This is a genomic window from Kitasatospora sp. NPDC004615 (assembly GCF_042873545.1).
Taxonomy (GTDB): Bacteria; Actinomycetota; Actinomycetes; order Streptomycetales; family Streptomycetaceae; genus Kitasatospora.
Window position 1 is genome coordinate 1 of the sequence record NZ_JBIALQ010000011.1, and the last position, 57671, is coordinate 57671.

Genomic DNA, 57671 nt, shown 5'->3' on the forward strand with positions numbered 1-57671 from the left:
CCCTCCGGGCGCTTCGTTCTTTCGTGTTCTCAGCTTATCAGATGTTTTCCGCTCCGTTTTCCGGAGTTTCGATCCGACTTGCTGTTTGTCTTCCCTGCCTCGCGGCCGTTCCGACGTTTCAAACTCTAGCCGATCCCCGCTCCGAGAAGCGAATCCGCCGCAATCTCCGAAATCGCGCACAGCAAATACGAACGGAGACGCGAAAAGGACGCGACCCGCTACGGATCAACTGGGTGGTTCTCAGGGATTGGCCGCCTCGGGACCGTCCACACAGATTGCGTGTCCGGTGCTCCCTGCCGAGCGACTAGACAACACTACGCCGATCTGTGGGCAGGTGCAAACGCGTCTGTGCGGACCACCCAGTCGCAGGCCCACCGGGCCGTCTCGACGTACTCGGCGTTGGGCTGGTCGTTGGTGTCGATCCGTCGGCGCGCGGTGGAGTGGCCCTGGCCCCCGGCGGTGTGGCGGGCGAGGAGGCGGGCGTCCCGGGTGGTGTGGTCGGCATCGATGTACCAGAGTTCGCGCAGCAGGGCCCGGGCGTTCGTCCACGGGGTGACGGGGGTCGCGAGGTAGTTGCCTTCGGTCACGACCAGGCGGGTGCAGGGGCGGATCAGGTGGCGGGCGGCGACGGGTTCGTCCAGGGCGCGGTCGAAGTCGGGGACGTAGATGTCGTGGAAGCGGTCGGCGGCGACGCGCTGGACGAGGGCGAGGTAGCCGAGGGCGTCGAAGGTCTCGGGGGCGCCCTTGCGGGCGCGCAGGTCGAGGCGGTCGAGCTGGGCGTTGGAGAGGTGGAAGCCGTCCAGCGGGAGGTAGGCGGCGGTGACGGGGCCCTCGTGGCGGTTGATCTCGTCGATCAGTCGGCGGGCGAGGGTGGACTTTCCCGCTGCGGGCGGTCCGGCCAGGCCGAGCAGTACTCGGCCGGTTCCGCTGCCGGGGCCGCGAAGCAGACCGAGCGCGCGGGCCACTGCGGCCGCCGTCGGGTCCGGCATCGGCTCGACGGCCGGTGTGGTGGTGGAGGTGCCTGCGGCGGGGATGCCTTCGACGTGCATGGCCCGCAACCCTACGCATCAAGAGGGGCGATGAGAACGGGCGCGTCGAGCGTGAGCGTGGCGGCGTCGGCGTCCAGCGTGGCGGGCACTCCGAGCGGGACGGTGAGGGAGGACGGTCCGTGGCCGAAGCCGAGCTCCCCGACGACCGGGACTCCGAGGTCGCCGAAGTGGTCGAGCATCACGGCACGTACGGCGTCGAGCGGTCCGCAGAGCTCCCAGGAACCGAGGACCACGCCGGCCACTCCCTCCAGGGCGCCGCTGCGTCGCAGCTGGGTGAGGATGCGGTCGAGTTGGTAGGGCTGCTCGTTGATGTCTTCCAGGATGAGCAGTCCGCCCGCGAAGGACGGGCGGGCGCCGGGGGTGCCGCGGTCGGCGGCGAGCAGCGAGGCGCAGCCGCCCATCAGGACGCCGTGGGCGCGGCCGGGGACGAGGGTCTCGGCGTCGGGTCCGGTGAGGACGGTCGTGGTGGCCGGCTCGAACAGGGTGCGGCGGAGGTGTTCGGCGGTCGGGGTGTCGGTGCTGAAGACGCCGACGCCGGGCATCGGGCCGTAGAAGGTGGGGACGCCGAGCTGCTGGGCGACGGCCTCGTGCAGGACGGTGATGTCGCTGAACCCGATCAGGGGTTTGGGTGGGACGGCACGCATCGCGTCCCAGTCGATGAGGTCGACCATCCGGTGGACCCCGAAGCCGCCGCGCACGCAGAGGACGGCGGCGATGTCGGGGTCGAGCCAGGCGGCCTGCAGGTCGGCGGCGCGGTGGGCGTCGGTGCCGGCCAGGTGCGGAAGGGCGGGGTGGATGTCGTGGACGTGCGGGAGGACGACCACCTCCAGGCCCCAGGAGCGGAGGATGTCCGTCCCGAGGGCGAGCCGGTCGGGGTCGAGGACCGCGCCGCTGGGGGCGACGAGGGCGATGCGGTCACCGGGACGGAGCGGGCGCAGGGGCATCGGGAGCCTCCTTCGGGTGTGGGACGCGAGTGGGCTCGGGGCGCGGCGCGTGGGCCGATGGCGGTCTGCCTGCTGACGGTATCCCCCGGCGGTGAACTCTCCACCCCGGTGCGGTTACTACCGATCCGTCGGAACCCCACCCCGCCGGGCGTGGGGGGGGGGGCGGCGGCGCGGGGGGGGGCCCCCCCCCCCCGCGGGGGCGGGGGGCGGGGGGGCCCCCGGGGGCGGGGCGCGGGGGGGGGGGGCGGGGGGCGGGGGGCGGGGTGGCGGCCCCCCGGGGGGTTCACCCCCCCCCCGGGGGGGGCCCCCCCCCGCCCCCCCCCACCCCCCCCCCGGGGGGGGGGGGGGGGGGGGGGGGGGGGGGGCCGCCCCCCCCCCCCGGCCGCGGGGCAGGTCAGAAGGTGCCCATCGCGGTGCGGACTTCGGTGAGGGTGCGGTCGGCGATGGCGTTGGCGCGGGCGTTGCCGGTGTGCAGGACTTCGCGCAGCAGGGCACGGTCGGCCGCCAGCTCGGCGCGACGGGTGCGCAGGGGGCGGAGATATTCGTTGACCGCCTCGGTGGCGGTGCGCTTGAGCCGGGCGGCTCCACCGGAACCGATCTCCTCGGCGACGGCGTGCGGGTCGCGGTCCTGGCAGAGGGCGATCAGCAGCACCAGGTTGGAGACGCCCGGGCGGGTTTCGGGGTCGTAGCTGATGTGCCGGTCGTTGTCGGTGACGGCGCCGCGCAGCAGTCGGGCGGTCTCGTCCTCGTCGGCGCCGAGGGCGACGGCGTTGCCCCGGCTCTTGCTCATCTTGCCGGCGTCGGTGCCGAGGAGCAGCGGGGCCTCGGACAGCAGGGCCTGCGGTTCGGGGAACAGCGGGGTGTAGCGGTCGTTGAAGCGGCGGGCGATGGTGCGGGTGGTTTCCAGGTGCGGCAGTTGGTCCTGGCCGACCGGAACCAGGTCCGCCTTGCAGAACAGCAGGTCGGCGGCCTGGTGGACGGGGTAGGTGAACATCAGCCCGCTGACCGCGGACTGCCGGGAGTGGGTGATCTCGTCCTTGACTGTGGGGTTGCGGGAGAGTTCGGCGACGCTGATCAGGCTGAGGAAGGGCAGCATCAGCTGGTTGAGGGCGGGGACGGCGCTGTGGGTGAAGATCGTGGTGTGGTCGGGGTCGACTCCGGCGGCCAGGTAGTCGAGGACCAGGTTCTCCGCGTGCTCGGCGATCCGGTCGGCCCGGTCGCGGTCGGTGATCACCTGGTAGTCGGCGATCACGATCATCAACTCGAGTCCTTGGGACTGGAGTTGGACCCGGTTCCGGAGTGTGCCGAAGTAGTGGCCGAGGTGCAGCGGTCCGGTCGGGCGGTCGCCGGTCAGGATGCGGTGGTGGCCTTCGGCGCTGGGGGCGATCAGCGGGTTGGCGGTGCCGGGTGCGGTGGCCGCGGTGGCGGTCATGGCGGGAGTTCTCCTCGGTCGCGATGGTGACCGCCCGCCGGGGTGGGCCCAAGTCCGTCGGAGATGATCGCGCCGGGGCCGCCCGTACGGACGGCCCTGGAGTCATGCTTGGGGATCGGCCGCCCTAGGACGGCCACCAACGCAGGCATGACGTGAGAGACATGCGCTCACCCTAACGCGGCGGCCCGGTCGGCGAGACAGATTTCCGGCAGGGCGGGACGGAACCGCCAGGCTGTCCAGACACGTCCCTTGGCCCGGCACGCACTGGTGGTGCAGGATCGGGCAAGCCGAGAATCCGGAGGGTTGCAGCCATGACCTCGCTCGACCAGAACGCGCCGAACCGGCCGGACGCGGACACCAATCGCGCCGCGGCAAGCGCGAATTCGGCGGGCCCCGGTTCGGAACACGGCTCGGGCCATGGCTCGGCACCGTCCGGGTCGGACCCGGGCGGGTACTCGGACGCCGACGCGGACGGTCACAGAGCGCCGGACAGCCGCGACGGGATCCGCGTAGGGCTGCCGATGGTGCCCGGGCCGACCCGCGAAAGCAGTGGTCTCGGGGCGGCAGGTGCCGAGGGCCTGGTGACGGGTGGGGCTACGGGCTCTCCGGGGTCGCTCGGTTGGTCGTCGGGGGTCTGGGGCGGGGGCGTGGTGGCGGGGCGGGTGCGGCCACCTCGGCGGCCGACGCCTTCGCGGCGGCTGAGCCAGGTCCGGGCCGTTCCGCCCGCGTCGGCACCGCTCGGCGGCGCGGCGGTGGACGGGCCGGTCGCCATCTCGGTGGAGACCGCGCCGGTGGCCCCGGTGGGTGTGCCGATGGGTGTGCTGATCGGTGGGTCACCCGGGCTGCTCGACAGTGCCGCCCCCGGCGTGGCCCGGATCGTGGAGCGCCGGGTGTCCGCCAAGTTGCTGCGGTTCGGCGCCGGGACCTGCCAGGTGGTGCTGCCCGAGTGGCGGTCTGCCATCGCGGTGTCGGTTTCCACCGAGCAGTTGCAGCGCTCGACCGGGATGACTCCGGAGGAGCTGCGTTCCGCCCTGCTGTCGGTGGTGATCAACCCGGAGGCGGTGCACGACCGTGAACTGGGGCTGCGCGACTGGCAGGCCGAGGTCCCGGCGGCTCGCGGACGCCGGAGGGGTCGGCGCCAGGTCCGCTGATCGGGCTCGATCGGCACCAGCGTGCGGGTGCGGGTGCGGGTGGTCGGGGGCGGCTCCTCTCTACGGGCTGCCGGGGTTCGGTGCGGCTGGGTTCGGTGCGGCTGGGGTTCGGTGCGGCCGCAGGCCCCTCCGTCAGCTGCTGCGGGTTGTGGTGTTGTTGGGCACGTAGCCGAGGTGAACCGGAACGATCGGACCGGGTACCGCGGCGCGGAGTGCGGCGAGCAGGGCCGGCAGGTTCGGTGGCCAGAGCGGATCGGCGTCCGGTGCTGCCAGCTCGGTTGGCGTCCACCAACGCCACCCGAGGATGCCGTCGACACGGTGGACTGCCGCTACATCTCCGGGCTCACGTCGCGGGCCGTGAGCCAGGAATATGTGCTCGTGCTGGCGGACGGGCGTGCCGTGCCAGGTGAAGTCGTGCTCCCAGGTGCAGAGGAGTTCACCGGGCCGGAGGTCGGTCCAGCCGGTTTCCTCGTGCAGCTCGCGGAGCGCTCCCTCGGCGGGCGTTTCGTCTGCCTCCAGGCCACCGCCCGGAGCGTTCCAGTGCACCCCGATCTCGGAGTTGTCCGATCGGAACAGGAACACCTCACCCTCCGGTGAAACCACCACCGTTCGCGCCGCTCGACGGGGCAGCCGTTCGCCCTCGGGCCTGTGACGTCCTGTGATCCATCGCACACGGAAAGCCTGACAGCGCAACCGCCGGACTGTCGATCGAATTTTCGGCCACAGCGATGGGCGCGGTGCGGGCGTGTGGAGCAGAATGCCTGGTCAACGTCAGGCCAAGGAGAGCGCCTCCACCGATCGGTGGACCTAATCTGAGCCCCATGGTCGACCCCATCGTCATCCTTCCCTCGGACCCGCTCCTGCCGCGTCGGACGGACCCGCACTTCGCCTGGGAGGCCGGGCTGATCCGGGCCGCCGGCGGCAGCACAGCGCTGCTCGACCACGACGCCCTGCTGGCCGGGGATGCCGAGGCCGCCGTCCGGCGCGTCCCCGTCGGGTCGGGACCGCTCTGGTACCGGGGCTGGATGATTCCCGTCGCCCGGTACGCCGAGCTGGCCGGGGCTCTCGCCGACCGTGGCTGCGCGCTGCTGACCGGACCGAACGAGTACGCCACCGCCCATGAACTGCCCGGCTGGTACCGGACTTTCGAGCCCGTGACCCCCGCCAGCGCCTGGCTGCCCGGCACCTCCTGGGACCGTCCCGCCCTGGCTGCGGCCGCTTCCGCTCTCGGCGGGCGCGGCCCCGCGATCGTGAAGGACTACGTCAAGTCCCGCAAGCACGAATGGCACGAGGCCTGTTACGTGCCCGAGTTGGCCGATGTCGACGCACTGGCACGCGTGGCGGCACGGTTCGCCGAGTTGCAGGGCGAGTTCCTCGCGGGCGGGCTGGTGCTTCGCCGCTTCGAGTCCTTCGCGCGCACGACGGACGGCCGGTCGGAGGAGGCGCGGGTCTGGTGGCTGGACGGCGAACCCGTGCTGGTCGGGCCGCACCCCGACTGCCCGGCAAGCCGGGTCGAGCCCGACCTGTCCGCCGTCCGCCCGCTGGTGCGGGAGTTGGGGTGCCGCTTTGTCACCACCGACCTGGCGCGACGAGCCGTGAGCAGTAGCGGTGCTGGCGGGGCGGGCGGCGCCGAAGGCGGATGGCGGGTGGTGGAGGTCGGGGACGGTCAGGTCAGCGAGCTGCCGTCCGGGGTGGATGCCACGGCGCTGTTCCGGGCGCTGCTGGGTGCCGTGCAGGCTGCGCGGTTCTGAGGGGACCGGCCCCGATTCCGGGCGGCCCCGGGCCCGGCGGTGCGCCGGGCCCGGGGGCCGATTCCGAAGTGATCAGCCGAGTACCGGGGCGGGGTGCCCCTCGGCGATGAAGGCCTTCCACAGCTTGGCGTAGGTGCCGTCGCGGTCGAGCAGTTCGGTGTGGGTACCGTCCTCCACTATTCGTCCGTGGTCGAGGACGACGATCCGGTCGGCGCGTTCGGCGGTGGTGAGCCGGTGGGCGATGACCAGGGTGGTGCGTCCGCCGCTGAGCCGGTCGGCGGCGTTGTTGACGGCGGCTTCGGTGGCGAGGTCGAGAGCGGCGGTGGCCTCGTCGAGGAGCAGGATGTCGGGGTTGACCAGCTCGGCCCGGGCGAGGGCGATGAGCTGGCGCTGGCCTGCTGAAAGGTTTCGGCCTCGGGCGGCGACGGTGTGCTGGTAGCCGCCGGTCAGCCGGGTGATCATGTCGTGTGCTCCGACCGCCTTGGCCGCGGCTTCGACTTCGGCGTCGCTCGCTCCGGGGCGTCCGTAGGCGATGGCATCGCGGACCGTCCCGGCGAACAGGTAGGCCTCCTGCGGGACGACACCGAGCCGGTGCCGGTAGCCCTCCAGGTCGTAGGCGGTCAGGTCGGTGCCGTCGACCCGGACGGTGCCGCCGGTGGCGTCGTAGAACCGGGCGACCAGTTTGACCAGGGTGGACTTGCCCGCGCCGGTCTCGCCGACCAGCGCGACGGTCTGGCCGGCGGGTATGTGCAGGTCGATTCCGGCGAGCACCTCGGGGTTGCCCTCGCCTCCACCGTTGTAGGCGAAGCTGACGTTTTCGAAGTCGATCTCGCCGCGCAGCGCCCCGACCGCAACAGGCTGTTCGGCCTGGGGCGTGCTGGTGGGCGTACGCAGCAGTTCGCGGATCCGGCCGAGGCCGACGGCGGCCTGCTGGTAGCCGTCGAAGATCTGCGAGAGCTGGTTGACCGGTGCGAAGAACAGGTCGATGTACAGCAGGTACGCGACCAGGGCGCCGATGGTCAGAGTGCCGTGGTCGACCCGGGTGGCGCCCGCGATCAGGACCAGGGCGGAAGCGACGCTCGACAGGAACTGGACGAACGGGAAGTACAGCGAGATGTACAGCTGGGCCTTGGCCCGGGCGTGCCGGTAGGCGAGGCCGCGTTCGACGAACCGGTCGGTGTTGGCGTCCTGGCGGCGGAACGCCTGGACGATCCGCATGCCGGCGACGTTCTCCTGCAGGTCGGCGTTGACGGTGCTGATCAGATCGCGGGAGACCTGGTACTGCTGGGCGGACTTCTTGCGGAACACCAGGGTGGCGATGATCAGCAGCGGCAACACCGTGAGGACCACCAGGGCGAGGCCGGGGTCGATCACGACGAGGGCCACGAAGATGCCGAAGAAGGTGAACACGCTGACCACGGCGGTGACCACACCGGTCTGCAGGAACGAGGATATGGAGTCCACGTCCGTCGTCATGCGGGTCATGATCCGGCCGGTCAGCTCGCGCTCGTAATAGTCGAGACCGAGCCGGTTGAGGTGGGCGAAGATCTTCAGCCGCAGAGTGTAGAGGACACGCTCGCCCGTGCGCCCGGAGACCGTGCTCTCGGTGGCCTGCACCAACCAGTCGAGCAGGACGATGGCGAGGGCCAACAGGGCGGCGACCGCGACGCCGCCGATGGCGGCCTTGCTCACGCCGTCGTCGATGCCGTGCCGGATCAGCACCGGCAGAGTCAGGCCGGCGGCGGTGTCCAGCGCGACCAGCAGCAGCGCGAGCAGCAGGGGGCGGCGGAACGGGGCGAGCAGCCGGGCCAGGTTGAACCTGGGGTCGGCGGTCTCGGCCTGCTCGACCGGGACATCGGGGGTGTCGGTCGCGGGTGGCAGGGCGGCGACCTTGGCGAGCATTCCGGCGTCGGCGGCGGGCTTCTCGGCGACCGCGGAGGTGTCCGCGTTCCTTGCGGGTTCCGTGTCCTGTACGGACTCGGCGGCGGGCGCGGCCAGGGCGTCCGGGTCAGTGATCAGCGACCGGTAGCGCGGACAGCGGGCGGTGAGTTCCTCGTGGGTGCCGATGTCGATCAGCCGGCCGGCTTCCAGCACGGCGATGCGGTCGGCGAGTTGCAGGGTGGAACGGCGGTGCGCGATCAGCAGGGTGGTGCGGCCGGCCATCACGCTGTCCAGCGCGTCGTGGATCTCCGCCTCGATCTGCGGGTCGACCGCGGAGGTGGCGTCGTCGAGCAGCAGGATGCGCGGGTCGGTGAGGATGGCACGGGCCAGGGCGATGCGCTGGCGCTGGCCGCCGGAGAGTGTGAGGCCCTGCTCGCCGACCTTGGTGTCGTAGCCGTCGGGGAGCCCCTGGATGAACCCGTCGGCCTGGGCGATCCGGGCAGCGGAGAGGATCTGCTCTTCGGTGGCCTCGGGGTGGCCGTAGGCGATGTTGGTGCGGACCGTCTCGGAGAACAGGAAGCTCTCCTCGGGCACGATGCCGATGGCGGCGCGCACCGAGTCGAGGGTGGCTTCCCGCAGATCCTGCCCGAACAGTCGGACAGTGCCGGAAGTGGGGTCGTAGAACCGGGGCACCAACTGGGCGACGGTCGACTTGCCGGAGCCGGATGCGCCGACCAGGGCCAAGGTCTCCCCCGGCGCGATCTTCAGGCTGAGGCCGTCCAGCACCGGGACGCCGTCGGGGGCGCTGCCCGGCTCGGGGTGCTCCTCGGCCCGGTAGTGGAAGCCGACCCGATCGAGCTCCAGCGCCGGGGTGCCGACCGGGGCCGCGTCCGGGTCGAGGGGCCGGGCGTCCGGCGTCTCGGCGACCAGCGGGCGCTGGTCGATCAGCTGCACGACTCGTTCGACACCGGCGCGGGTCTGCTGGGCGACGGTGATCACCATGGCGAGCATCCGGACCGGGGCGGTCATCTGTGCCAGGTAAGTGGAGAAGGCGACGAAGGTGCCGAGGGTGACATCGCCCCGGACGGCCAGCCAGCCACCGACGGCGAGCACCGCGACCTGCCCGAGTGCGGGGACCGCCTGCATGGCCGGGGTGTAGCGGGCGTTCAACCGGATCGAGCGCAGCCTGGCGGCGAACAGCTCCCGCGAAACCCGCTCCAGCTTGCCGCGCTCCTGGGCCTCCTGGCCGAAGCCCTTGACGACCCGAACGCCGCCGACCGCGGCATCCACCACACCGGCGACCTCGGCGGCCTGCTGCTGGGCGGCCCAGGTGGCAGGGAAAAGACGCTTGCGGCTGAGTGTGGAAAGCCACCACAGGGCCGGGGTCATCACCAGCGCGATCAGGGTGAGCGGCAGCGACAGCCAGAGCATGACCACCACCGACATGCCGAACATCAGGGCGTAGCCCGTCATCATCGGAATCATCGAGAGCAGCCCGGTGACCAATTGCAGGTCGGAGGTGGCGCGGCCGACCACCTGGCCGGTGTCCAGCCGGTCCTGGCGGTGCCCGTCGAGCCTGGTCAGCGAACGGAACAGGTCAACGCGCATGTCGTGCTGGACGTCAAGCGCGAGCTGCCCGCCGTAGTAGCGCCGGACCTGCGTACACAGGAACACCGCGGCGGCCGCGACCAGCAGCAGCACCGCCCAGGGCATGAGCGGGCGGCGGTGCGTGGTGATCACGTCGTCGATGATCAGCTTGGTGATGAGCGGGACGATCGCGGTGATCGCCATGCCGACGAGTGACGCCCCGAAGGACAGCAACAAGTTGCGGCGGTAGCGCCAGCAGTAGCCACCGAGCCGGCGGAGCCAGCCTTGCTCTGGGAAACCATGAGTCTCGGGCATATTTAGTGATGCTAACCATTCGGCCGATTGGGCGTCCATCGGATTCGAAGGGCGCATAGGAGGCTGAACGACCCGGGGCCGCGCTTCCTTCCCGTCTACAGACTGCCCGCAGCACGCGGTGGTGCGCCTCCAACGATCGGCTACTTCTGGGTCGTCCGATCGTCCTAGGCGGGGGTGCAGCCAGCTTCAGCCCGGGCCTCGCCTGCCCGTAAACCCACAGGTCAGACGACTGAACGCGGCTCCACGACCGCTGCGGAGGCCGCTACGAACGCCCCCTGGGCCAGCGCGCGCAGCAGTGCCGCCATCGCCTCCCGGGACAGGCCGGTCCGCTCGGCGGTGAGGTCCGCCGGGGCGGCCTGCGGCGCAGCGCTGTGCGGGGTGGAGTTCAGCAGACCGAAGACCGCGTGGACGGCCGCGCGGGCGGTCGGCTCCGCCTCGGCGACGGCCAACGCGGCGAAGGCCTCGCGCACCACCGTGACCCACAGCTCGACGTAGCCGCGCTGCAGTCGGCGGACCCGGCGGCGGTCCTCTTCCTTGAGGTGGAGCAGTTCACGGTCGTGCAGGATGATCAGATCGCGGTCATCCAGCGCGAAGTCGATGTGACCGTCGATCAGGGAGTCCAGCGCGGCCTGCGGCCCGGCGGCGGCGCCGACCCGGCGGCGGCCCTCGTCCAGCAGGCGCTCGCTGATGCCGACCAGGAGATCGGCGAGCATCGCGTCCTTGCCCGCGAAGTGCCGGTACAGGCCCGGTCCGCTGATGCCGACCGCCTTGCCGATCTCGTCCACACCGACGCCGAGGAAGCCGCGGGCGGCGAACAGCCTAGCGGCCTCCTTCCGGATCTGGTCACGGCGTGGGAGCACGGGGGCGGCGGGGCGGTTGGGCATGCTGCCCATCGTAGACAGTCGGGTTATCGGTGGTTAACCTGGCGGCAGAGTTAACGCTCATTAACACGGGCTGGCCGGCTCGCCCTTCGGCCTGCCCGGATCCGAATCCGAGGGCAAGGGAGCTCTTGGGATGGTCCCCTCTTCGGCACCGACCTCATCGTGGTCTCCGGCTTCGCCGCAAAGCGCTGCCGCATCCACGCCGCTGGTACCGCTGTTCGGCGCGGCCGCCGCACCGGCGCCCCGACTGGAGAGCGCGGTCGATCCGGCATCACCTGCCGGACTCGCCAACGCGCAGGCCCACCGGGAGCTGGTCGCCGAGCTGCGCGACAAGCTCGCGGCGGCAGCGCTCGGCGGCGGCGAGAAGGCGCGCGCCAAGCACACGGCCCGCGGCAAGCTCCTGCCCCGGGACCGGGTGGACACCCTGCTCGACCCCGGTTCGCCCTTCCTGGAGCTGGCCCCGCTGGCGGCCGATGGCCTGTACGACGGGGCCGCCCCCGCCGCCGGCGTGGTGGCCGGCATCGGACGGGTCGCCGGGCGCGAAGTCCTGGTGGTGGCGAACGACGCCACCGTCAAGGGCGGCACCTACTACCCGATGACGGTGAAGAAGCACCTGCGCGCGCAGGAGGTGGCCTTGGAGAACAGGCTGCCCTGCATCTACCTGGTGGACTCGGGCGGCGCCTTCCTGCCGATGCAGGACGAGGTATTCCCCGACCGCGACCACTTCGGCCGGATCTTCTACAACCAGGCGCGCCTGTCCGCCGCCGGGATCCCGCAGATCGCGGCGGTGCTCGGCTCGTGCACCGCGGGCGGGGCCTACGTTCCGGCGATGAGCGACCAGGCCGTGATCGTCCGCAACCAGGGCACCATCTTCCTCGGCGGCCCGCCGCTGGTGAAGGCCGCCACCGGAGAGGTGGTGACCGCCGAAGAGCTCGGCGGCGGCGACCTGCACTCGCGCACCTCCGGCGTGACGGACCACCTGGCGGAGGACGATGCGCACGCGCTCTCCATCGTCCGCACCATCGTGGCCGGGCTCGGCCCGCGCACGGCAAAGCCCTGGCCGCTCGCCCCGGTCGAGCCGCCCACGGTCGATCCGTCCGGCCTGTACGGCGCCGTGCCGGTGGACCCGCGCACTCCTTATGACGTGCGCGAGGTGATCGCCCGGCTGGTCGACGGCAGCCGCTTCGCCGAGTTCAAGGCCGAGTACGGCACCACCCTGGTGACCGGGTTCGCCCGCATCCACGGACATCCGGTCGGCATCGTCGCCAACAACGGCGTGCTGTTCGCCGAGTCCGCGCTCAAGGGCGCGCACTTCATCGAATTGTGCGACCAGCGGGGCATCCCCCTCCTCTTCCTGCAGAACATCACCGGCTTCATGGTGGGTCGCCAGTACGAGGCCGGCGGCATCGCCAAGCACGGCGCCAAGATGGTCACCGCGGTGGCCTGCACCCGGGTGCCGAAGCTGACCGTGGTGATCGGCGGTTCGTACGGCGCGGGCAACTACTCGATGTGCGGACGGGCCTACTCGCCTCGCTTCCTGTGGATGTGGCCGAACGCGAAGATCTCCGTGATGGGCGGGGAGCAGGCGGCCTCCGTGCTGGCCACGGTCCGACGCGACCAGTTCGAAGCCCGGGGAGAGGACTGGCCGGCCGAGGCCGAGGACGAGTTCAAGCGCCCGGTCCGCGAGCAGTACGAGCGGCAGGGCAACGCCTACTACGCCACCGCGCGACTGTGGGACGACGGCGTGATCGACCCCATGCAGACCCGTACCGTGCTCGGCCTGGCGCTCACCGCCTGCGCCAACGCCCCGCTCGCCGAACCCCGCCCGTACGGGGTCTTCCGAATGTGACGCCCCACCGGAGGGCCGAGCCACGGACCGGTCACCGCTCCTGATGCATCGTCAATTCGCTCACCCGTTCTTCTCGCAACGGAGGCACACCTCCATGTTCGACACCGTGCTCGTCGCCAACCGCGGCGAGATCGCGCTGCGGGTGATCCGCACCCTGCGGCGGCTGGGCGTGCGCTCGGTCGCCGTGCACAGCGACGCGGACGCGGACGCCCCGCACGTCCGGGCCGCCGATCTGGCCGTCCGACTCGGGCCCGCCGACCGGAGCGACAGCTCGGCCGCCGAGACGTACCTGCGCACCGACCTGATCCTCGACGCCGCCCGCCGAACCGGCGCGCAGGCCGTCCACCCCGGCTACGGGTTCCTCGCCGAGAACCCCGCGTTCGCCGAGGCCTGCACGCAGGCCGGGCTGGTCTTCATCGGCCCGCCGCCGGCTGCGGTGGAGCTGATGGGCGACAAGATCAACGCCAAGGAGGCCGTTCGGGCCGCCGGAGTGCCCGTCGTCCCCGGCAGTGAGGACGGCGCGCCCAGCGACGAGCAGCTGATCGAGGCGGCGACCCGGATCGGCTACCCGGTGCTGCTCAAGCCCTCGGCCGGCGGTGGCGGCAAGGGCATGCGCCTGGTCCGCGACCCGGCCGAGCTGCCCGCCGAGCTCGCCGCCGCCCGCCGGGTGGCCCGCACCGCGTTCGGCGACGACACCCTGCTGCTGGAGCGCTGGGTGGACCAGCCGCGCCACATCGAGGTGCAGGTCCTGGCCGACACCCACGGCCGAACCGTCCACCTCGGCGAGCGCGAATGCAGTCTCCAGCGCCGCCATCAGAAACTCATCGAAGAGGCTCCTTCCGTCCTGTTGAACGCCCCGACCCGGGCCGCGATGGGCGCGGCCGCGGTACGTGCCGCCGAAGCCTGTGGTTACACCGGCGCCGGCACGGTCGAGTTCATCGTTCCCGGCGGGAACCCCGCGGGACCTGGCGCGGACGACGTTCTCGACTTCTTCTTCATGGAGATGAACACCCGCCTCCAGGTGGAACACCCCGTCACGGAACTGGCCGTCTCCGTCAACGGCCCCGATGGCCCGCAGCGGCTCGACCTGGTCGAGTGGCAGCTGCGCGTCGCCGCGGGCGAAGACCTGTCCTTCACACAGTCCGACATCTCCTTCCTGGGCCACGCGATCGAGGCCCGTATCTGCGCCGAGGACCCGGAACGGGACTTCCTGCCCACCGGCGGCGAGGTACTGCTACTGGACGAACCCTCGGGTGAGGGCATCCGGGTGGACTCCGGAATCGCACCCGGCGACCGGATCGGCAGCTTGTACGACCCGATGCTCGCCAAGGTGATCGCGTACGGGCCTGACCGTCCCACCGCGATCCGTCGACTGCGGGCCGCGCTTGCCGAGACCCGCATCCTGGGCGTCACCACCAACACCGGCTACCTGCGCCGGCTGCTGGCTCAGCCCGAGGTGACGGCAGGTCGGCTCGACACCGGCCTGGTGGAACGCAGCGCCCAGCAGGACCCCTCCCAGCTGAGCTCTCCGTACACCCGACCCGAAACGATCGACCTGCTCTACTTCGCCGCCGCACTGGTGCGACAGCTCGAACTCGGCCACGCCGGCGCCTCCGACGGCTGGACCGATCCCTTCTCCCTCCCTTCGGGATGGCGACTTGGCGGCGAGGCCGCATGGACCACGCACCGGCTCCGGCTTGCCGGCCGCGAACCGGTTGCCGTGCGTTGCCGAATGACTACCAGCAGTGAATTCGAGAGCGCTATCGGTTTTTCCGCCGCAACCGCTCCCGAGTGGGAGGTCCGGCTCGACGAGGGCCCGGCCCGGAAGGCCCGCGCGACTCGGGACGGAAACCTGCTCCGCCTTGCGGTTGACGGCCTGCAGGCCACTTTCACGGTCGCCGAGGAGCGCACCGCCGGGGGCATCACGCACTGGCTCGGCGTCGACGGAGACGCTTGGCCCGTTCACCCGTTCGACGCAATCGCCGAGCGCGCCGCCGCCGGCACCGCCCACCACGGCACCCTCACCGCTCCGATGCCCGGCACCGTCACCGTGGTGAAGGTCGAGGCCGGCGAGCGCGTCAGCCGCGGGCAGGCGCTGCTGGTCCTTGAGGCCATGAAGATGGAGCACGTCATCTCCGCGCCGCACGACGGCACCGTCGAGGATCTCCGGGTCACCGCCGGCGCGACCGTCGCGATGGACGAGCCCCTGGTGGCGGTTGCCCCCGACGACGAGGAAGCCACCACCACCATCAAGACGGAGGCCGAACTCAGCGCCGGAGCGGGAGCCCACACCACCGCCGGGGCGGAAGCCGACCCCACCGCGAAGCTGACGGAGGCTGCAGGATGACCACCACTCCCGACCGGGCCACCCCGGAGCCGACCGTGCTGGAACTCGGCCTGCCGAATCCTGTGCGCGACCCCGAGCTGCCCGCCCGAGTACGAATCCATGAGGTCGGCGCACGCGACGGGCTGCAGAACGAGGGCGGTCTCGTCCCGGTGGAGGTCAAGGCCGAATTCATCGCCCGGCTCGCCGCCGCCGGGCTGCGCACCGTCGAGGCCACCAGCTTCGTCCACCCCAAGTGGGTACCGCAGCTGGCCGATGCCGAGGAGCTGATGCCGCGGCTGGCCGAACTCCCCGCTCGGTATCCGGGCCTGCGTCTGCCGGTCCTGGTGCCCAACGAGCGCGGGCTGGATCGGGCGCTGGCCCACCACGCCGGCGAGGTCGCCGTGTTCGCCAGCGCCACCGAGACATTCGCCCGGCGCAACCTCAACCGCTCGGCGGACGAGGCGATGGCCATGTTCCGGCCCGTGGTCGAACGCGCCACGGCCGCGGGCGTCCCGGTGCGCGGCTACCTGTCGATGTGCTTCGGCGACCCGTGGGAGGGGCCCGTCCCGATCCCCCAGGTGGTCCGGCACGGCCTGACGCTGCTGGAGATGGGTTGCACCGAGCTGAGCCTCGGAGACACCATCGGCGTCGCGACCCCCGGTCAAGTCAAGGCACTGATCGACGAATTCACTCGTTCCGGCGTACCGATCGACCAGATCGCGGTGCACTTCCACGACACCTACGGGCAGGCGCTGGCCAACACGCTGGCCGCGCTCCGCTCCGGGGTGACGGTGGTGGACGCCTCCGCCGGCGGCCTCGGCGGCTGCCCGTACGCCAAGAGCGCGACCGGCAATCTGGCGACCGAGGACCTGGTCTGGATGCTGCACGGCCTGGGCATCGAGACCGGCGTCGACCTGGCGGCGCTCGCCGACACCAGCGGCTGGATGGCGCGCCACCTCGGTCGCCCCAGCCCCTCGCGGACCGTCCGCGCCCTGCTCGGGCCCACGGCCTGAGGTCCGACTCCACAACCCCCACCCGGCCCACCAGGCCTCGATCCCGGGAGGATCACCCGTGCTCGACCACCGGCTGAGCAGTGACTACGAGGAACTCCGCCGCACTGTCGCGGAGTTCGCCAACGACGTGGTTGCGCCGAAGATCGGCGAATACTACGAGCAGAATGAATTCCCGTACGAAATTATTCGGGAAATGGGACGGATGGGCCTGTTCGGACTGCCCTTCCCCGAGGAGTACGGCGGCATGGGCGGCGACTACTTCGCGCTCTGCCTGGCCCTGGAGGAATTGGCCCGGGTCGATTCCTCGGTGGCAATCACCCTGGAGGCGGCGGTCTCGCTCGGCGCCATGCCGATCTACCTCTTCGGCACCGAGGAGCAGAAGCGCGAGTGGCTGCCGAAGTTGACGTCCGGCCAGATGCTCGGCGCGTTCGGCCTGACCGAGCCCGAGGGTGGCACTGACGCGGGTGGGACGCGCACCACCGCGCGCTACGACGCGGCCACCGACGAGTGGGTGATCAACGGCAGCAAGTGCTTCATCACCAATTCCGGAACCGATATTACCGGGCTGGTGACCGTCACCGCACTGACCGAACCGATCGCACATTCGAGTGACGAGGGCGTAAATAGCTCGCCTACGAGGGAAATCTCCTCCATTATCGTTCCCACTGGAACCCCCGGGTTCCAGGTGTCGAAGAAGTACTCGAAGGTCGGGTGGAACGCCTCCGACACCCGCGAACTGTCCTTCACCGACTGCCGAGTCCCTGCGGCCAACCTTCTCGGTCGCCAGGGCCGCGGCTACGCCCAGTTCCTTCGCATCCTCGACGAGGGCCGCATCGCCATCGCGGCCCTGGCCACCGGCCTGGCCCAGGGATGCGTCGACCAGTCACTGTCCTACGCCGGCACCCGCCGCGCCTTCGGCCGGCCGATCGGCGCCAACCAGGTCATCCAGTTCAAGCTCGCCGACATGGAGATGCGCGCACACACCTCCCGCCTGGCCTGGCGGGACGCCGCCTCCCGGCTGCTGCACTCCGAGCCCTTCAAGAAGGAGGCAGCCATTGCCAAGCTGTTCGCCTCCGAGGCTGCGGTCGACAACGCTCGCGAGGCGACCCAGATCCACGGCGGCTACGGCTTCATGAACGAGTACCCGGTCGCCCGGTTCTGGCGCGACTGCAAGATCCTCGAGATCGGCGAGGGCACTTCCGAGGTCCAGCGCATGCTGATCGCGCGCGAGCTCGGCGTGAACTCCTGAACCTCGCACTGACACAACCCTGCTGACGGCTCAGTACCTGCGGGAGCGTCCGGACCTGTCGTATCCCGGATCCACCTGCAGGTCGGTCCGCCGGTCAAGGTTGAAACAGCGGCAGAGCCGACGTCCTGGCGTCGGTGTCGATCTGGTCGTAGCGCTCCAACGCCAGTTGGAACGCGGTCGGCTGGATCCGCACCGCGCCGGAGAACGGCCCGCTCATCACCGCTACCATACTCACCCCGAACGCCACGGAGGCTCCCACGAAGCACATCAGCATCAGATTGCGTGTGTTGGCCATCAGGCCGATCACCGACGGCGTGGCCAGGACGAACACCGCGCCCACCAGTAGGCCACCGATCGCCACCACCGGCACGGACGCACGAATATCACCCAGTCGCGCGTTCCGCATGGCGTTGACGTCGGACAGGCTTCGCAGCACATCGGTCCGCACGCTCGTCGCCGCTGCGGTCTGCACCGTCGCGTGATCGACTGCGGCCCGCACCTCGTCGGCCGCCTGCCAGGCGGCCTGGCTACCGACGTCGTGCTGCATCGCCTTCCACTCGTCGTCGATCACCACCCTGGTGTAGTTCCGTAGCCGGTCCCGCACCAGCGACCGGTCGGCGGCCGGCAGCCCACCGGCGTTCCAGTAGGCCTCCGCGAGAGCCCGTGACTCCTCGTAGGTGTGCTGGCGGGCCGAGTTCAGCTGCTGCCAAGTGCCGGCGATGCTGAAGCCGAGGAACAGCGCGAAGAAGCCGAGGATCGCCGCCCCGGCAAAGGACAGCGCCTGCGGTGTCGTGGACCCCTCCCGCGCCCGCTTGGTCTGCCCCAGCAGCAGACCGATCACCAGCGCGAGCGCCGCGCCCGACACGGCGGCGATCGCGACGATCAGCATCGCCACCGCCCGTTCCCACTGCCCAGGGCACCCCGCACCGCACCGGGCCGCCTGCCGTGGACGGTCGCCAACGGCCGGACGGCGAACGCGCCCGCCTGCTGAGCACCGCTCCTTGACTCGACAACAGTTGCGCCATCGACGACCCCGCGCATCGACCGGTCGGCTACCGACCCGCCCCCGGCCGGTCGGATCATCTCTCCGTAGGCGATCACCGCCGCCACCGGCCCCGAACGGAGAACGCTGCCGCCAGCACGCACAGCACAGGAAGGAGAATCACCAACAGCAGCATCATCACCTGGGTGATGCCCCACGGGTTGTCCTCACCCTCCTGGGGCGTCCGGTCCTCGTCCCCGGCGGCCTGCGCCTGCCCGCCCGGCGATTGCCCGCTGCCCGACGCCCTCGATCCGGGGCTCGCACCCGCGAGCGTGCCCTGGTTCTGCCCTGCGGGTGCTCCCTCGCTCCGTCCTGCAGTCGCAGCCGAGGTCGGGCCGAATGCTGCCACCCCACCACTCACCAGACTCTCGCCGGGGTTCGTCGCGCCGACCCCAACCGGGATTCCGCCAGGCCCAGTTGAAGCGCCGACCGTACCCGGCGCCGCAAAGGGCGAGGCCGGCAGCGCGAAGGCTGTCCCGCCGGGGAGCAGCACCGGTGCTGCTCCCGGCAGGAACGGCGTCAGCAGCTGGCCTGCGGCGGCTGCTGCTGCAGGCTGCCCCGGGGCGGCGGCGGCCTGCTGCCCGGGCACGGCCGCAGCAGCCCCTCCGGCCGGGACGGGCACAGGAAGCAACCCTGCCGGGGCCGCCACTGCTCCAGCAGCTGCGCCGACGCCTCCGGCGCCAGGAATGGCGGCGCCGGGAGCCCCGACCGAACCCGCGCCGGCTCCTGCCCCTGCTCCAGCTCCGGCGCCCGCACCCACGCCAGCGCCAGTACCCGCACCCGCACCCGCACCCGCACCCGCACCCGCACCCGCACCCGCACCCGCACCCGGGATCGTGCCACCACCCGGGGCTGCGCCTCCGCCGGCCGAGGTGGACGCGGTCGGCGCTGTGGTCGTCGGGGTGGGGCTGAGCCCGTCGTACGATCCGGGGGCATCGGCGAAGACCTGGCGCGGTGCTTGGCGGTTGCCGTTCGAGTCGACGGTCTCGTCGTCCGCCAGGCCCCGGGCTTGCGCCGTGCCGGTCTGGTGGCCCGGGAGGGCAGTACCGGTTGCCTGGCAGTCGACGCTCTGCCCGGGGGTGAGGGTGTGGCCGCCGTCGGGGCCCGAGCAGCTCACTGGCCCGACATCGGGCAGCCCCTCGACCACGGAGATGTCGGTGATCGGGACATCGCCGAACGCCTCCAGGCGGTACTTGAGTTCAACGGTCCCGCCGACCTCGGCCAGGGCTCTCGACACAGCGCGGCGGGTACTCACGGACGGCGCCACCTCCCGCACGGACCGATGGGCGACGCCGGTGCCGGTGGGCGCTCCCACGCGGGTGAGGGCAAGACCGGCGGTGATGCCCAGGTAGCCGGCGGGTGCATCGGCGTGGGCCTGCGGCAGCCGGCCGGGGGGCTCGGTGACGGCCTCGGCAGTGGCGGTGACCTGGACGACCTGGAACCCACCCGTGGCCGTGAACGAGGCGGTGCAGTCGAGGCTGCCGCCCGGCGGGATGCTTCGGCCGGCATCGCATTGGGTTTGGCCGCCCGGCAGTTGAGGATCGTTCAGCAGCAGGTCGGCGAGCTGGTAATCGGCATGGTTGGTGAGGTGGTAGGTCCGGGTGGCCACCTCATCTGCGCGGAGTCGCACGCCGAGGTCGGCACTGGTGTTGGTGCTGACGCTGAGCGTCAGGGCGTCGCGCACCTCCCCGCCTCGGGTGGTGCCAGGTTCCGAAGTCCAGGCCCCAAGGACGGTCGGCACCAGTAGGACGGCTCCGACCAGGGGAGACCGGGAGCGGCCAGCAGGCACCGTCGCCGCGGCCCGCGATTTCTGAGCTAGTAAGCCGATATGACGATTGGTCATCTACGAATGCTTCACCACGTCCCGGTTCGGCGGCTGACGTGACGCACACCGCGACGCCGGAACGACTCACTCGGCCGTATCCAGCTGCCGGAAATCCCTGTGCCGCGAGCCGCCGCGAGCCGTCCCGCGCCGCGGGTGGCCGGTTCCTCCCGCCCTCATCCGGCCATGATCCGACAGTCGCGACAGCAGGTGTGGGCGGACGGCCCGAAGGATGCGGCGCGAGACAAGGCGAGACAAGGCGAGGCGGAAACGGGGCGGAAACGGGGCGCGGCCGGGTCGGTCAGGGGATGACGATGACCGGACGGTTCGCGCGGCGGGCGAGGCGGCCGGAGACCGAGCCGAAGATCTTCCCGAGCAGCCCATGGGTGCTGCCGACCACGATGGCGTCCGCGGCGTACTCCCGGCCGACCTCTTCGATCTCGTGGCAGATGTCCCCACCCCGTTCGACCAGGATCCACGGGACGCCGGAGAGGAAGTCGGCGCAGGCGAGTTCGAGGCCGAGGATCTCGGTGCGCTGGTCGGGGAGGTCCACGAAGACGGGCGGCTCGCAGCCGGCCCAGACCGTGGCGGGGAGGCGGTTGGCGACGTGGACGATCACCAGTCCGCACTGGGAGCGGCGGGCCATGCCGACGGCGTAGGCCAAGGCACGTTCGCTGGAGAGCGAGCCGTCGAAGCCGACCACCACGCCGTGCTGGAACTGCGGGTCGCAGGCGCGGGAGCCGTGCTCCTGGAGCTGCGGTTCCCCTTCACCGTCGCGGCGGCCGACGGTCGGACGGGAGCTGTCGGTCATCGCGTCCTCCGCAGTGCCGGATCGTGGGGCGGCGGCGGGATCAGCCGCCGGGCCGGGGGTGGCAGGAGTGGGGTGTCCCGGGCCGTCGGGCCCCGGTCGGTCCGGACGGCGCCGGCGGGCCGGGCGTCCGAACACGCCCGCGCGCCCGCCCCTGCGCCCACGCGGGACTGCCCAACTCGTCGAGCGAGAACGGCCGGAGGGGCCAGCGGCGCCCGTCCCGTCGGAACGCTCGGGCACGTCCTCGGCGGCTCGTCCAACCGCATCACCGCGTCCGCCCACATCACCGCATCCGCCCGCATCACCGCGTCCGCCCACATCACTGCGACCGGCCGCGTCACCGCGCCCGCGTCCGTCGGTGCCACCGTGTCCGTCGGTGCCACCGTGTCCGGCGACGTCTGGGCGGCGTGCCGGGTCGGCTCCCGGCGGGGTGCCGAGGAGCTCGGCAGTGGACCTGTCGTCCCGCGAACTGCCGTGGGCAGAACCGGAAGGCTCTCGACCAGCCATGGCTCAAAACTCTTCAACCGGGATGGGCCTGCACAGGGGGACACGGCGGCGGACCGCCCTGGCCCGGGGGAAGGCACGACCGCGGTGGCGGACCGTTCGGAAACGACTACCACCGTTGGCGACCTGTGCCTTTCAGAGTACGGCGCGGAATGGGCCGCACCCAGCGGCGAAGCCCTCGGTACGACCAGGTTCCCGCTTGTGGGGGAATCACACGCCGGCGTGTGCGCCCCTTCTGCGGCGGGTTCCATGGAGCTTGACCGACGAGCGCCGTACGCGCAACTGGGCAGGCACACAACGTGATCCGACTGTCATCGCCAGAGATCGTCCCTGCCCGTGGACGGTGCGGGTGAATGGTCAACACGGGCCGGGCAAGGCAGTTGGCGGGGCGCGGAAGGGGAATTCGGGTGATCACGGCCCGAGTTGGGGGCGTACCAGCCCGATTCGGCCAATTCGTGGGAATTCGATTCGCCTTTGGCAATTGCCACCTGCATATGGGGCGCCCGCTGGCACCATGCGAGACATGCCGCTGCTCCTGTTCGACCTCGACAACACCTTGCTGCCCAGGGATGCCGCGTTCCGGGCCTGGGCGGAGGACTTCCTCGCCGAGAACGGTCTGCCCGCCGGTGACCTCGACTGGTTGGTCATGCTCGACGGCAGCGGTTACGTACCGCGCAGCACCGTACTGGGCGCGGCAAAGCGTCGCTACGGCCTCGACCGGTCGGTCGAGTCGATGCTCGGGCACTACCGCCACGGCATCAACTCCCATATCAGCTGCCCCGATTCACATTCGAGCGCGCTACGTACGGCGCGCGAGGCCGGGTGGACGCTGGGGATCGTCAGCAACGGCGGGACGCTGCCGCAGTTGGAGAAGATCCGGCTCACCGGGCTCGCCGCCCTGGTGGACGGCTGGGTCATCTCGGAGGAGGCCCGCTGCGTCAAACCGGATCCGCTGATCTTCGAAATCGCGGCGCGGCGCTGCGGGTTCCGCCCGGTGGGGGACTGGACTGCGCAGACCTGGATGGTCGGCGACTACGGTCCGTCCGACATCGCGGGCGCGGAGGCCACCGGGCTCCGCAGTGTCTGGCTGCACCACGGCCGCCCCTGGGCCGAACGCGGCTACCGCCCGACCGTCAGCGCGCCGGACCTTCCGGAGGCGGTGCGCGTGATCCTCGGCACCGCCGAACACCCCATCGCCGAACACCCCACCGCCGAACACCCCACCGCCGCCCGGCACTTCGCCGCCCGGCACTTCGCCACCGGGGCAGCCGGCCGCAAGCGCCCGCCGCGCACCCGCCTCGCCATCCCGGCCTCCAGGTTGGCCCCGGCCCCCTCCCCCGCCCCGGACGGGCCGAAGGCGCCCCTCGCCCAGCCCGCATCGTTCACCGGGACAGTGCCGCTGATGCCTCTCGAGCCCGCCGCGCCGCCCGTCCGACCGTCCGTCGCCCAGGCGCAGGCTCGGCCCTCGGTTCAGGGCCACTGGAGCGACACCTCGGCCGCCGCCGGCTGAGGCGGGAAAGGCGCCCGAACTCCCGCCCGGTGAGCTCGAGTTACCACCAGCCGCGGTCGCCACGGAACCGACCGCGCAGGAGATCGACGGCCCATCCGGCCGACGCCACGCCCCAGGGCCGCCCAACACGCCTCCAGACCGCCCGAGTTGGGCCCACGGCGGCACCCGGTCGCCCGGCGGCCAGGCAGCGCGCCCGGGAGGGTGCGAGCGGCCCCTCCGCAAGGGGGTTGGATTCGGACGAATGTGCGGCACGGGCCCCAACGGGGTGGGTCGCCGGAGGGGTTGGCCGACCGATGGCGGTCGTGGGGCGGGTGGGGCCTGTGGGGCTGGAGTGGTGGGAGGGAAATGGGGGGTACGAAGTGACGGAGTGTGAGGTGGGAGGCGGTCGAAGGTGGCCGATTCGGGTTGCGCCGGGGGGCTGACGGGGCGCGGGGATCTTGGCTCAGGTGTGCGCTGTGGCGCATGGGAGGTAGGTTCGCGCCCCCGATTTGAACCGTATGTTTTCGGCCAACTTGCGGGCCCGACCCGCCGTTCGGGCAAAGCCGCAGCACACAGTGGCCGGCGGGTGCGCCGCTCGCGGGTAAATCATGAACAGGTCGTGCGACAACCAGCCACGGTTGTCCGCGCCCCCTTCACAGCGGGGTCGACGGGTGCCACGCTTCGTGATCGAATGCTTCACGCCAAATTGCCATGTCGACATAGCGTCGGATGGTGAACTTGTCACAACAGCAACGGTCCACCAAGTAGATTCGATCTTGGCTCGCAGAGCGGCAGCCGGGACCACCACACCACCGAGGGGGCTGGAGCGCCTTGAGCAGGGTGAGCAGGAGCGACGCGGGTCCTGAAGGCGGCCGCCAGCCGTCGGTCCTTCCCGGTGGTGGAGCGAGACTCGGCAAGTTCGTTGGTGCGGCTCCCGGTTCACTCGGCGCCGGTTCGAATGGACATCAGCCCTACGGCAGTAGCGGCACCTTGACGCAGAGTCAGTACGGCGCGACCTCGACTCAGCAGCCCCAGTCCACCACCGCCGGTCACGGCGGTCTCGCCGCCGCACCGTCCAACTCCTCGATCACTGGCGGCAATTCGGGCGGATCCGACGCGCTCGCCGCCACCGGACCGGGTGTGCTGGGTGCGCCGCGGAAGCTTGCGGGGCGGCGGCGGCGCGAGACGGTCGCGGTGCTGCTGTTCAGTGGGGCACCAATCTTCGAGAGCTCGATCCCGCTGTCGGTGTTCGGCGTGGACCGCCAGGACGCCGGAGTCCCCCGCTACCGCCTGCTGGTGTGCGCCGGCGAGGAGGGGCCGCTGACCACCACCGGCGGGCTGACCCTCACCGCACCGTACGGGCTGGAGGCGCTGTCCCGGGCCGGCACCATCGTGGTGCCCGCCTGGCGTTCGATCTCGCAGCCGCCGCCGGTCGAGGCCATCGCCGCCCTGCGCAAGGCGCACCACGAGGGGGCCCGGATCATCGGCCTCTGCACCGGCGCCTTCGTCCTGGCCGCGGCGGGGCTGCTCGACGGCCGTCCAGCGACCACGCACTGGATGTACGCGCCTACGCTGGCCAAGCGATACCCGCGGGTGCACGTCGATCCGCGCGAGCTGTTCGTGGACGACGGCGACGTGCTGACCTCCGCCGGTACCGCGGCCGGCATCGACCTCTGTCTGCACGTGGTCCGCAGCGACCACGGCGCCGAGGCCGCCAACGCGCTCGCCCGCAGGCTGGTGGTGCCCAACCGGCGCGGTGGCGGAGGTCAGGCCCAGTACATCGATCAGTCTTTACCTGAAGAGATCGGCAACGACCCGCTGGCCGAGGTGGTCACCTGGGCGTTGGAGAACCTCAACCAGCAGTTCGACGTCGAGGTCCTGGCGGCCCGCGCCTACATGTCGCGGCGCACGTTCGACCGCCGGTTCCGCACGCTCACCGGCAGCGCCCCGCTGCAGTGGCTGATCACCCAGCGGGTGCTGCAGGCGCAGCGGCTGCTGGAGACCTCCGACCTGTCGGTGGATGACGTCGCGCGTCGCTGCGGCTTCCGTTCCCCGGTGGCGTTGCGCGGCCACTTCCGCCGCCAGCTCGGGGTTTCCCCGGCCGCGTACCGGACCACCTTCCGGGCCCGGCGTCCGACGGCCGGCAGCTCGGCGATGCCCTCGGCGGGTGTCCCGGCCGAGCGGGCGGCGGGTGCGCTGGGCGGTCCGGGGGCGGGTCCGGGCGGGCACGGCCAGCAGGGCCAGGGCCCGGCCGGGAACACCGGGGTGACGCATGGTCAGGGCGCGGCGGGCGTGAACGGTCCGGGCACGGGCGGTTCCGGCCTCGGCGGTCCGGGCGTGGGTGGCCCGGCCGGTGCGGCGGGACGGCCTCGGCAGCGTCCGCTGGTGCCGTCGCAGGCCGGTCCGCCGGCGGGGGCGTTCGGTGCGCGGCTGCCGGAACGTCCGGGCGACCCGCGGTACGTCGCCCGCCCGGCCGGTGGCACGGGCGCGGGCGCGAATGCGGCACAGCCGGGTGGCGGCCCGGGCGGGCAGTCGGGCGTCCCGTACCCGAGCGCCCATCAAGGTCCCCCGCCCGCGCATGCGCACGCGCAGCCGTCGCCGGGCCAGCCGGTGCGGCCGAGTGCGGCGTACCCGGGCGGTCGCGGCTCGTCGCCGGCCGACCGGCCCGACCGTTCCAACCTGCTCGACGGTGCGGAGCGCGCCGAGCGGAAGGACCGGCCGGTGGAGCACGCGATCGCGGAGGACCCGGACGGCCAGCAGCCGAGCGCCCGGGGTCAGCGGGTGGCACACCGCCCGGAGACCGAGTCGGAGCGAGGGGCGCGCGGGACGGCGGACTTCGGTCCGGACGGCGCGCGTGCAGTGTCGGGGGCGCGCGACCGCGCCGTAGGCTGAGGGGCGTGAATGACCGCTTGGTATGGATCGACTGTGAGATGACCGGCCTCGACCTCGATCGGGACGCCCTGATCGAGGTCGCCGCCCTGGTGACCGACTCCGAGCTGAACGTGCTCGGCGAGGGCGTGGATGTGATCATCCGCCCGCCCGCCGAGGCGCTGGCGAACATGCCCGAGGTGGTGCGTGAGATGCACACCGCCTCGGGTCTGCTCGACGAGCTCGCGGACGGCCTGACCATGGCCGAGGCCGAGGAACGGGTGCTGGCGTACATCCGCGAGCACGTGCCGGAGGCCGGCAAGACACCGCTGTGCGGCAACTCGGTGGCCACCGACCGCGGCTTCCTGTCCCGGGACATGCCGGAGCTGGAAGGCCACCTGCACTACCGGATAGTGGACGTCTCCTCGATCAAGGAACTGGCCCGCCGCTGGTACCCCCGCGCCTACTACAACAGCCCGCAGAAGGGCGGCAGCCACCGCGCGCTGGCAGACATCCGCGAGTCGATCGCCGAACTCCGGTACTACCGCGAGGCGGTGTTCGTTCCGCAGCCCGGTCCGGACGGCGACACCGCCCGGGAGATCGCTGCCCGCCACCAGGTGCCCACCACCTGACCAGGGCTCGGGTCCGGGCGCTCCGGGAAACCCTGGCGCAAGCACCCCTCAGCATCCTGTAGAGTTCTTCCTGTCGGAGCGGGAACGCGAAAGCGGGAAAGCGCCGGACAGATGGTGGGCGTAGCTCAGTTGGTAGAGCACCTGGTTGTGGTCCAGGTGGCCGCGGGTTCGAGTCCCGTCGCTCACCCCATCGAAGAAGGGCCCTGGCCAAGGGAATTGGCCAGGGCCCTTCTTGCATTCCCGGTTGCACTGCCGGAACGGCCGCCCTGCCTGTCGGGCGTGAATTCAATACCGGCCCCCACCTCGAACGACCGCACACCTGACAGCACATCAGCGGGTCCTCGGCCGTACACCGGTCCTCTCCACCGTGGACGCCGAAGCTACCTGTCAGTAACATCGGCGCCATGACCACTACTGCGATCGGCCAGCTGCTCACCGACACCGTCCCGATGGTGAAGACCCTGCAGCTGGAGTACCTGGAGACCACCCCGGAGCGGGCCGTGCTGCGGCTGCCCGACCTGCCGGAGTACCGCAACCACGTGGGCGGGCCGCACGCGGGCGCGATGTTCACGCTGGCCGAGTCGGCGAGCGGCGCGATCGTGCTGGCCGCGTTCGGCGACCAGCTGGGCCGCGCGGTGCCGCTGCCCACCGTCGGCGAGATCTCCTTCAAGAAGCTCGCCCGCGGTGTGGTGACGGCCACGGCCACGCTGGGCCGCCCGGTCGCGGACGTGCTCGCCGAGCTGGACGAGGGCAAGCGCCCCGAGTTCCCGATCACCGTGGAGATCACCCGCGAGGACGGCGCCGTCACCGGCGTGCTGGAGATCGTCTGGACGCTGCGCCCCAACTCCTGACCGACTCGGGGCCCAGCGTCCGCCCACCGGCAGGGCCCACCCGCCCCGGCGGTCAGGCGGAGTCGCGGACGACCAACTCGGTCGCCAGCACCACCTGCCGCCGGGCCCGGCCGCGTTCGGCGATCTCGTCCAGCAGCAGCCGGGCCATGGTGCGGCCCATCTCCTCGATCGGCTGGCGCACGCTGGTCATCGGCGGGTCGGTGTGCCGGGCCACGATCGAGTCGTCGAAGCCGATCACCGCGACGTCGTCGGGGATCCGCCGGCCGGCGGCGCGCAGCACCTGCATCGCGCCGGCCGCCATCACGTCGGACGCGCAGAACACGCCGTCCAGCTCGGGCCGCCGTGCCAGGAGTTCGCGCATCGCGACCCGGCCGCCCTCCTCGGTGAAGTCGGCCAGGCCGACCAGTTCCTCGTCGTAGGGGTGTCCGGACTCCTCCAGGGCCCGGCGGTAGCCGCCGAGTCGGGCCTGGGCAACCTCCATGTCCAGCGGGCCGGTGAGGGTGGCGACCTGGCGGCAGCCGCGCCGCAGCAGGTGCCGGACGGCCATCCGGGCGCCGCCGGCGTTGTCGGCGTGGACGTAGCTGAGCGGTTCGAGGTCGCCGCGCCGGCCGGCCAGCACGGACGGGATCTCCAGGCTCTCCAGCAGGGCGGGCAGCGGGTCGTCGCGGTGCACCGAGACGACCAGGACGCCGTCCACCCGCTGGGCGGTCAGGTAGGCCGAGAGGCGTTCGCGCTCGCGCTCGTTGCGGACCAGGATCAGCAGCAACTGCATGTCGGTCTCGGCGAGTTCGGCCGAGACGCCGCTGATGATGTCGGAGAAGTACGGCTCGGAGAACAGCCGGGTCTCGGCCTCGGGGACGACCAGCGCGATGGAGTCGGTGCGCGAGGTGACCAGGGTGCGCGCGGCCCGGTTGGGGATGTAGCCGAGTTCCGCGATGGCGTTCTGGACGGCCTCGCGGGCCTTGGCGCTGACCCGGGGCGAGCCGTTGACGACCCGGGAGACGGTGCCGCGGCCGACGCCGGCCAGCGCGGCCACCTCTTCCAGGGTGGGGCGCGCGGTGGCTCTGCCGCCGGCGCCCGGGTGGAGCGCTTCGGGGCGCTGTGCGGTCGGGCTCATCGCTGCACCTCTCGGTCTCTGTGACGGATGGGACGGGCGGGGCGGGCAGCACAGTTCCGGCGGGGCCCGCCCGGCGCCCCACGGACTGTTCATTGTGGCCGGTCCCCCGCCGTTCACGACCATCCGGGGCGCACCGCGATCAGGGCCTGTCCGACCGATCGCGCCCGGCAGGATCGGCCGGACAGGCCCTCGTGCCGGGCGTCGCGACGGGGCGAAGGTTCCTGACGCGGCCCCAGGCACGGGGCAGCCCGAAGCCCCGCACCGCGCCCTACCCTCAACCGGCCGTGACCCCCCGAAAGCTCCGGCAACGTTTGCGCCGCCATGTCTTGACACCCGCCCCCGCGACCCAGCAACCTTCCGGCATGCCAAGTGTGGGAGCGCTCCCACACTGTAGCCAGAATCAGCGCACGAAGAACATCCCGGACCCACCACCCGGACAGAGGAGTTCACCCCCATGCGCACCACCTCCCGCCCGCACAGAGCCGCCGTCCTCGCCACCGCCGTGCTGGCCGCCTCCGCCCTGCTCCTCACGGCCTGCTCGTCCGGCACGGACCAGGCCGGCAGTAGCGACGCCAACGCGAAGGTCACCCTGACCGTCGGCGACTTCGGCACCTTCGGCTACAAGGAGGCCGGCCTGTACGACGAGTACATGGCCGCGCACCCGAACGTCACGATCAAGTACGACACCGTCCAGGACGGCCAGAAGTACTGGGACGCGCTGACCACGCACCTGGCGTCCGGCAGCGGCCTGGCCGACATCCAGGCGGTCGAGGTCGGGTACATCGCGCAGGCCGCCAACACGCTGGGCGACAAGTTCGTGGACCTCGGCAAGGCCGACGGCGTCGACCCGGCCAACTGGCTGGGCTGGAAGGCGAAGCAGGCCACCACCGCGAAGGGCGCACTGATCGGTCTGGGCACCGACATCGGCCCGATGGCGATCTGCTACCGCACCGACCTGTTCCAGCAGGCCGGCCTGCCCACCGACCGCGCCGAGGTGGGCAAGCTGTGGGCCGGCGACTGGTCGAAGTTCGTCGAGGCGGGCAGGAGCTACCAGTCGAACGCCCCGGCGGGCACGTTCTTCACCGACTCCGCGTCCGGCCTGTTCAACGCCGCACTGTCGGCCGAGCCCCAGCAGTACTCGGACGCCGACGGCAAGTTGGTCTACAAGACCAGCCCGGGCGTCAAGAAGGCCTGGGACCTGGCGGTCTCCGCCTCGCAGGCGAAGATCAGCGCCGGTCTGCGGCAGTTCCAGGACCCGTGGAACGCCGCGTTCGCGAACGCCAAGTTCGCCACCGTGGTCTGCCCGTCCTGGATGACCGGCATCATCAGCAAGTACTCGGGCGACTCGGGCAAGGGCAAGTGGGACGTCGCGGCCCCGCCGCTCGCCTCGAACTGGGGCGGCGCGTTCCTGACCGTCCCGAAGGCCGGCAAGCACACCAAGGAGGCCGCCGCGCTGGCCAGCTGGCTGACCGCGCCGGAGCAGCAGGCGAAGGTGTTCACCAAGGTCGGCAACCTGCCGTCCACCGTGGGCGGCCTGCGGCAGCCCGCCGTCCAGGGCGCCAAGGCCGAGTACTTCAACAACGCCCCGACCGGCCAGATCTTCGCCACCACCGCGCAGACCGTCACGCCGGCGCCGATCGGTGAGCAGGACGGCAACGCGAAGACGATCATCACCGACAACGGCGTCCTCGACATCGAGGAGCACGGCACCGACCCGGCCAAGGCGTGGAGCAACGTCACCAAGCTGGTTGACGACAAGGTCGGCCACTGACCCGGTCGCTGTCCCGGTCACCGACTGCCCGGCCGGGTCCGCCCACCCGGCCGGGCGCTGTTCCGCCGCCGCCCGCCACCCCGGGAAGGAAAACCCCCGTGGCCACCAACGCCACCCCGGCGCGCCCCTCCTGGCGCTCCCGCCTGTACCGGCTCGACCTGAAGGCCTCGCCGTACGCCTTCATCGCCCCGTTCTTCCTCTGCTTCGCCGCGTTCGGCCTGTTCCCGCTGATCTGGACGGGTTGGCTGTCGCTGCACTACGTCGACCTGCTGAAGCCGGACGTGCTGGAGTGGAAGGGCCTCGACAACTACACCCGGCTGTGGTCCAACGACCAGTTCTGGACGGCGCTGCGCAACACCTTCACGATCGGGGTGATCTCCACCGTCCCGCAGCTGCTGATGGCGCTGGGGCTCGCCCACCTGCTGAACTACCGGATGCGGGCCCGCGGTTTCTTCCGGGTCGCGATCCTCGCCCCGTACGCCACCTCGATCGCCGCCGCGACCCTGGTGTTCGTCCAACTGTTCAACCCGGACTACGGGTTCATCAACTGGGCGCTGGACGCGGTCGGCGTCCACCACACCAACTGGTACGCCGACACCTGGCCCTCGCAGATCGCCATCTCCACCATCGTCACCTGGCGCTGGACCGGCTACAACGCGCTGATCTACCTGGCCGCCATGCAGGCGGTGCCGAAGGACCTGTACGAGGCGGCGAGTCTGGACGGGGCGAACCGCTGGCAGCAGTTCACCCGGATCACCGTCCCGTCGATCCGGCCGACCATCCTGTTCACCGTCATCGTCTCCACCATCGGCGCCACCCAGCTGTTCGGCGAGCCGCTGCTGTTCGGCGGCGGGGTGGGCGTCTCCGGCGGCTCCGCGCACCAGTTCCAGACGCTGAGCCTGTACATGTACGAACTGGGCTGGCCGTCCCGCCAGTTGGGGCGGGCCTCGGCGGTGGCCTGGACGATGCTGCTGATCCTGCTGCTGATCGGCCTGGTGCAGTTCCTGATCGCCCGTTACCGCAAGCGCCACGAATCGGGAGCCTGAGATGGCCGCCACTCTGCCCTCACCCTCCGCGCGCAGAAGCCTGTTCCGCCGCGCGGCCGGCGACCACGACAAGGCCGGCCCGGTGGCCTACCTGCTGCTGGCCGTTGCCGCGGTGGTCTCGCTGTTCCCGCTGTACTGGACGTTCGTCGCGGCCTCGCACACCGGCGAGCGGGTGGCCCAGTCGCCGCCGCCGATGGTGCCCGGCGGCCGGCTGTGGGCGAACATCACCACCGCCTGGGAGCAGGCCGACATGGGCACCGCACTGCTGAACTCCACCGTGGTGGCGGGCTGCGTCGCGCTGTCCACGGTGCTGTTCTCCACACTGGCCGGTTTCGCCTTCGCCAAGCTGCGCTTCCGCGGCCGGAACGCGCTGCTCACCCTGGTGGTCGCCACCATGACGATCCCACCGCAGCTCAGCGTGATCCCGCTGTACCGGATCATCACGAAGCTGGACTGGGGCAACCACCTGCAGTCGGTGATCCTGCCCTCGCTGGTGGCCGCGTTCGGGGTGTTCTTCATGCGTCAGTTCCTGTCCGGGGCACTGCCGTTCGAGCTGATCGAGGCGGCCCGGGTGGACGGCGCGCACAGCCTGCGGATCATCTGGCACGTGGTGTTCCCGGTGGCCCGGCCCGCGATGGCGGTGCTCGGCATGCTGGTGTTCGTCCAGTCCTGGAACGACTTCTTCTGGCCCTTCGTGGTCCTCACCCAGCAGAACCCGACCGTGCAGGTTGCGCTGTCGGCGATCGGCGGCGGCTCCGGCCACGACATCAACCAGGCCGTGATCATGACCGGCGCACTGGTCGGCACCCTGCCGCTGCTACTGATCTTCGCCGTTCTGGGGAAGCACATTGTCGGCGGGATCACGTCCGGCGCCGTCAAGAGCTGACTCTCCGGAAGACCCCGGCACACCCGCCCTGTCCCCTCCTCAGCCATGGGAGCGCTCCCGAATGACTATGACCGATCCGTCCACCGCCGCCCGCACCGCCGGGGCCCCCGGGGTCTCCTTCCCGCCCGGCTTCGCCTGGGGCGCGGCCACCGCGGCCTACCAGATCGAGGGCGCCGCGGCCGAGGACGGCCGCACCCCCTCCATCTGGGACGTCTTCAGCCACACCCCCGGGAAGGTCCTGAACGGCGACACCGGGGACGTCGCGGTGGACCATTACCACCGCTTCCGCGAGGACGTCCGGCTGATGGCCGACCTCGGCCTCACCTCGTACCGGTTCTCGCTGTCCTGGCCGCGGATCCAGCCCACCGGCCGCGGCCCCGCCGTCGAACGCGGGCTCGACTTCTACCGGGCCCTGGTCGACACCCTGCTCGAACACGGCATCGCCCCCGTCGCCACCCTCTACCACTGGGACCTCCCACAGGACCTGGAGGACGCCGGCGGCTGGCCGGTCCGCGAGACCGCCCACCGCTTCGCCGAATACGCGGCACTCGCCGCCCGCGCGCTCGGCGACCGGGTGCCGCTCTGGAGCACCTTCAACGAGCCCTGGTGCAGCGCCTTCCTCGGCTACGGCTCCGGCGTCCACGCCCCCGGTCGCACCAACCCCGCCGACGCGCTCAAGGCCGCCCACCACCTCAACCTCGCCCACGGCCTGGCCGTCGGCACGCTGCGCGAACTGCTGCCCGCCACCGCGCAGATCGCCGTCTCGCACAACCTGCACCTGGTCCGCCCGCTCACCGACAGCGCCGAGGACCGGGAGGCGGCCCGCCGGATCGACGCGGTCGGAAACCGGATCTGGACCGGCCCGCTGTTCAACGGCGGCTACCCCGCCGACCTGCTCGCCGACACCGCCGCCATCGTCGACTGGGACGAACTGGTCCGGCCCGGCGACCTCGCGGAGATCGGCCGGCCGATCGACCTGCTCGGCCTCAACTACTACACCCCGACCGTCGTTTCGGCCCTCCACAAGGACACCGAGTCCGCGGAACCCACGCACAACGGCGGCCACGGCGACAGCGCGCACAGCCCCTGGCCCGGCGCCGAGGACGTGCGCTTCCACCTCGCCAACGACGACGTCACCGCAATGGGCTGGCCGATCGACGCCACCGGCCTGTCCGAGTCGCTGATCGGCATGCACCGCGACTTCGGCCTGCCGCTGATGGTCACCGAGAACGGCGCCGCGTACGAGGACGTGGTCGGCCCGGACGGCACGATCGACGACCCGGAACGGGTCCGCTACCTCCACCTGCACCTCGCCGCGGTGGCCGACGCGATCGCCGCCGGCGCGGACGTCCGCGGCTACTACCTCTGGTCGCTGCTGGACAACTTCGAGTGGGCGTACGGCTACAGCAAGCGCTTCGGCATCGTGCACGTCGACTACGAGACCCAGCGGCGCACCCCCAAGTCCAGCGCCCGCTGGTACGCGGAGGTGATCCGGCGCGGGGGGCTCGGCTGAACCCTCATCGACCGCCACCCGATGTGACGGCGTGTGAGCGACGGGCGTGACCGGCGGGGGTCCCGCTCGTTCTCCCCTGGTGTGCGAACCAATCACGCGAAGCGGCCGAGACGTTCGGACACCCCCCGGCACCGGTGGGGCCGGCCCCGGGCGGCGGTGGCGGCGGGCGGGGTGCTCGCCGCCCAGATACTGGGCCTGATCCTCGGCGCCACCGACGCCCACGCCACCGGGAGCGGCCGGACCGGCCCCGCCACCCGCGCCCTCACCCCCGGGCCGGCCGTCCCCGCCGCCGAACGCGGCCTGCTCGGCGGCCCCACCCCCACGCTGGACGGAGCGGTCGGCGACCTCGGCGCCGTCCTTCAGGGCGAACTCCCGCTCCCCGGCCAGCACTCGAAGGGTCCCGACGCCTTCGCCATCGCCGCCCGCCTGCTCTCCACCGTCCCCTCGCAGGCCCGCCCCGAGGACGACCGCGCCTCCCGCGAACGACCCGTCGAACCCGCCGCCAAGGCCCCGGCCCCGCGCACCCCCGACGACCCCGCCGCCGAGGCCACCCCGCTCCCCACCCGCCGGCACGTCGACAACCTCACCACCACCCGCGACCGACTCCCCCCACCCCCCGACCCCACCCCCGAGCACGACGCCGCCCTCAGCCTCACCGCCTCCCCCGCCGACCCCGACGACAACGGCTCCACCGCCGCCGTCCTCCTCCCCATCGCCGCCGGCCTCCTCCTCACCGCCGCCGCCACCTACAAACACCGCGGCCTCCCGCGAGGACACTGACCGTTTCCCCACTCAACCGGTGTCGCCGACCAGCGCCGACAGAGACAACGGAGGCACTGCATTCGTCGGCGACGAAGGGAGGCAGGAAGGATCATGAGCGTTGCCACTTCCGATCACTACGGGCCGTGGACGGTCGAGGACGTCCTGGCACTGCCCGAGGACACCCGCCATCGCATCGAGCTTGTCGGGGGTGCGCTGCTGATGAGCCCGAACCCCGGTGTTCCCCACCAGCGGGCGAGTTTCCGTCTGGCGATGCTCCTGCATGCCGCGATCGCCGCGGCAGGCGCGCCGTTCGAGGTGCTGGAGGCCGTCAACGTCCTCGTCCCGGACGGCCTGCTGATCCCCGACCTGGTCGTCGTCGATGCCGCCGCAGCCGCCGACGCCGGTGCCACCCTGCACGCGGACGATGTCGTGGTGGCCATCGAGATCGCGTCCCCGTCCACCCGGGTCATCGACCGCAGGACGAAGCCCAGCCTCTGCGCGGCAGCGGGCATTCCCCACCACTGGCGTCTCGACCTCGCCCCCGTGCCGCGCCTGCACCTCGGGCGGCTGGACCACGGCGACTACCTCGACCGCACCGCCCAGCCCGGCGAGAGCATCGCGCTCACCGAGCCGTTCCGGCTAGATCTGGACCTGGCCGTGCTGGTGCGCTGACCGCCCGTCAACCGGTCAGCCGAAGGCCTTCGGGGGTGGGGCCGGGGAGGGGACGGCTTCGGTGTCGGGGACGGGGGTGGCGCCGGCGAGGAAGTCGGTGAGGTCGCGGGCGTGGAGGAGGCGGGCCTGGGCTGGGTCGGCGGCGAGGCGGCGGGTGAGGTCGGTGAGGGGGAGGGGGGTGTGGGCGGCGGCCAGGACGAGGTTGCCGAAGCGTTTGCCGCGCAGGACGGCGGGGTCGGCGATCAGGCAGACCTCGGGGAAGACGGCCAGCAGGGTCGCGGCCTGGGCGCGGGCGAAGGCGAGTTGGCCGCCGTCGGTGATGTTGGCGGTGTAGCGGCCGGTGCCGGTGAGGGCGCGGGCGGCGAGCTGGGCGAATTCGACGGTGGCGCAGTGGGCGGGGACCCGGGCTCCGGCGAAGACGTCGGCGATCACCAGGTCGGTGGAGCCCTCGGGGGTGCGGTCCAGGACGGCGCGGGCGTCGCCGCCGCGGACCCGGATCTGCCAGGTGCGGTCGAGCGGCAGTTCGGTGCGGACGAGTTCGGTGAGCGCAGTGTCGATCTCGGCGACCTGCTGCCGGGAGCGTGGCCGGGTGGCGGCCGTGTAGCGGGCCAGGGTGAGCGCGCCGCCGCCGAGGTGGAGCACGGATATCGGCTGCCGGGCGGGGGCGGCGAGGTCTATCAGGTGGCCGATCCGCCGCTGGTACTCGAAGCCGAGGTGGGTGGGGTCGGCGAGGTCGACGAGTGACTGCGGGGCGCCGTCGAGGACGAGCTGCCAGGCGTGCGGCCGGTCGCGGTCGGGGCGCAGTTCGGCGGTGCCGGAGGCGACGGTGGCGGTCAGCGGGCCGTCGGTGTGTGCGCGGCCGGGGACGGCGGGGGCGGGGTTGGTACGTGAGCGGCCCATAGGCCCATTATCCGATGATCACCCAAACCATGACCGCGGAGAACGAGGGGGCCGCACCGGAACCGGCTCAGAGCGGGCCCAGGCCACCCGCCGTGAGCGTGGTGGCCGCTTCGCAGAGCGCCGAGCGGAGCACCCACGCGTCGGTGGGGCGGGCGCAGGGCTGGGCGCCGGCGGGCGGGATGATCCAGCGCGGGTCGGTGGGCGGCAGCAGGTCGGCCCCGGGGGTACAGGTCGAACCGGGCAGGTGCCAGCGCAACGCGGTACCAGCCGGGACCAGAAAGGCGATCGCCGAACCGCCGGAGCTCTGCTGAACGGCCCCGCACGCCCGCCGCAGCCGGAGGATGTCGACCGCTTCGAGCCCGTGCCGGACCTGCACCGTCACCGTGTCGTACTGCGCGACCCTCCCGGTGACTCCCCCGCCGGGACCGGCGCCGGTACAGGCCGAGACGGCCGACGGGACGGGCAGCACGGCGGAGGCGGGCAGCACGGCGGGGGCAGCCGGGCGGCGGTACTGGGGAACTCCGGTGGCCATGGGGGACCTCCTGTCACCTGGGGTCGCGTGAACGCCGGGTGGTGCTCCGCCACCTGGTCGGGCGGCGGGGGCCGGCACGGGAGGGGGCCCGTACCGCCGGCGTCCATGTATCAGGACAACGCGCGACCACCCGTCCAGGCCACGGCTTCCTTTACGGCAAGCCATGGCATTTCATGGCGGAACGCGGCAACTGCGTCCGTATTGTCCACAATTGACCCGACCCGGCCCGGCAACTCGCCGTGTACGCCAAGTAACTACGGGTACTGTCGTGGCGACGCGACGGCCCTCACCCCGAGACCGGCGCGACCGCGCCGGTACGACCTCGGAGTGCAGCATGGCAGCCACGCGGACCGGCGGGCCCCGGCCTGCGACCGTCCCCAACCAGGCGATGCGGGAGCTACGGGGCGATCTCTCACCGAGGGAGTTCGCCACGCTGGTCCGCCGGGCCGCCCGGGAGATCGGCGAGCACGTGTCCTGCGACGCGCGCTACGTCGGGCGGGTCGAGGCCGGCGAGATCCGCTGCCCCAACTACGCCTACCAGCGGGTGTTCCGGCACATGTGGCCGGGCAAGTCGCTGGCGGACCTCGGGTTCGCCCCGCGCAAGACGGTCCGCCGCCGCCCGCCGAACACCGGTCCGAACACCGGTCCGGCCGTCGAATCGACGGCCGGACCGGCCGGCCACCCGGCCGCCGGACCCAACACGCAACCATCCAGCGATCCGGCCGCCGGACCTGCCACCCCGGCGGGCCCGCCGGACCTGTCGCACCGGCCCGACGAGGAGGACGACGACATGCTTCGCCGTACATTCCTGAACGGCTGCCCCGTCGCGGTGGCGGCCGCGCTCGGCACGGACCAGTCACCGGCCTCGGCGGCCGCGCCGCCCCAGGCCCCGGCCCCGACCCTGCCCGCCCCACCGCTGTCCGAGCGCCGCCGGGTCGGCGCGGCCGAGGTGAACGGCGTCGAGCAGGCCGTCCGCGACATCCGGCTGCTGGACGACGTGCAGGGCGCGGACGCCCTGTTCGAACTGGCCGGCCAGTCGCTGCGCAGCGCCTACGTGCTGCTCAACGACGGCGAGTACAACGCCGAGACCGAACGCCGGCTCCAGCGCGGCGCGGGCGAACTCGCCATCTCGGTGGGGTGGTTGGCGCACGACTCGAACCGGCTGATGGACGCCAGGCCGTTCTACTCGGAGGCGCTGGCGACCGCCCGGATGTCCCAGGACACCGCCCTGGAGGCGCACGTCTTCAGCAACAGCTCCTTCCTGGCCCGGGACTCCGGCCTCCCCCGGGAGGCGCTGCGGACGGCGCAGGCCGGGCAGGCCGCGGCCGCCGGGCTGGGCTCGGAGCGGCTGCTGTCGTTGCTGACGCTGCGCGAGGCGAGCGCCTGGGCGCTGCTCGGCGACCGGGGGGCCTGCCACCAGGCGCTGTCCCGGGCGTACGCCCTGTTCGACCGCGGGCCGCGGGACGCCGACCCGGAGTGGATGTCCTTCTTCGGGGAGGCGGAACTGGCCGGCCAGGAGGCGCAGTGCTGGTCGGCGCTCGGCGAGTTCGGGCGGGCGAGCACCCGGGCCGAGCAGGCGGTCGGGCTGCAGCACCCGCACTTCGTCCGCAACCGGGCGCTGTACATCGCCGAGTTGGCGCACGACCGGCTGGGCCGGGGCGATCTGGCGGGCGCCGCCGTGCAGGGGACGGAGGCGGTGGGGATGCTCGGCCAGGTCCGCTCGGCGCGGATCCGCGGCATGCTGGCGCACACCGCGGACCGCCTGCGCGGGCACTCCTCCGTCGCGGAGGTGCGGGAGTTCCTGGAGACCTACGACGGCACCGTGGCGGCCTGACTCACCGTCGGGCCGCTCACCGCCCGGCCACCTCGCGGAGACCGTCAGGCCTTCTCGAGGTGGCTGTGGTCGTTCCAGATCTCGACGGCGGGCAGCCCGTACTCCCAGGACAGCACGGAGAGCGAGGCGGTGCCGAGCTTGAAGCGCTGCGCGTACTCGGGGGGAAGGCCGAGCCAGCGGGCGGTGAGGATGCGCAGCAGGTGGCCGTGGGCGAACAGCACGACCTCGCAGTCGGCGCAGTGCATCGTCGTGGTGTCGGCGTCGGGGACGCCGTGCCGCCCGTTGAGTTCGGCGAGGAAGGAGTCGACCCGGGCGGCCACCTCGGAGAGCTTCTCGCCGCCGGGCACGCCGTCGCGCCAGATCAGCCAGCCGGGGTGGTCGGTGGCGCGGATGTCGGCGCCGGTGCGGCCCTCGTACTGGCCGTAGTCCCACTCCAGCAGTTCGGGGCGGTCCACGGCGCGGTCGCCGAAGCCGGCGAGTTCGGCGGTCTCGCGGGCGCGGGAGAGCGGGCTGGTGTAGACGGCGGCGGTGGGCAGGCCGTGCCACGGGGCGCGGCCGAGGCGCTCGCCGAGGGCGCGGGCCATGTCGCGGCCTGCGTCGGTGAGCGGGATGTCGGTGCGGCCGGTGTGCTGACCGGTGGCCGACCAGGCGGTCTCGCCGTGGCGGACCAGCACGATACGGGCGGGCATGGGGCTACCTCATTCGACGTGGGCGCGAAGGGAGCGCGGGAGCTTCGAGGACTGCGGTGCGCGGCCGCGCCGTTGCGGACCACCGGGCCCATGATCCCCCACCGGACCGGTCGGATCGAGCGACCGGCTCCGCTTTGTCGGCACCGGATGCGAGACTGGGCCGCACCATGAACGTCTCGCACTTGGGGCAGGCTTCCCCGTCGCTCCGGCGGCTCTCCGAGCTGCGCGGCCCCGCGCCGCAGCGCAGTCTCGATGCCCGGGCCCTCGCCGCACTCGCCGCCAATCCCGGATGCCGCCGCCGCGCGCTGCTGGATGCCGCGGGGGTGGACAAGACCGCGCTGGCCGATCGGCTGGGCCGGCCCGCGCCGTTCGGCCAGTCGCCGTTCGCGATCCGCCGCGGCCTCCAGTTCGAGTCCCGGCTGAAGCGGGACGGCTACGCGGTGCTGTTGCAGCCGCTGCGCCGCCTGCTGGGGGTGCCGGAGGAGGAGGTGGCCTCGCTGGCGGTGCCGGATCTGCTGCCTTCGCAGTCACCCGCGGTGCGCGCGGAGCGGACGTTGGCGGCGCTGGCCGAGGCGTCCGCCGATCCGGCGTCCTGGACGCTGCTGGACCATCCGATGCTGCGGCTGGAGGTGGCGGGCAGCCCGGCGTACCTGGAGCCGGACGCGGTGGTGGTGCACGGCGGCCGGTGCACCGTGGTGGAGATCAAGTCCTTCCCGGTGCTGGACGGTTCGGCCGATCCGGCGAAGGTCGGTGCGGCGGCCCGGCAGGCCGCGGTGTACGTGCTGGCGCTGCAGGAGGCGGCGGCCCGGCTGGCCGGCGCCGAGGCCTCCGCCGATCCTTACGCGACGCAGGAGCTGCCGGGCGCGCCGGAGTTGACGGCGCTGCTGGTCTGCCCGAAGGACTTCTCCAACCGGCCGGTCGCGGTGCCGGTCGATGTGCGGCGCGAACTGTCCACCACCCGGCGTCAGTTGTCCCGGATGACCAGGGTGGAGCAGCTGCTGGAGGCGCTGCCCGAGGGGGTGACGTTCGATCTGGCGCGGGACGATTCGGGTGCGCCGACCCGTCCGGTCGAGGAGTTGACCGAGGCGGTGGCGTCGGTGCCGGCCGCGTACGGTCCGGAGTGCATCTCGACCTGCGAGCTGGGTTTCCACTGCCGGGCGCAGGCCCGCTGCGCGGGTGCGGTGGAGCAGTTGGGCCGCGGGGTGCGCGGGGAGCTCGGTTCGCTGCGCACCGTGGAGGCGGCGCTGGCGGCGGCGGAGCGGGGCGCCGGGGAGGGCCTGGAGCCTTCGATGCTGGCGGAGTTGGGGCTGGACGAGGCGTCCGAGCGGCTGGCGTACGCGGCGCGGCTGCGGGCGGAGGCCTTGGCGGCCGGGGGCGTGCGGCTCGGAGGCGTGCGGTGAGTCTGCTGTCGACGCTGGCGCGGCTGGAGGCGGTGCGCGGTCAGCGGGCGGAGCCGGTGGCGACGGTGCTGCACCGCCGGCTGTCGGAGCGTCCGATGGTGCTGGTGCCGTTGGCGGCGGCGGGTGAGGCGGGTGCGCCGCTGGCGGTGCTGCTCGGCACGGACCGGGACGCGCCGCGGCTGCATCTGGTGCCGCAGCCGCTGAACCGTTCGCAGCGTTCGGAGTTCCTGGCGGCGATGGCGGCGGACGTGGTGCCGTACCTGGAGTCGTTCGGCGAGCAGGTGGAGCTGCTGGAGGGTTCGGAGAAGGACCCGGTGAGCGGCGAGAAGCTGCCGGTGGTGCGGGAGTTGTGCGTGGACGCGCCGCAGCTGATCGTGCCGAACGCGGCGGGGGTGGCGCATCTGGCGCTGCTGGGGCGTTCGACCCGGTTCCGTCGTACGGCGGAGGACCCGGAGCCGGGCGAGTATCCGGCGCCGACCCGGGTTCCGCTGCTGGGGCGGTGGTTGACGCATCTGACGGACCGGGCGCAGGTGCCGGGTTCGTCGATGCTGCTGGCGATGACGGGGCTGTTGGCGCGGCACTGGGCGACGGGTCAGTCGAACCTGGAGGACCAGCACCTGGCGGCCCGGCTGGCCTGGCACCTGCCGCCGGCGGGTCTGGAGCCTGCGGCGACGGGTGCGGCGGCCGCGGAGTGGGTGGAGTCGGCGCGCGACGCGGACGGTCTGCTGGTGCATCCGCCGGCCGGTCCGGCGACGGATCCGCGGTTCGACGAGCAGGTGCTGGCCCCGGCGATCCTGCGGCACGACGCCGCGGTGGCGGTGTGGGAGCGGGCCGGGGCCGCGCGGGACGCGAAGGAGGAGCGGCGCGCGGCGGGGCTGATCGAGCAGGCCCGGGCGGAGCTGTCCCGGGTGCTGCTGGCGGCGACGCTGCCGACCTGGCACGACGTGTGGCGCGGCCTGGATCTGCTGCGGGAGCTGCCGCCTGCCGGTCATCTGCCGGACCGCTGGGAGGGCGACCGCTGGTCGTTCACCATGCACCGGGACCGGGTGGCGGCGGGTGAGCCGCCGCAGCCGCGCCGGGACGACGCGGTGACGGCGGCCCGCAAGCTGGCGCAGCGCGAGCGGGAGCAGGCGAAGCTGGAGATCCAGGAGGCGCTGGACGATCCGCTGGCGATGGCGGAGCGCCGGCTGGCGGGCGAGGCGTTCGCCGGCGAGGTGGTGGACGTGGTGCCGGAGTGGTCCGAGGGCCGCTCGCCGAAGCCGCGTCCGCTGCTGGTGGTGAGCACGGGCGACCGTCCGCATGCGGATCCGGGCCGTGAGGTGTACCGGGCGCACGCGGAGCCGGCGCAGCGGGCGGAGATCGTGTCGTCGGCGCCGGGCGAGGTGGTGGTGCGGCTGCTGTCGGGGATGGGCCGGCGGAAGGATCCGGAGCCGGGCAGTGTGCCGGCGGTGGGCGACCAGGTGGTGTTCACGCTGTTCGAGCTGACGCCGCGCCAGTCGGCGCCGTTGCCGGAGCCGGCGGACACTCCGTGGACGCACGGCGGTCCGCCGGTGGTCGGCGAGGATTCACCGGCCGGTTCGGACGAGTGGGAATGACGTACGGATGAGTTTCTCTGGAGAGCTGGTGACCAACCCCCTGGACGCCCCGGGCGCGTTGTCGCCGGGCGAGGCCGCGGACCGTGCCGTCGCGGGGATCCTGGACGCGGTGGTGCGGCCGCGGCCGGGTGCCCCGCGCGGGGTGGTGGTGGATTCGCCGCCGGGTGCGGGCAAGTCGACGCTGGTGGTGCGGGCGGCCCGGGAGCTGGTGGGTGCGGGCGAGCGGCTGATGATCGTCGCGCAGACCAACAGCCAGGTGGACGACCTGGTGGACCGGTTGGCGTCGAAGGCCCCCGGCATGTCGATCGGCCGCTTGCACGCGAGCGATTCGAAGCCTGCCCCGGAGGCGCTGCGGCACCAGAACGTCACGGCCAGGGACAAGGTCGCGGACCTGCTGGAGCAGGACGTGGTGATCTCCACGGCGGCGAAGTGGCAGTGGGTGAAGACCGAGCAGCCGTGGCGGCAGGCGATCGTGGACGAGGCGTACCAGATGCGCTCGGACGCGTTGCTGGCGGTGGCCCGGCTGTTCGAGCGGGCGCTGTTCGTCGGTGATCCGGGCCAGTTGGACCCGTTCACGGTGGTGGGTACCGACCAGTGGGCGGGCCTGTCGTACGACCCGTCGAGCTCGGCGGTGGTGACGCTGCTGGCGCACAATCCGGCGATCCGGCCGCACCGGCTGCCGGTGTCGTGGCGGCTGCCGGCCTCGGCGGCGCCGTTGATCTCGTCGGCGTTCTACCCGTACACGCCGTTCCGTTCGGGCACCGGCCCGGGTGAGCGGACGCTGCGTCCGGGGGTGCGGGCGGACGGTTCGGCGGTGGACGCGGCGATCGACGAGGCGGCGGACAGCGGCTGGGCGCTGCTGGAGCTGCCGGCCCGGCACACGGTGCGGACCGACGCGCAGGCGGTGGCGGCGGTGGCGCAGACGGTGCGGCGGCTGCTGGAGCGGGAGTTGACGGCGGTCTCGGAGCAGGGTTCGGCGCCGTTGACGGCGGGCCGGGTGGCGGTGGGCACGGCGCACCGGGACCAGGCGGCGGCGGTGCGGGCGGAGCTGGCCCGGCTGGGGGTGCCGGTGGATCCGGCGCTGGGCGAGGCGGTGACGGTGGACACCGCGAACCGGCTGCAGGGCCGGGAGTACGACGTCACGGTGGTGCTGCATCCGCTGTCGGGGCGGCCGGACGCGACGGCCTTCCACCTGGAGACGGGGCGGCTGTGCGTGCTGGCGTCCCGGCATCGGCACGCGTGCATCGTGGTGGCGCGGGCGGGCATCGCGGAGCTGTTGGACGAGCATCCGTCGACGGAGCCGGTGCAGCTGGGGGTGGCGGTGAAGTTCCCGGACGGCTGGGAGGCGAACCACGCGGTGCTGGCGCGCCTGTCCGAGCACCGCGTGCGCCTGACCTGACGCGCACCGGCGCGCGGAGGGTGGCGCGCGCCGGTGCGGGGGAATAGCAACCGGGGGCGCACCGTTCCGCTACCTGCGGTCCGCGCGCGACAATGGACGACGGCCGTCTTCCCTTCACCACCCCGGAGGTGCCCCGCCATGCCCGACTCGCACCCGCAGGCGTCCGACCAGAGCGGTACGCCGGTGCCGGCTGCCGTACCGGCCGTGCCGGGGCCTGGCGATCGGGGGCGCCGGATCCGCCCGGCCCAGTTGATCTTCGAGCCGGAGGGCAAGGAGCCCGAGCCGGAGCGTTTCTTCGACCTGGAGTCGATCGCCGATCCGGCCGAACTGCTGTCCCGCTCGACCGAGTTGACGCTGGCGTTCCGCGCCGCGGCGGAGCGCGCCACCGACTTCCAGGCGATCGCCGCGGCCCAGCTCGCCGACCCGCGCCGGTTCGACGCGCTCTCCGCCGAGCAGATCGCCGAGCGCGCCGAGTGGACGCCCGACTACGCGCTGAAGATGGTCGAGTACGGCCGCACCCTGCAGCGCCGCGGTCTCGAGGAGTAGCCGCCTCCAGGCCGCTGGCATATGCGGCGGGCGATGGTACGCCCTCGCCGCCGCCGATGTGCGGTGAACGCGGTTTTCGCAGCGGCCCCGGGCGTGGCCGGTCCACGCTGGGCGGGTGGACATCTGGACCTATCAATCCGTCGAGTACGTCAGCGTCGCCGGGGAGGCGTGGCTGGCCTCCGCCAGCGAGTACCCGAGCAGCATGCGCGCGCTGTGGGAGGCCCGTCCGTGGGCGCCCGCCGTCCTGCCGTGCGGCCGGGCCTTCGACGTGATCAGCATGCCGGCGGTGTTCGGCCGCCGGGTGCTCGACGAACTGTGGGCGTCCGGCCCGGGCTGCGGCCCGGTGGCCGGCTTCCGCGGCCGCGTCCTGCTGTTCGCGCAGCCGGGCACGGCGGCCCGGCTGCGCACCCTGCTGGCCTGGGAGGAGTGGGCCCGGGACGTCCCGCCGCTGCTCTGCCACGGCATCGGCGACGCGGTGACGGTGCCCCCGGTCCAGCGGGCGATGGACTCCACCGACACGGCCGGCGGCCGCTGGATCGTCGCCCCGGACACCCGCGAGCCCTGGCTGCCCGGCGCGTCCGTGGTGCTGTGGGCCTGCGTCCGCGCCGCCCGTGCCCACGCGGGCGACCCGCTGCCGAACGCCCGCTGAACCCCGGGTGCCCGGCGGACGGCACTCCTGGCGGAAACGGATTTGGGCTCCGGCGCCGGCCGCTGCTAAAGTCTTCCACGTCAGCAAGCGCCGCTAGCTCAGTTGGTTAGAGCAGCTGACTCTTAATCAGCGGGTCCGGGGTTCGAGTCCCTGGCGGCGCACAGACGGTCGAAGGCCCCTCGCGGAAGCGGGGGGCCTTCGGCGTTTCCGGGCCGGGAGGGCGGGGCCGCCGCCCGGTCGGGCGCGCGTAAAGGGCTGCTAATGTCCCGGTCATGGCGTCCGACGACCTGCATTCCGACTGGGCCGCCTGGCTCGACGCCGAGCTCGCCGAGGCCGAGGCGGCCGCGTTGCGTGCCCATCGGCACGAAGAGCTCCAGCGGCGGCTGCGGCGGGTTTTCACGTGGACGGGGGCGGTGACGTTGGTGGCCGGCCTGGGGTTCGGGCTGGTGTACACGGCGCAGCACGGCCCGGAGCCGCGTCCGGCGGGGCCGACGGCCTCGGTGGCGCCGACCCCCCAGGGCTGACCACGCGGCGCTGACCCCGCAGGGTCAGGGCAGCAGGATCACCGCCAGGCGGCGTGGTCCGTGGACGCCCTTGACCCGGATCATTTCGATGTCGGCGGTGGCGGACGGCCCGCTGACGAAGGTGAGCGGGCGGGTCGGGTCGACTGCGGCGAGCGCGCCGGGCAGTGCGGAGTGCACCTGGGCGGCGCGGACCACGCAGACGTGCAGGTCGGGCAGCAGGGTGGCGGCGCGCCGGCCCTGGCCGGGTCCGCCGTCGAGGACCAGGGTGCCGGATTCGGCGACGGCTGCGGCGCAGGTCGTCAGGACGGCGTGGGTGGCGTCGAGTTGGGCGTTGCTCAGCGGCGGCCGGTCGGCACGCACCTCGCCGTCCCAGTCGGCCGTCCACTCGTCCGGCAGCCCGGCGGGCACCACCGCGCTCCGGGCGCCTTCGAGCGCCTGCGCCACCGCGGTGCCGATCCGGTCCGCGCGCAGCACGGTTGCCCCGTACTCGGTGAGCCGTTCGGTGAACAGGGCGAGCACGGCGGGGCGGTCGGCCTCGTCGAGGCCGGGGGCGTGCCGCAGGTAGTGGCGGGGCTTTTCGGGGACGGGCGGGACGGCGGCGGCGCGGATCCGGCGGAGGATCTCGGTGCGGGCGTCGGTCACTTGGGGTCTCCTTCGGTCCGCTTCCACCAGCTGCGGAAGGACTCCCGGGGGATGGCGGGGAGGGTGCGGCTGTCGGTCCAGCCGCCGAGCGGTCCTGGCAGGCTGATCCGCCGGGGCAGCAGCAGTGGGCCGACCAGTCCGATGCTCTTCACGGCGGCCTTCCAGGCGGCCTGATGTTCCATCACGCCGCCGATGGCGCCGAGCGCGGCGCGTTCCAGGGGGTGCTGTCCGCCGTCGGCGACCTGGGCGCGCAGGTCGAGCAGCACGTCGGTGAAGCGGATCCGCACGGGGCAGACCTCGTTGCAGGCGCCGCACAGGGTGGAGGCGTACGGCAGGGAGGCGGTCTGCGGGTCGTCGAGGCCCTTGAGCAGCGGGTTGAGGATGGCGCCGATCGGCCCGGGGTAGACGGAGCCGTAGGCGTGGCCGCCGGTGCGCTCGTAGACGGGGCAGATGTTCATGCAGGCGCCGCAGCGGATGCAGCGCAGTGCCTGGCGGCCGGTCGGGTCGGCGAGGGCGCGGGTGCGGCCGTTGTCGACCAGGACGAGGTGGAAGGCCGCCGGGCCGTCGCCGTCGGTGGTGCCGGTCCAGGTGCTGGTGTAGGGGGCCATCCGTTCGCCGGTGGCGTTGCGGGCGAGCAGTTGCAGGAAGACTTCGAGGTCCTGCCAGCGGGGGACGGTCTTCTCGATGCCGACGACGGAGATCAGGGTGTCGGCGAGGGTGAGGCACATCCGGCCGTTGCCCTCGGATTCGACGACCACCAGGGTGCCGGTCTCGGCGACCAGGAAGTTGGCGCCGGAGACGGCGACCTTCGCGCCGAGGAACTTCTCCCGCAGGTGCAGCCGGGCCGCTTCGGCGAGTTCGGCGGGCTCGTCGGTGAGCCCGTCGGGTGCGGGGCGGCCGTGCCGGCCCATTTCGCGGACGAAGATGTCGCGGATCTCGCTGCGGTTGCGGTGCAGCGCGGGCACCACCACGTGCGAGGGCAGGTCGTCGCCGAGTTGGACGATGGTGGCGGCGAGGTCGGTCTCCCGGGCGTTGATCCCGGCGGCTTCGAGGGCGGCGTCGAGGCCGATCTCCTCGGTGAGCATCGACTTGACCTTGACGATCTCGCGTTCGCCGGTGGCCCGGACCAGGTCGGTGACGATCCGGTTGGCCTCGGCGGCGTCCCGCGCCCAGTGCACGGTGCCGCCGGCGGCGGTGACCTTCTCCTCCACCTGGAGCAGGTACTCCTCCAGGTTGGCCAGCACCTGGTCCTTGATCGCGGCGGCGGAGTCGCGCAGCGCCTCCCAGTCGGGGCGTTCGGCGGCCAGTACCGCCCGCTTGCCCCGGATGGTGTGCGTGGCGCGGCGCACGTTCTCCCGCAACTGCCGGTTGCCGACCTCGCGTTCGGCGGCCTCGGGGAACGCGGGCCAGCCCAGGAACGACCTCGTCATCGCGCACTCTCCACCACGGGGACGCCGGGCAGCGGCCCGTCCTGTTCGGTCCGGGCCAGGATCTCCACCAGGTGCAGGGTGCGCACCGGGTGGCCGTCCCGGTCGAGCCGGCCGCCGATGTTCATCAGGCAGGAGTTGTCGACGGCGGCCAGTACGGACGCCCCGGTCTCCCGCACGTGCCGGGCCTTGTCGCCGTTCATCGCGCCGGAGACCGCCGGGTTCTTCACCGAGAAGGTGCCGCCGAAGCCGCAGCACTCCTCCTGCGCGGGCAGCTCGACGAAGTCGATGCCCTTGACGGCGCGCAGCAGCCGTTCGGGCCGGTCCCCCAGCTTGGTGGCCCGCAGGCTGTGGCAGGTCGGGTGGTAGGTGACCCGGTGCGGGAAGTACGCGCCGACCTCGGTGACGCCCAGCCGGTCGGTCAGGTACTGCGTCAACTCGACGACCCTGGGCGCGAGTTCGGCGACGGCCCGGGCCAGGCCGGGGTCGCCGGCGGCGGCCAGCGGGTAGGCCTCGGCGGGCATGCCCGCGCAGGACGCCGAGGGCACCACGATCTCCTCGTAGTCGCCGAAGGTGTCCACGAAGTGCCGGGCCAGCTTGGCGGTCTCCTTGCGGTACCCGGTGTTGAAGTGCATCTGCCCGCAGCAGCTCTGGCCGGGCGGGAAGTCCACCTCCACGCCGAGGCGGCGCAGCAGGGTGACGGTGGCGCGGCCGGTGTCGGGGAACAGGGTGTCGCCCAGGCAGGTCACGAACAGGGCGGTCCGGGGGTGAGGGGCGTTCGGGGGCATGCCCGCATCATAGATGCAAGCTTAGATGCAAGAGTGGGATGCGTGGCAGAATGGCGTGGTGACCGAAGCCGAGCCACATCCCGCAAACGCACAGCCCACCGCCGAGCGGGCCTACCACCACGTCCGCACCCGACTGCTCGACGGCACCTGGCCGGGCGGCACGCTGCTCTCCGAGGGCGTGGTCGCGCTCGAGCTGGGCCTGTCCCGCACCCCGGTCCGGGAGGCGTTCCTGCGGCTCCAGTCGGAGGGCTTCCTGCGCCTGTACCCCAAGCGCGGCGCCCAGGTCGTCCCGATCGCCCCGGGCGAGGCCCGGAACGTGCTGGCCGCCCGGGTGCTGTTCGAACGCGCCGCCGTCGACGCCCTCGCCGAACGCGGCCCGGCCGCACTGACGGCCGCCGCCGCCGAACTGCGCGCCGCCTGCGAACACCGCGACCCGCACCCCGTGGAGGCCGGCCGGCACTTCCACCTGACGCTGCTCAGGGCGGCCGGCAACCCCGTCCTGACCTCCCTGTACGAGACCCTGTGGGACCGTCAGATACGCATTTCCGCGGCCGCCACCGCGACCCGCGCGCACGCCGACGAGGACCACGCCGAACACCAGGCACTCGCCGACGCCCTCGCCGTCCCGGACCCGGAACTGGCCCGCGCACTCATCTCGGCGCACGCGGACTCCCTGCTGGCACGCATCAACTGACGCCGAGGGCCCCGGGGAACACTCCCCGGGGCCCTCGTGCATCAAGTGCCTACTTGCGGCCGCGCAGCTCCCGGTAGCGGGTGACCAGGTTGGCGGTGGAGGCGTCCAGCGCCTCGCCGCCCTGGCCGGTCAGCAGCACCGGCTCGATCTTCTTGGCCAGCACCTTGCCGAGCTCGACGCCCCACTGGTCGAAGGAGTCGATGTTCCAGACCGCGCCCTGGACGAACACCTTGTGCTCGTAGAGGGCGATCAGCTGGCCGAGCACGTGCGGGGTGAGCTCGTCGGCCAGGATGGTGGTGGTCGGGTGGTTGCCGCGGAAGGTCTTGTGCGGGACGAGCTCGGCGGGGACGCCCTCGGCCGCGACCTCCTCGGCGGTCTTGCCGAACGCCAGCGCCTGGGTCTGGGCGAAGAAGTTGGCCATCAGCAGGTCGTGCTGGGCGACCAGGCCGGCCTGCAGGTCGTCGACGGGGCGGGCGAAGCCGAGGAAGTCGGCGGGGATCATCTTGGTGCCCTGGTGCAGCAGCTGGTAGTACGCGTGCTGCCCGTTGGTGCCGGGGGTGCCCCACACCACGGGGCCGGTCTGCCAGTCGACGGGGCGGCCGTCGCGGTCCACCGACTTGCCGTTGGACTCCATGTCGAGCTGCTGGAGGTACGCGGTGAACTTCGACAGGTAGTGCGAGTACGGCAGCACCGCGTGCGCCTGGGCGTCGAAGAACGCGCCGTACCAGACCCCGAGCAGGCCCAGCAGCAGCGGGACGTTCTGCTCGGCGGGCGCGGTGCGGAAGTGCTCGTCGACCAGGCGGAAGCCGGCCAGCATCTCCTGGAAGCGCTCCGGGCCGATGGCGATCATCAGCGACAGGCCGATCGCCGAGTCGTACGAGTAGCGGCCGCCCACCCAGTCCCAGAACTCGAACATGTTGGCGGTGTCGATGCCGAAGTCGGCGACGCCCTGCGCGTTGGTGGACAGCGCCACGAAGTGCTTGGCGACGGCGGCCTCGCCGGTGTCGAGCTGCCCGAGCAGCCAGCTGCGGGCGGCGACCGCGTTGGTGACGGTCTCGATGGTGGTGAAGGTCTTCGAGGCGACGATGAACAGCGTCTCGGCGGCGTCCAGGTCGCGGACCGCCTCGTGCAGGTCGGCGCCGTCCACGTTGGAGACGAAGCGGACCGTCAGGTCGCGGTCGGTGTAGGAGCGCAGCACCTCGTAGGCCATCGCGGGGCCGAGGTCGGAGCCGCCGATGCCGATGTTGACGATGTTGCGGATCCGCTTGCCGGTGTGGCCGGTCCAGGCGCCGGAGCGCACCCGCTCGGAGAAGTCGGCCATCTTGTCCAGGACGGCGTGCACGGCCGGGACGATGTTCTCCCCGTCGACCTCGACGACCGCCTCGCGCGGGGCGCGCAGCGCGGTGTGCAGGACGGCGCGGTTCTCGGTGGTGTTGATCTTCTCGCCGCGGAACATCGCGTCACGCAGCTCGGCGACGCCGGTGGCGGCGGCGAGCTGGCGCAGCAGGTCCAGGGTGCGGTCGGTGACCAGGTGCTTCGAGTAGTCGATGAACAGGTCGCCGACCTGAAGGGTGTAGCGGCTGCCCCGGTCGGGGTCGGCGGCGAACAGCTCGCGCAGGTGCTGGTCGCCGAGCTCGGCCCGGTGCTTCCCCAGGGCGGCCCACTGCGGGGTGCGGTCCAACGGGGTCCGGCCGCTGGCGGGGGTGTCCGACATCGGTTGCTCCTTGGGTCATGCGGTGCCGATACCGGCAGTTCCGGCGGAAAGGGTGGCTGGGGCCGGCGGCTGCCTCACCCGTCGTCAGCCATGCCCGGCCCCAACCCTATTCCCTGCGGGTCTCCCCGCCGGGACATCCACCGGCTCGCACGCCGAGCGGTCGACGGGCCGTCACTTCCTGGCCGACTGGAGGTCGAGCGTCCGCAGCACGTGGTCCGCGATCTCGGGGTCGGCACCGGATTCGCCGCGGGCGACGAGCACCTCCCGGCGGGACGCGGCGATCATCTCCTGCTCGACCGCGAACGCCTGCCGCCACTTCTTGCCGCGGCGCTTCGCCTCCATCGCCTCCTCCTCCTCGTACCGGTCCGGGCAGAGCCGGGCCAGCCGGTCGTGCTGGCGCTCACGCAGGCGCTCGGTGATCTCCGGCGGCAGCTGGTCCTCCTCCTCCAGTTCGGTCAGCCGGTGCAGACCGGCCTTGGCGGCGCGCCACCACAGGTCCCGGACGGCCTGCTCGTGCGCGTCGTGGTCGCTGTCCAGGCCGAGCAGCTTCACCACGTAGGGCAGTGTCAGGCCCTGCACGACCAGGGTGAACAGCACGACGCTGAAGGCGATGAAGATGATCTCGCTGCGGGCCGGGAAGTCCAGCCCGTTGTGCAGGGTCAGCGGAATGGCGAGGGCCAGCGCGACGGTGGCGACACCGCGCATCCCGGACCACCACAGCACCACGGTCTCCCGCCAGCTGATCGGGGTGTCCTCGTCGCCGTGACTGAGCCGCTTGGACAGCCACGCGGCGGGCAGCAGCCACAGCAACCGGACCACGACCACCACGGCGATCACGATCGCGGTGTCGCCGAGCATCGTGTGCCAGGTGTCCTTGACGTCCTTGAGAACGGTCGACAGCTCCAGGCCGATCAGGCCGAACGCGACACCGGTGATCAGGGTCTCGACGATCTCCCAGAACGCGTTGCCGACCAGCCGGTACGACACCTCGTCGGCGTCGGTCGCCCGGTCCGCGAGGTACAGCGCACACACCACCACGGCGAGCACGCCCGAGCCGTGCGCCTCCTCCGCCAGCACGTACGCGGCGAACGGCACCAGCAGGTTCAGCGCCACCTGCTGAGTGGGGTCCTCCAGCAGCCCGGCCAGCTTGGCGTTGGCCCAGCCCAGACCGACGCCGACCGCCACCGCGACCACCGCGGACAGCAGGAATCGCAGCACCGCGTGCCCCACCGACAGGTCGCCGTTGACGACCGCCTCGACCGCCAGCGAATAGATGACGATCGCGGTGACGTCGTTGAACAGGCCCTCGCTCTCCAGCACCGAGATCAGTCGGCGCGGCAGCCCCACCTCACCCGCCACCGCGACGGCCGCCACCGGGTCGGGCGGCGAGACCAGCGCACCCAGCGCGACCGCCGCCGCGAGCGGCGCGGCCGGCACCAGCCAGGAGAACACGCCCGCCACCACGGTCGTCGTGACGATCACCAGCGCGACGGCCAGCAGCAGGATCGAACGGATGTTGGCCTTGAAGTAGCGCACCGAGGAGCGCCGCGCCACCGCGAAGATCAGCGGCGGCAGCACCAGCGGCAGGATGAACTCCGGGTCGATCTCCACGTTCGGGATCTGCGGCACCAGCGCGAACACCAGACCGACCAGCGTCATCAGCACCGGTTGCGGGATCCTGCTCTTCCGCGCCAACGGCATCGTCACCACCGAGGCAAGCAGCACCAGAAAGAGCAGGGTCAGCTGGCCCACGACAGTTCCTCTCGGCAGAAGCGGACGGCCGCGTTCAGCATACGTTCCCCCCTCAACCGGACCGATTGTGTGTTTCCGGCCCTGACCAGGTAATGTTCTCCCCGTCAGCAAGCGCCGCTAGCTCAGTTGGTTAGAGCAGCTGACTCTTAATCAGCGGGTCCGGGGTTCGAGTCCCTGGCGGCGCACAGACAGCACGAAGGCCCCTCGCTCACGCGAGGGGCCTTCTGCGTTCTCAGGGGCTTCTGTCTCAGGCCGCACGCCGCTCATTGACGCACAGCACGTTGCCGTCCAGGTCCTTGAACCACGCGGCCCGCATGCCGTCGGCCTCGGCGACACCGTCCAGGGTCTTCAGCCCCGGCAGGTCGTACTCCTCGAACACCACGCCGCGACGGCGCAGGTCGGCCATCTCGGTGTCCAGGTCGGAGACCTTCCAGCTGGCCAGCGTATGACCGGCCTGCCCCCCGTAAGGCGTCTCGTACAGCGAGAACTCACAACCCCCGGACCGGAACGTGACGTCCTCCGCCCCCTCCTTCACCAGCTCCAGCCCGAGCGTCTCCTTGTAGTACCGCTTGGCCCGCCCCATGTCCGTCACCGGAATCACCGCACACAACGGCGCATCGCCCAGCATCACCACCACCTCCTCCCCTCAGGCTAGGCACCCCACCCCACCCCGGCGACCCCCCACCGCCTGCGGCGGGCCCGAGGAAGAGAGGCAGAGAAAGCGCCTGCGGCGGGCGGGGCTCCCCTCCCCCTCGAAAGCCCGCCGCAGGCGACAGCCCCACACGCAGCCGAGGCCGGCCACCACCCGGCGGCCGGCCCCTTTCCGTTCTGCGGAGCGCTTAGCCGAAGTAGCTGTGGAAATTCCGCGAGAACTCGTTGCTGTTGTAGTTGTCCCAGTTGATCGACCAGGTCATCAGCCCGCGCAGGTTCGGCTGCTTGCCAGCCCGCGGGGTGTAGGAGCCGCAGCTGGTGCCCTTGGTGAGGCAGTCGAGGGCCTGGTTGACCACGGCCGGGGCGACGTAGCCGTTGCCGGCGTAGGTGTTGGCGGGCATGCCGATCGCGACCTGGGAGGGCTTGAGGGCCGGGAACATGTTGGCGGTGTTTCCGGCCACCGGGAAGCCGGCGAGCAGCATGTCGGTCATGGCGATGTGGAAGTCCGCGCCGCCCATGTTGTGGTACTGGCCGTCGAGGCCCATGATCGAGCCCGAGTTGTAGTCCTGGACGTGAAGCAGCGTCAGGTCGTCCCGCAGTGCGTGGATGACCGGCAGGAAGGCGCCGGCCCGCGGGTCCTGGCCGCCCCAGGGGCCCGAGCCGTAGTACTGGTAGCCGAGCTGGACGAAGAAGGTCTCCGGCGCCATGGTCAGCTGGAAGTTCGCCCCGTACTTGGCCTTCAGGGTCTTCACGGCCGAGATCAGGTTGGTGATCACCGGCGTGGTCGGGTTCTTGAAGTCGTTGTCGCCGGTGTTCAGCGACAGCGAGTGGCCTTCGAAGTCGATGTCGAGGCCGTCCAGGCCCCACTTGTCGATGATCGAGGAGACCGAGGAGACGAAGGCGTCGCGGGCGGCAGTGGTGGTGAGCTGCACTTCGCCGTTCTGGCCGCCGATCGACAGCAGCACCTTCTTGCCCTTGGCCTGCTTGGCGGCGATCGCGGCCTTGAAGTCGGCATCGGACTCCGCACCCGGGCACTGGGCGACGGGGCAGCGGTTGAAGTGGATGTTGCCGGAGGTGATGGAGTCCGGTTCGCCGAAGGCCAGGTCGATGATGTCCCAGCTGTCGGGGACGTCCGACATCTTCAGGTAGCCGGCGCCGTTGGCGAAGCTCGCGTGCAGGTATCCGACCAGCGCGTGGCTGCCGGGGGGCGGCGGGGTGCTCGCCGAGCTCGACGGGCTGGCCGAAGCCGAGGCCGAAGCGGAGGCGGACGCGGAGGAAGAGGGAGAAGCGGAGGCGGACGCAGAGGAAGAGGCGGTGGCGGACGGTGACCCCGTCGGCGCGCCCGGCCCGTCCAGGGAGATGTCGTCCGCGTAGTAGGCGCCCTGTCCGTACCAGCCGTGGGTGAAGACGGTGGCGGAGGTCTGGGTGGCGGTGGTGGTGAAGCTGACGGACAGCTTCTGGTAGCCGCCGCCGGTGCTGGGTGTCCAGGTGGAGCTGCCGCCGTTGACGCCGAGGTAGACGTACGCGCCGTTGACGTAGGCGCTGAGCGTGTACGTGGTGCTGGGGGCGACGGCGACGGTCTGGGTGCACTGGGCGGTGTCGGTGGAGGAGGCGGCGCCGGCCAGCGCGTAGGTGCCGGTGTGGGCGTGGCCGGTGACGACGCTGCCGGTGGTGCCGCTGCAGGTCCAGGGGTTGAGGGTGCCGGATTCGAGGCCGCCGTTGACCAGGAATTCGCCGGCGGAGGCCGATCCGGCCAGTCCGAAGCTGACTGCGACGGCGGCCGCGGCGGCCACCGCCCAGGCGGTTCCGGCGGCGATCAGCCGCTTCCTTCGGGGAGTGCGCATGTGGGGATGCTCCTGCCTCTGTGTGGGGGACGTCCCTCTCCCGCCCGCGGGGCTGTGGGGTTCCCGGCCGGGGGCGTGCCGCCGCACCGGCACGCACCCTGGGGAGTTGGACTAGACCACTGAACCGGCTCGGCCCGGCGCTGTCAATGCGCTTGCGGCGCAGGTTCGTTGAGCGTCGATCAGGTACGCCACGCGGCCCCGGATCCGCCCGCGTTGCGGCCCCCGGCGCGGGGTCGAACCATGGAGAGGTGCCCGGATATCTGCGTTTCCCCCATGTACGCGGCGGTCTGCTCGCCTTCACCGCCGAGGACGACGTCTGGGTCGCGCCGCTCGCCGCGGACGGCCGGATCGGTCGGGCCTGGCGGGTCACGGCCGACCGGACCAGGGTGAGTCACCCCAGGCTGTCGCCGGACGGTGCGACGGTGGCCTGGACTAGCTGGTTCGCGCTGACTCCGGAGGTGTTCACCGCGCCGGTGGCGGGTGGGCCCGCGACCCGGCTGACCTACTGGGGCAGCCAGGACACCCGGGTTCGCGGGTGGCTGCCGAACGGGGAGGTGCTGGCGGTCAGCTCGTACCACGAGCCGTTCGCGCACTACACGTGGGCGTGGGAGCTGCCGCCGGACGGGTCGCCGGGCCGCCGGATGCCGTGGGGGCCGGTCGCGGACGCGCAGATGGGGGCGGGGCACACGGTGCTGCTGACCGATGCCGCCCCGCACGAGCCGGCGTTCTGGAAGCGCTACCGGGGCGGCGCGAAGGGGCGGCTGTGGGTGGACCACGACCTGCTGCTGCCGGACCTGCCGGGGCACCTGGCCGCGCCGATGCCGGTGGAGACCCCTACCGGGACCAGGGTGGCGTTCCTGTCGGACCACGAGGGCGTCGGCAACGTGTACTCGGTGCGCCCGGACGGCACCGATCTGCGACGGCACACCGACCACGCCACGTACTACGCGCGCGAGGCCGCCACCGACGGCACCAGGATCGTCTACCAGCACGCCGGCGACCTGTGGCTGCTGGACAGCCTGGACGCGCCCGCGCCGCACCGCCTGGAGGTGCCGCTCGGCGGCGCCCGGTGCGGCCGTCGCCCGTACCAGGTGAGCGCCGCGAACAACGTCAAGGACCTGGCCTGCGACGCCACCGGCCGGGCCGGGGTGATCAACGTGCGCGGTTCGCTGTACTGGCTGACCCACCGGGACGGCCCGGCCCGGGCGCTGGCCGACACCCCGGGGGTGCGCTGCCGGCTGCCGCAGGTGCTCGGCTGGTCGGGCCGGGCCGCCTGGGTCACCGACGCGGACGGCGAGGACGCGATCGAGCTGGCGCCGCTGCCCGGCAAGGACGGCCCGGCGGACGATCCGGCCCCGCACCGGCGGATCGCGGCGGGCCGGATCGGCCGGGTCCAGGAGCTGTCCGCCGCCCCGGACGGCAATCTGCTCGCGGTGGCCTGCTCGGACGGCCGGCTGCTGCTGGTGGACACCGCCGAGGGCGAGGTCACCGAGGTCGCCGCGTCCCGGTTCGGCCCGGTCTCCAGCCCGTCGTTCTCCCCGGACTCGCAGTGGCTGACCTGGTCCCAGCCGGTCGCGGGCCGCTCGCTGCGCGCCGTCCGGCTGGCCCGGGTGGACCGTCCCGGGCACGTCGTCGACGTCACCGGCGGCCGGTTCGAGGACGAGCATCCGGTGTTCACCCGGGACGGCCGGTTCCTGGTGTTCCTGTCCTGGCGCGGCTTCGACCCGGTGCACGACGTGCACACCGGCGACCTCTCCTTCCCGCTGGGCTGCCGCCCGTACCTGGTGGCGCTGGCCGCCAACACCCCGTCGCCGTTCGCCTCCCCCGCCGAGGGGCGCCCGCCGGTGGGCCTGGATCCGGAGGAGGCCACCGGCGACGGCACCGTGCGGGTGGACGAGGACGGGCTGAGCAAGCGCCTGGTGCCGTTCCCGGTGATCGCCTCCAAGTACTCGGCGACGGCGTCGGTGCGCGGCGGCGTGGTGTGGCTGCGCTGGCCGATCTCCGGCGCGCTCGGCCAGACCTTCGCCAACCCGGAGGACACCTCCGGCCGCCCCGCCCTGGAGTACTTCGACCTGGCCCGGGGCCGCCGCAGCACGCTGGTCGAGCAGCTGGACGGCTTCGCGGTGTCCGCCGACGGCTCGGCGATCTCGGTGTTCTCGGCCGGTTCGCTCAAGCTGTACCCGCTGGCCGCGCCGACCGCCCCCGTCCCGGTGGACCTGCGCCGGATCACCCACACCGTGCACCCGGCCGCAGAGTGGCGGCAGTCCTACGCCGAGGCCGCCCGGATCGTCGCCGACCAATTCTGGGACCCCGGCATGTGCGGCCTCGACTGGGCCGAACTCACCGAGCAGTACGCCCCGTTGGTGGAACGGATCGCCTCCCCCGACGACTTCGCCGACCTGCTGCGCGAACTGCTCGGCGAACTCGGCACCTCGCACGCCTACGTCACCCCGTCCCGGCGCGGCGAGGGCCCGGCGCTCGCCCAGCTGCCGCTCGGCCTGCTCGGCGCCAACGCGCACCGCGACCCGGACGGCCGCTGGCTGGTCGACCGGATCCTGCCCGGCGAGTCCTCCGACCCCAAGGCCCGCGCGCCGCTCGCCGGTTACGGCCTGCACGACGGCGACGAGCTACTCGCCGTGGACGGCCGCCCGCCCGACCCGGTGCGCGGGCCCGCGCCGCTGCTGGCCGGCACCGGCGGCACCACGGTGGAGCTGACCGTCCGCCACGGCGGGCAACCGCGCCGGATCGCCGTCACCCCGCTCACCGACGAACGGCCGATCCGCTACCAGGACTGGGTGGCCAAACGCCGCCACCTGGTACGGGAGTTCAGCAACGGCGTGTGCGGCTACCTGCACATCCCGGACCTCGGCGGCTCCGGCT

44 protein-coding genes, 3 tRNA genes and 1 pseudogene (1 of these 48 running past the window's edge) are annotated in these 57671 nt (G+C 72.3%); 28 read left to right on the forward strand and 20 right to left on the reverse strand.

Features of this window, described 5'->3' with window-relative positions:
* Positions 1–314 precede the first annotated feature (314 nt).
* From ACFYS8_RS30720 to trpS, 3 genes are all read right to left on the reverse strand, one after another.
* Positions 315–1049: a nucleoside/nucleotide kinase family protein gene (locus ACFYS8_RS30720; protein ID WP_387647219.1), complete on the reverse strand. Its 735-nt coding sequence runs from the start codon at positions 1047–1049 to the stop codon at positions 315–317.
* An 11-nt stretch (positions 1050–1060) separates the two neighbouring features.
* The gene (locus ACFYS8_RS30725) at positions 1061–1993 is read right to left on the reverse strand and encodes an LD-carboxypeptidase (protein WP_387647222.1); all 933 of its coding nucleotides are present in this window, start codon (positions 1991–1993) and stop codon (positions 1061–1063) included.
* A 394-nt stretch (positions 1994–2387) separates the two neighbouring features.
* Positions 2388–3425 carry a tryptophan--tRNA ligase gene (gene trpS, locus ACFYS8_RS30730; RefSeq protein ID WP_387647225.1) on the reverse strand — a complete coding sequence of 346 codons (1038 nt, stop codon included), beginning with the start codon at positions 3423–3425 and terminating at the stop codon, positions 2388–2390.
* Positions 3426–4087: 662 nt separating this feature from the next.
* On the opposite strand from trpS, the gene ACFYS8_RS30735 reads away from it, so the two are divergent.
* Positions 4088–4576, forward strand: coding sequence for a hypothetical protein (locus tag ACFYS8_RS30735; protein WP_387647228.1), 489 nt, complete (start codon positions 4088–4090; stop codon positions 4574–4576).
* A gap of 132 nt (positions 4577–4708) precedes the next feature.
* On the opposite strand, the gene ACFYS8_RS30740 is transcribed toward ACFYS8_RS30735, so the two are convergent.
* Positions 4709–5158 carry an NUDIX domain-containing protein gene (locus ACFYS8_RS30740; protein WP_387647230.1) on the reverse strand — a complete coding sequence of 150 codons (450 nt, stop codon included), beginning with the start codon at positions 5156–5158 and terminating at the stop codon, positions 4709–4711.
* A gap of 239 nt (positions 5159–5397) precedes the next feature.
* Here ACFYS8_RS30740 and ACFYS8_RS30745 point away from each other — a divergent pair, with 239 nt between their 5' ends.
* Complete coding sequence (locus ACFYS8_RS30745) at positions 5398–6327, forward strand: ATP-grasp domain-containing protein (RefSeq protein ID WP_387647233.1); 930 nt, start codon at positions 5398–5400, stop codon at positions 6325–6327.
* A 72-nt stretch (positions 6328–6399) separates the two neighbouring features.
* Here ACFYS8_RS30745 and ACFYS8_RS30750 read toward each other — a convergent pair whose 3' ends face one another.
* Together ACFYS8_RS30750 and ACFYS8_RS30755 are read right to left on the reverse strand one after the other, a co-directional pair.
* Positions 6400–10110 carry an ABC transporter ATP-binding protein gene (locus ACFYS8_RS30750; protein ID WP_387647236.1) on the reverse strand — a complete coding sequence of 1237 codons (3711 nt, stop codon included), beginning with the start codon at positions 10108–10110 and terminating at the stop codon, positions 6400–6402.
* A gap of 221 nt (positions 10111–10331) precedes the next feature.
* Complete coding sequence (locus tag ACFYS8_RS30755; RefSeq protein WP_387647237.1) at positions 10332–10994, reverse strand: TetR/AcrR family transcriptional regulator; 663 nt, start codon at positions 10992–10994, stop codon at positions 10332–10334.
* A 130-nt stretch (positions 10995–11124) separates the two neighbouring features.
* Here ACFYS8_RS30755 and ACFYS8_RS30760 point away from each other — a divergent pair, with 130 nt between their 5' ends.
* From ACFYS8_RS30760 to ACFYS8_RS30775, 4 genes are all read left to right on the forward strand, one after another.
* A complete protein-coding gene (locus tag ACFYS8_RS30760; RefSeq protein ID WP_387647240.1) occupies positions 11125–12840 on the forward strand; it encodes a carboxyl transferase domain-containing protein in 1716 nt (571 codons plus the stop codon).
* 94 nt (positions 12841–12934) lie between these two features.
* Positions 12935–15187 carry a biotin carboxylase N-terminal domain-containing protein gene (locus ACFYS8_RS30765; RefSeq protein ID WP_387647243.1) on the forward strand — a complete coding sequence of 751 codons (2253 nt, stop codon included), beginning with the start codon at positions 12935–12937 and terminating at the stop codon, positions 15185–15187.
* Positions 15184–16179: a hydroxymethylglutaryl-CoA lyase gene (locus ACFYS8_RS30770; protein ID WP_387647244.1), complete on the forward strand. Its 996-nt coding sequence runs from the start codon at positions 15184–15186 to the stop codon at positions 16177–16179. Before ACFYS8_RS30765 ends, ACFYS8_RS30770 begins: the two co-directional genes overlap by 4 nt.
* A 58-nt stretch (positions 16180–16237) precedes the next feature.
* Positions 16238–17428, forward strand: coding sequence for an acyl-CoA dehydrogenase family protein (locus tag ACFYS8_RS30775; RefSeq protein WP_387647247.1), 1191 nt, complete (start codon positions 16238–16240; stop codon positions 17426–17428).
* A 94-nt stretch (positions 17429–17522) separates the two neighbouring features.
* On the opposite strand, the gene ACFYS8_RS30780 is transcribed toward ACFYS8_RS30775, so the two are convergent.
* From ACFYS8_RS30780 to ACFYS8_RS30790, 3 genes are all read right to left on the reverse strand, one after another.
* Positions 17523–18323: a hypothetical protein gene (locus tag ACFYS8_RS30780; RefSeq protein ID WP_387647249.1), complete on the reverse strand. Its 801-nt coding sequence runs from the start codon at positions 18321–18323 to the stop codon at positions 17523–17525.
* A 202-nt stretch (positions 18324–18525) separates the two neighbouring features.
* On the reverse strand, positions 18526–20154 hold the full coding sequence (locus tag ACFYS8_RS30785) for a hypothetical protein (RefSeq protein WP_387647251.1): 1629 nt from the start codon (positions 20152–20154) through the stop codon (positions 18526–18528).
* Positions 20155–20593: 439 nt separating this feature from the next.
* A complete protein-coding gene (locus ACFYS8_RS30790; RefSeq protein WP_380483760.1) occupies positions 20594–21103 on the reverse strand; it encodes a universal stress protein in 510 nt (169 codons plus the stop codon).
* A gap of 1024 nt (positions 21104–22127) precedes the next feature.
* Between ACFYS8_RS30790 and ACFYS8_RS30795 the strand changes: the two genes are divergently transcribed.
* From ACFYS8_RS30795 to ACFYS8_RS30815, 5 genes and pseudogenes are all read left to right on the forward strand, one after another.
* A complete protein-coding gene (locus ACFYS8_RS30795; protein WP_387647255.1) occupies positions 22128–23114 on the forward strand; it encodes an HAD family hydrolase in 987 nt (328 codons plus the stop codon).
* Positions 23115–24233: 1119 nt separating this feature from the next.
* Positions 24234–25308: pseudogene (locus ACFYS8_RS30800) on the forward strand (helix-turn-helix domain-containing protein); the annotation flags it as partial.
* Positions 25309–25990: 682 nt separating this feature from the next.
* The gene (orn, locus tag ACFYS8_RS30805; protein WP_387647258.1) at positions 25991–26593 is read left to right on the forward strand and encodes an oligoribonuclease; all 603 of its coding nucleotides are present in this window, start codon (positions 25991–25993) and stop codon (positions 26591–26593) included.
* A gap of 114 nt (positions 26594–26707) precedes the next feature.
* Positions 26708–26783 (forward strand) — tRNA-His (locus ACFYS8_RS30810).
* Positions 26784–26997: 214 nt separating this feature from the next.
* Complete coding sequence (locus tag ACFYS8_RS30815; RefSeq protein ID WP_073815179.1) at positions 26998–27444, forward strand: DUF4442 domain-containing protein; 447 nt, start codon at positions 26998–27000, stop codon at positions 27442–27444.
* 52 nt (positions 27445–27496) lie between these two features.
* On the opposite strand, the gene ACFYS8_RS30820 is transcribed toward ACFYS8_RS30815, so the two are convergent.
* The gene (locus ACFYS8_RS30820; protein WP_387647259.1) at positions 27497–28561 is read right to left on the reverse strand and encodes a LacI family DNA-binding transcriptional regulator; all 1065 of its coding nucleotides are present in this window, start codon (positions 28559–28561) and stop codon (positions 27497–27499) included.
* Positions 28562–29015: 454 nt separating this feature from the next.
* Between ACFYS8_RS30820 and ACFYS8_RS30825 the strand changes: the two genes are divergently transcribed.
* The 6 genes from ACFYS8_RS30825 to ACFYS8_RS30850 all read left to right on the forward strand — a co-directional run bounded on the left by ACFYS8_RS30825 (position 29016) and on the right by ACFYS8_RS30850 (position 35211).
* Positions 29016–30332, forward strand: coding sequence for an ABC transporter substrate-binding protein (locus tag ACFYS8_RS30825; protein WP_387647260.1), 1317 nt, complete (start codon positions 29016–29018; stop codon positions 30330–30332).
* A gap of 98 nt (positions 30333–30430) precedes the next feature.
* On the forward strand, positions 30431–31378 hold the full coding sequence (locus tag ACFYS8_RS30830) for a carbohydrate ABC transporter permease (RefSeq protein WP_387647262.1): 948 nt from the start codon (positions 30431–30433) through the stop codon (positions 31376–31378).
* A 1-nt stretch (position 31379) separates the two neighbouring features.
* A complete protein-coding gene (locus ACFYS8_RS30835; RefSeq protein ID WP_387647263.1) occupies positions 31380–32264 on the forward strand; it encodes a carbohydrate ABC transporter permease in 885 nt (294 codons plus the stop codon).
* 61 nt (positions 32265–32325) lie between these two features.
* Positions 32326–33777, forward strand: coding sequence for a glycoside hydrolase family 1 protein (locus ACFYS8_RS30840; protein ID WP_387647264.1), 1452 nt, complete (start codon positions 32326–32328; stop codon positions 33775–33777).
* Positions 33778–33858: 81 nt separating this feature from the next.
* Complete coding sequence (locus tag ACFYS8_RS30845; protein ID WP_387647265.1) at positions 33859–34557, forward strand: hypothetical protein; 699 nt, start codon at positions 33859–33861, stop codon at positions 34555–34557.
* A gap of 93 nt (positions 34558–34650) precedes the next feature.
* Entirely contained in the window at positions 34651–35211 is a 561-nt protein-coding gene (locus ACFYS8_RS30850; protein ID WP_387647266.1) for a Uma2 family endonuclease, read from the forward strand.
* Positions 35212–35226: 15 nt separating this feature from the next.
* Here the strand turns inward: ACFYS8_RS30850 and ACFYS8_RS30855 are convergent, their stop codons facing one another.
* Together ACFYS8_RS30855 and ACFYS8_RS30860 are read right to left on the reverse strand one after the other, a co-directional pair.
* Complete coding sequence (locus ACFYS8_RS30855) at positions 35227–36111, reverse strand: spermidine synthase (protein ID WP_387647267.1); 885 nt, start codon at positions 36109–36111, stop codon at positions 35227–35229.
* A 67-nt stretch (positions 36112–36178) separates the two neighbouring features.
* A complete protein-coding gene (locus tag ACFYS8_RS30860) occupies positions 36179–36643 on the reverse strand; it encodes a hypothetical protein (RefSeq protein WP_387647269.1) in 465 nt (154 codons plus the stop codon).
* Positions 36644–36977: 334 nt separating this feature from the next.
* Between ACFYS8_RS30860 and ACFYS8_RS30865 the strand changes: the two genes are divergently transcribed.
* Complete coding sequence (locus ACFYS8_RS30865; RefSeq protein ID WP_387647270.1) at positions 36978–38477, forward strand: tetratricopeptide repeat protein; 1500 nt, start codon at positions 36978–36980, stop codon at positions 38475–38477.
* Positions 38478–38521: 44 nt separating this feature from the next.
* On the opposite strand, the gene ACFYS8_RS30870 is transcribed toward ACFYS8_RS30865, so the two are convergent.
* Positions 38522–39166, reverse strand: a complete 645-nt coding sequence (locus ACFYS8_RS30870) for a histidine phosphatase family protein (RefSeq protein WP_387647272.1) — start codon at positions 39164–39166, stop codon at positions 38522–38524.
* 167 nt (positions 39167–39333) lie between these two features.
* Here ACFYS8_RS30870 and ACFYS8_RS30875 point away from each other — a divergent pair, with 167 nt between their 5' ends.
* The 7 genes from ACFYS8_RS30875 to ACFYS8_RS30905 all read left to right on the forward strand — a co-directional run bounded on the left by ACFYS8_RS30875 (position 39334) and on the right by ACFYS8_RS30905 (position 45279).
* A complete protein-coding gene (locus ACFYS8_RS30875) occupies positions 39334–40566 on the forward strand; it encodes a hypothetical protein (RefSeq protein WP_387647274.1) in 1233 nt (410 codons plus the stop codon).
* Positions 40563–42161 carry a hypothetical protein gene (locus tag ACFYS8_RS30880; protein ID WP_387647276.1) on the forward strand — a complete coding sequence of 533 codons (1599 nt, stop codon included), beginning with the start codon at positions 40563–40565 and terminating at the stop codon, positions 42159–42161. The genes ACFYS8_RS30875 and ACFYS8_RS30880 overlap by 4 nt, the downstream gene beginning before the upstream one ends.
* A 7-nt stretch (positions 42162–42168) precedes the next feature.
* Positions 42169–43560: an AAA domain-containing protein gene (locus ACFYS8_RS30885; protein WP_387647277.1), complete on the forward strand. Its 1392-nt coding sequence runs from the start codon at positions 42169–42171 to the stop codon at positions 43558–43560.
* A gap of 138 nt (positions 43561–43698) precedes the next feature.
* Positions 43699–44106 carry a hypothetical protein gene (locus ACFYS8_RS30890; protein WP_387647278.1) on the forward strand — a complete coding sequence of 136 codons (408 nt, stop codon included), beginning with the start codon at positions 43699–43701 and terminating at the stop codon, positions 44104–44106.
* Positions 44107–44221: 115 nt separating this feature from the next.
* Positions 44222–44755 carry a bifunctional DNA primase/polymerase gene (locus ACFYS8_RS30895; RefSeq protein ID WP_387647280.1) on the forward strand — a complete coding sequence of 178 codons (534 nt, stop codon included), beginning with the start codon at positions 44222–44224 and terminating at the stop codon, positions 44753–44755.
* Positions 44756–44842: 87 nt separating this feature from the next.
* Positions 44843–44916: transfer RNA gene (locus ACFYS8_RS30900), tRNA-Lys, on the forward strand.
* A gap of 111 nt (positions 44917–45027) precedes the next feature.
* Positions 45028–45279 (forward strand): hypothetical protein, encoded by a 252-nt coding sequence (locus ACFYS8_RS30905; protein ID WP_387647283.1) that lies wholly within the window; start codon positions 45028–45030, stop codon positions 45277–45279.
* Positions 45280–45303: 24 nt separating this feature from the next.
* Here the strand turns inward: ACFYS8_RS30905 and ACFYS8_RS30910 are convergent, their stop codons facing one another.
* The 3 genes from ACFYS8_RS30910 to ACFYS8_RS30920 are packed head-to-tail and all read right to left on the reverse strand — an operon-like array spanning position 45304 to position 48136.
* A complete protein-coding gene (locus tag ACFYS8_RS30910) occupies positions 45304–45921 on the reverse strand; it encodes a lactate utilization protein C (protein ID WP_387647285.1) in 618 nt (205 codons plus the stop codon).
* Positions 45918–47351 (reverse strand): lactate utilization protein B, encoded by a 1434-nt coding sequence (locus ACFYS8_RS30915; protein ID WP_387647288.1) that lies wholly within the window; start codon positions 47349–47351, stop codon positions 45918–45920. The genes ACFYS8_RS30910 and ACFYS8_RS30915 overlap by 4 nt, the downstream gene beginning before the upstream one ends.
* Complete coding sequence (locus ACFYS8_RS30920; RefSeq protein WP_387647291.1) at positions 47348–48136, reverse strand: (Fe-S)-binding protein; 789 nt, start codon at positions 48134–48136, stop codon at positions 47348–47350. Before ACFYS8_RS30920 ends, ACFYS8_RS30915 begins: the two co-directional genes overlap by 4 nt.
* A 58-nt stretch (positions 48137–48194) precedes the next feature.
* Between ACFYS8_RS30920 and ACFYS8_RS30925 the strand changes: the two genes are divergently transcribed.
* Positions 48195–48830, forward strand: coding sequence for a GntR family transcriptional regulator (locus ACFYS8_RS30925; RefSeq protein WP_387647293.1), 636 nt, complete (start codon positions 48195–48197; stop codon positions 48828–48830).
* Between the two features lie 49 nt (positions 48831–48879).
* On the opposite strand, the gene pgi is transcribed toward ACFYS8_RS30925, so the two are convergent.
* Together pgi and ACFYS8_RS30935 are read right to left on the reverse strand one after the other, a co-directional pair.
* Complete coding sequence (pgi, locus tag ACFYS8_RS30930) at positions 48880–50544, reverse strand: glucose-6-phosphate isomerase (RefSeq protein WP_387647296.1); 1665 nt, start codon at positions 50542–50544, stop codon at positions 48880–48882.
* 171 nt (positions 50545–50715) lie between these two features.
* A complete protein-coding gene (locus tag ACFYS8_RS30935; RefSeq protein ID WP_387647298.1) occupies positions 50716–52296 on the reverse strand; it encodes a Na+/H+ antiporter in 1581 nt (526 codons plus the stop codon).
* 111 nt (positions 52297–52407) lie between these two features.
* Here ACFYS8_RS30935 and ACFYS8_RS30940 point away from each other — a divergent pair.
* Positions 52408–52481, forward strand: a tRNA-Lys gene (locus tag ACFYS8_RS30940).
* Between the two features lie 62 nt (positions 52482–52543).
* On the opposite strand, the gene ACFYS8_RS30945 is transcribed toward ACFYS8_RS30940, so the two are convergent.
* The gene (locus tag ACFYS8_RS30945) at positions 52544–52924 is read right to left on the reverse strand and encodes a VOC family protein (protein ID WP_387647301.1); all 381 of its coding nucleotides are present in this window, start codon (positions 52922–52924) and stop codon (positions 52544–52546) included.
* 211 nt (positions 52925–53135) lie between these two features.
* On the reverse strand, positions 53136–54791 hold the full coding sequence (locus ACFYS8_RS30950; RefSeq protein ID WP_387647304.1) for a chitinase: 1656 nt from the start codon (positions 54789–54791) through the stop codon (positions 53136–53138).
* Positions 54792–54937: 146 nt separating this feature from the next.
* Here ACFYS8_RS30950 and ACFYS8_RS30955 point away from each other — a divergent pair, with 146 nt between their 5' ends.
* Positions 54938–57671, forward strand: the 5' portion of a protein-coding gene (locus ACFYS8_RS30955; RefSeq protein ID WP_387647307.1) for a S41 family peptidase. 590 nt of this gene lie beyond the right edge of the window; only the first 2734 of its 3324 coding nucleotides appear in the window; the start codon lies at positions 54938–54940; its stop codon lies beyond the right edge, outside the window.

Coding starts and splice junctions, on each gene's coding strand:
- ACFYS8_RS30720 (WP_387647219.1), bottom strand. CDS start 1,049: ATGCACGTCGAAGGCATCCCCGCCGCAGGCACCTCCACCACCACACCG.
- ACFYS8_RS30725 (WP_387647222.1), bottom strand. CDS start 1,993: ATGCCCCTGCGCCCGCTCCGTCCCGGTGACCGCATCGCCCTCGTCGCC.
- trpS (WP_387647225.1), bottom strand. CDS start 3,425: ATGACCGCCACCGCGGCCACCGCACCCGGCACCGCCAACCCGCTGATC.
- ACFYS8_RS30745 (WP_387647233.1), top strand. CDS start 5,398: ATGGTCGACCCCATCGTCATCCTTCCCTCGGACCCGCTCCTGCCGCGT.
- ACFYS8_RS30750 (WP_387647236.1), bottom strand. CDS start 10,110: ATGCCCGAGACTCATGGTTTCCCAGAGCAAGGCTGGCTCCGCCGGCTC.
- ACFYS8_RS30755 (WP_387647237.1), bottom strand. CDS start 10,994: ATGCCCAACCGCCCCGCCGCCCCCGTGCTCCCACGCCGTGACCAGATC.
- ACFYS8_RS30760 (WP_387647240.1), top strand. CDS start 11,125: ATGGTCCCCTCTTCGGCACCGACCTCATCGTGGTCTCCGGCTTCGCCG.
- ACFYS8_RS30765 (WP_387647243.1), top strand. CDS start 12,935: ATGTTCGACACCGTGCTCGTCGCCAACCGCGGCGAGATCGCGCTGCGG.
- ACFYS8_RS30770 (WP_387647244.1), top strand. CDS start 15,184: ATGACCACCACTCCCGACCGGGCCACCCCGGAGCCGACCGTGCTGGAA.
- ACFYS8_RS30790 (WP_380483760.1), bottom strand. CDS start 21,103: ATGACCGACAGCTCCCGTCCGACCGTCGGCCGCCGCGACGGTGAAGGG.
- ACFYS8_RS30795 (WP_387647255.1), top strand. CDS start 22,128: ATGCCGCTGCTCCTGTTCGACCTCGACAACACCTTGCTGCCCAGGGAT.
- ACFYS8_RS30815 (WP_073815179.1), top strand. CDS start 26,998: ATGACCACTACTGCGATCGGCCAGCTGCTCACCGACACCGTCCCGATG.
- ACFYS8_RS30820 (WP_387647259.1), bottom strand. CDS start 28,561: ATGAGCCCGACCGCACAGCGCCCCGAAGCGCTCCACCCGGGCGCCGGC.
- ACFYS8_RS30825 (WP_387647260.1), top strand. CDS start 29,016: ATGCGCACCACCTCCCGCCCGCACAGAGCCGCCGTCCTCGCCACCGCC.
- ACFYS8_RS30835 (WP_387647263.1), top strand. CDS start 31,380: ATGGCCGCCACTCTGCCCTCACCCTCCGCGCGCAGAAGCCTGTTCCGC.
- ACFYS8_RS30840 (WP_387647264.1), top strand. CDS start 32,326: ATGACTATGACCGATCCGTCCACCGCCGCCCGCACCGCCGGGGCCCCC.
- ACFYS8_RS30850 (WP_387647266.1), top strand. CDS start 34,651: ATGAGCGTTGCCACTTCCGATCACTACGGGCCGTGGACGGTCGAGGAC.
- ACFYS8_RS30855 (WP_387647267.1), bottom strand. CDS start 36,111: ATGGGCCGCTCACGTACCAACCCCGCCCCCGCCGTCCCCGGCCGCGCA.
- ACFYS8_RS30860 (WP_387647269.1), bottom strand. CDS start 36,643: ATGGCCACCGGAGTTCCCCAGTACCGCCGCCCGGCTGCCCCCGCCGTG.
- ACFYS8_RS30865 (WP_387647270.1), top strand. CDS start 36,978: ATGGCAGCCACGCGGACCGGCGGGCCCCGGCCTGCGACCGTCCCCAAC.
- ACFYS8_RS30870 (WP_387647272.1), bottom strand. CDS start 39,166: ATGCCCGCCCGTATCGTGCTGGTCCGCCACGGCGAGACCGCCTGGTCG.
- ACFYS8_RS30875 (WP_387647274.1), top strand. CDS start 39,334: ATGAACGTCTCGCACTTGGGGCAGGCTTCCCCGTCGCTCCGGCGGCTC.
- ACFYS8_RS30885 (WP_387647277.1), top strand. CDS start 42,169: ATGAGTTTCTCTGGAGAGCTGGTGACCAACCCCCTGGACGCCCCGGGC.
- ACFYS8_RS30890 (WP_387647278.1), top strand. CDS start 43,699: ATGCCCGACTCGCACCCGCAGGCGTCCGACCAGAGCGGTACGCCGGTG.
- ACFYS8_RS30905 (WP_387647283.1), top strand. CDS start 45,028: ATGGCGTCCGACGACCTGCATTCCGACTGGGCCGCCTGGCTCGACGCC.
- ACFYS8_RS30915 (WP_387647288.1), bottom strand. CDS start 47,351: ATGACGAGGTCGTTCCTGGGCTGGCCCGCGTTCCCCGAGGCCGCCGAA.
- ACFYS8_RS30920 (WP_387647291.1), bottom strand. CDS start 48,136: ATGCCCCCGAACGCCCCTCACCCCCGGACCGCCCTGTTCGTGACCTGC.
- pgi (WP_387647296.1), bottom strand. CDS start 50,544: ATGTCGGACACCCCCGCCAGCGGCCGGACCCCGTTGGACCGCACCCCG.
- ACFYS8_RS30945 (WP_387647301.1), bottom strand. CDS start 52,924: ATGCTGGGCGATGCGCCGTTGTGTGCGGTGATTCCGGTGACGGACATG.
- ACFYS8_RS30950 (WP_387647304.1), bottom strand. CDS start 54,791: ATGCGCACTCCCCGAAGGAAGCGGCTGATCGCCGCCGGAACCGCCTGG.